Source organism: Streptomyces monomycini, assembly GCF_022271435.1.
Taxonomy (GTDB): Bacteria; Actinomycetota; Actinomycetes; order Streptomycetales; family Streptomycetaceae; genus Streptomyces; species Streptomyces monomycini.
Map to the genome: position 1 here is coordinate 57,672 of NZ_JAFIQY010000003.1, position 57,671 is coordinate 115,342.

41 protein-coding genes (1 of these 41 only partly in view) are annotated in these 57,671 nt (G+C 72.1%); 23 read left to right on the plus strand and 18 right to left on the minus strand.

The window, feature by feature from the left end; translation table 11 throughout:
- The first annotated feature begins 302 nt into the window (after positions 1-302).
- Positions 303-3,641, plus strand: a complete 3,339-nt coding sequence (locus tag JXZ78_RS04970; protein WP_030020570.1) for a S8 family serine peptidase — start codon at positions 303-305, stop codon at positions 3,639-3,641.
- Between the two features lie 83 nt (positions 3,642-3,724).
- Complete coding sequence (locus JXZ78_RS04975; protein WP_030020571.1) at positions 3,725-4,756, plus strand: aspartate-semialdehyde dehydrogenase; 1,032 nt, start codon at positions 3,725-3,727, stop codon at positions 4,754-4,756.
- 70 nt (positions 4,757-4,826) lie between these two features.
- Here JXZ78_RS04975 and JXZ78_RS04980 read toward each other — a convergent pair whose 3' ends face one another.
- Positions 4,827-5,348: a DUF1203 domain-containing protein gene (locus JXZ78_RS04980; protein WP_030020572.1), complete on the minus strand. Its 522-nt coding sequence runs from the start codon at positions 5,346-5,348 to the stop codon at positions 4,827-4,829.
- Between the two features lie 209 nt (positions 5,349-5,557).
- Positions 5,558-6,148, minus strand: coding sequence for a Uma2 family endonuclease (locus JXZ78_RS04985; protein ID WP_050502537.1), 591 nt, complete (start codon positions 6,146-6,148; stop codon positions 5,558-5,560).
- 136 nt (positions 6,149-6,284) lie between these two features.
- On the opposite strand from JXZ78_RS04985, the gene pepN reads away from it, so the two are divergent.
- On the plus strand, positions 6,285-8,861 hold the full coding sequence (gene pepN / locus JXZ78_RS04990; RefSeq protein WP_030020575.1) for an aminopeptidase N: 2,577 nt from the start codon (positions 6,285-6,287) through the stop codon (positions 8,859-8,861).
- Between the two features lie 302 nt (positions 8,862-9,163).
- Here pepN and alc read toward each other — a convergent pair whose 3' ends face one another.
- The 7 genes from alc to JXZ78_RS05025 form a co-directional block, all read right to left on the minus strand.
- Complete coding sequence (gene alc / locus JXZ78_RS04995; RefSeq protein WP_030020576.1) at positions 9,164-10,321, minus strand: allantoicase; 1,158 nt, start codon at positions 10,319-10,321, stop codon at positions 9,164-9,166.
- Positions 10,322-10,438: 117 nt separating this feature from the next.
- On the minus strand, positions 10,439-11,404 hold the full coding sequence (locus tag JXZ78_RS05000; protein ID WP_238782679.1) for a LysR family transcriptional regulator: 966 nt from the start codon (positions 11,402-11,404) through the stop codon (positions 10,439-10,441).
- Positions 11,405-11,437: 33 nt separating this feature from the next.
- Complete coding sequence (locus tag JXZ78_RS05005) at positions 11,438-12,415, minus strand: acyl-ACP desaturase (protein WP_030020578.1); 978 nt, start codon at positions 12,413-12,415, stop codon at positions 11,438-11,440.
- Between the two features lie 211 nt (positions 12,416-12,626).
- Positions 12,627-12,869, minus strand: a complete 243-nt coding sequence (locus JXZ78_RS05010; protein WP_030020579.1) for a hypothetical protein — start codon at positions 12,867-12,869, stop codon at positions 12,627-12,629.
- Positions 12,870-12,947: 78 nt separating this feature from the next.
- Positions 12,948-14,669 (minus strand): alpha-L-fucosidase, encoded by a 1,722-nt coding sequence (locus JXZ78_RS05015; protein WP_030020580.1) that lies wholly within the window; start codon positions 14,667-14,669, stop codon positions 12,948-12,950.
- Positions 14,670-14,797: 128 nt separating this feature from the next.
- Positions 14,798-16,966: a 4-alpha-glucanotransferase gene (malQ, locus tag JXZ78_RS05020; RefSeq protein ID WP_030020581.1), complete on the minus strand. Its 2,169-nt coding sequence runs from the start codon at positions 16,964-16,966 to the stop codon at positions 14,798-14,800.
- Positions 16,966-17,283: a hypothetical protein gene (locus JXZ78_RS05025; RefSeq protein ID WP_030020582.1), complete on the minus strand. Its 318-nt coding sequence runs from the start codon at positions 17,281-17,283 to the stop codon at positions 16,966-16,968. The genes malQ and JXZ78_RS05025 overlap by 1 nt, the downstream gene beginning before the upstream one ends.
- 849 nt (positions 17,284-18,132) lie before the next feature.
- Here JXZ78_RS05025 and JXZ78_RS05030 point away from each other — a divergent pair.
- The gene (locus JXZ78_RS05030; protein WP_238782706.1) at positions 18,133-21,300 is read left to right on the plus strand and encodes a glycoside hydrolase family 84 protein; all 3,168 of its coding nucleotides are present in this window, start codon (positions 18,133-18,135) and stop codon (positions 21,298-21,300) included.
- A 97-nt stretch (positions 21,301-21,397) separates the two neighbouring features.
- On the opposite strand, the gene JXZ78_RS05035 is transcribed toward JXZ78_RS05030, so the two are convergent.
- Entirely contained in the window at positions 21,398-21,934 is a 537-nt protein-coding gene (locus JXZ78_RS05035; RefSeq protein ID WP_003982442.1) for an HNH endonuclease, read from the minus strand.
- Between the two features lie 277 nt (positions 21,935-22,211).
- On the opposite strand from JXZ78_RS05035, the gene JXZ78_RS05040 reads away from it, so the two are divergent.
- Positions 22,212-23,279 (plus strand): mechanosensitive ion channel family protein, encoded by a 1,068-nt coding sequence (locus JXZ78_RS05040; protein ID WP_030020584.1) that lies wholly within the window; start codon positions 22,212-22,214, stop codon positions 23,277-23,279.
- An 83-nt stretch (positions 23,280-23,362) separates the two neighbouring features.
- Here the strand turns inward: JXZ78_RS05040 and JXZ78_RS05045 are convergent, their stop codons facing one another.
- Complete coding sequence (locus JXZ78_RS05045; RefSeq protein WP_030020585.1) at positions 23,363-23,857, minus strand: hypothetical protein; 495 nt, start codon at positions 23,855-23,857, stop codon at positions 23,363-23,365.
- A gap of 5 nt (positions 23,858-23,862) precedes the next feature.
- Positions 23,863-28,638 (minus strand): RHS repeat-associated core domain-containing protein, encoded by a 4,776-nt coding sequence (locus JXZ78_RS05050; RefSeq protein WP_157851607.1) that lies wholly within the window; start codon positions 28,636-28,638, stop codon positions 23,863-23,865.
- A 186-nt stretch (positions 28,639-28,824) separates the two neighbouring features.
- On the opposite strand from JXZ78_RS05050, the gene JXZ78_RS05055 reads away from it, so the two are divergent.
- The 3 genes from JXZ78_RS05055 to JXZ78_RS05065 are packed head-to-tail and all read left to right on the plus strand — an operon-like array spanning position 28,825 to position 32,560.
- Entirely contained in the window at positions 28,825-29,379 is a 555-nt protein-coding gene (locus JXZ78_RS05055; RefSeq protein ID WP_279634517.1) for a (2Fe-2S)-binding protein, read from the plus strand.
- Positions 29,376-30,404, plus strand: a complete 1,029-nt coding sequence (locus tag JXZ78_RS05060; protein ID WP_030020588.1) for an FAD binding domain-containing protein — start codon at positions 29,376-29,378, stop codon at positions 30,402-30,404. Before JXZ78_RS05055 ends, JXZ78_RS05060 begins: the two co-directional genes overlap by 4 nt.
- Positions 30,401-32,560 (plus strand): xanthine dehydrogenase family protein molybdopterin-binding subunit, encoded by a 2,160-nt coding sequence (locus JXZ78_RS05065; protein WP_050502539.1) that lies wholly within the window; start codon positions 30,401-30,403, stop codon positions 32,558-32,560. Before JXZ78_RS05060 ends, JXZ78_RS05065 begins: the two co-directional genes overlap by 4 nt.
- On the opposite strand, the gene JXZ78_RS05070 is transcribed toward JXZ78_RS05065, so the two are convergent.
- The 3 genes from JXZ78_RS05070 to JXZ78_RS05080 are packed head-to-tail and all read right to left on the minus strand — an operon-like array spanning position 32,532 to position 33,873.
- The gene (locus JXZ78_RS05070; RefSeq protein WP_372498398.1) at positions 32,532-32,729 is read right to left on the minus strand and encodes a DUF397 domain-containing protein; all 198 of its coding nucleotides are present in this window, start codon (positions 32,727-32,729) and stop codon (positions 32,532-32,534) included. The two genes, JXZ78_RS05065 and JXZ78_RS05070, sit on opposite strands and share 29 nt — an antisense overlap.
- Positions 32,730-32,761: 32 nt before the next feature.
- Positions 32,762-32,989, minus strand: a complete 228-nt coding sequence (locus JXZ78_RS05075; protein WP_078624302.1) for a DUF397 domain-containing protein — start codon at positions 32,987-32,989, stop codon at positions 32,762-32,764.
- Positions 32,986-33,873 (minus strand): helix-turn-helix domain-containing protein, encoded by an 888-nt coding sequence (locus JXZ78_RS05080; protein WP_030020591.1) that lies wholly within the window; start codon positions 33,871-33,873, stop codon positions 32,986-32,988. The genes JXZ78_RS05075 and JXZ78_RS05080 overlap by 4 nt, the downstream gene beginning before the upstream one ends.
- Positions 33,874-34,103: 230 nt before the next feature.
- Between JXZ78_RS05080 and JXZ78_RS05085 the strand changes: the two genes are divergently transcribed.
- The 11 genes from JXZ78_RS05085 to JXZ78_RS05135 all read left to right on the plus strand — a co-directional run bounded on the left by JXZ78_RS05085 (position 34,104) and on the right by JXZ78_RS05135 (position 49,431).
- Positions 34,104-34,463 (plus strand): ATP-binding protein, encoded by a 360-nt coding sequence (locus JXZ78_RS05085; RefSeq protein ID WP_050502540.1) that lies wholly within the window; start codon positions 34,104-34,106, stop codon positions 34,461-34,463.
- A 132-nt stretch (positions 34,464-34,595) separates the two neighbouring features.
- A complete protein-coding gene (locus tag JXZ78_RS05090) occupies positions 34,596-35,732 on the plus strand; it encodes an ROK family transcriptional regulator (RefSeq protein WP_030020593.1) in 1,137 nt (378 codons plus the stop codon).
- Positions 35,733-35,940: 208 nt separating this feature from the next.
- Entirely contained in the window at positions 35,941-37,278 is a 1,338-nt protein-coding gene (locus JXZ78_RS05095) for an ABC transporter substrate-binding protein (RefSeq protein ID WP_030020594.1), read from the plus strand.
- 12 nt (positions 37,279-37,290) lie between these two features.
- Positions 37,291-38,283, plus strand: a complete 993-nt coding sequence (locus JXZ78_RS05100) for a carbohydrate ABC transporter permease (RefSeq protein ID WP_050502541.1) — start codon at positions 37,291-37,293, stop codon at positions 38,281-38,283.
- A 6-nt stretch (positions 38,284-38,289) separates the two neighbouring features.
- Complete coding sequence (locus JXZ78_RS05105) at positions 38,290-39,198, plus strand: carbohydrate ABC transporter permease (RefSeq protein ID WP_030020596.1); 909 nt, start codon at positions 38,290-38,292, stop codon at positions 39,196-39,198.
- Between the two features lie 7 nt (positions 39,199-39,205).
- A complete protein-coding gene (locus tag JXZ78_RS05110) occupies positions 39,206-40,498 on the plus strand; it encodes a 6-phospho-beta-glucosidase (protein ID WP_050502542.1) in 1,293 nt (430 codons plus the stop codon).
- A gap of 116 nt (positions 40,499-40,614) precedes the next feature.
- Complete coding sequence (locus tag JXZ78_RS05115; protein ID WP_030020598.1) at positions 40,615-41,580, plus strand: N-acetylglucosamine kinase; 966 nt, start codon at positions 40,615-40,617, stop codon at positions 41,578-41,580.
- Between the two features lie 437 nt (positions 41,581-42,017).
- Complete coding sequence (locus JXZ78_RS05120; RefSeq protein WP_078624304.1) at positions 42,018-43,526, plus strand: GlnX family signal transduction membrane protein; 1,509 nt, start codon at positions 42,018-42,020, stop codon at positions 43,524-43,526.
- A gap of 20 nt (positions 43,527-43,546) precedes the next feature.
- Entirely contained in the window at positions 43,547-44,536 is a 990-nt protein-coding gene (locus tag JXZ78_RS05125; RefSeq protein WP_030020600.1) for a glutamate ABC transporter substrate-binding protein, read from the plus strand.
- Between the two features lie 510 nt (positions 44,537-45,046).
- Positions 45,047-46,399, plus strand: coding sequence for a hypothetical protein (locus JXZ78_RS05130; protein ID WP_078624305.1), 1,353 nt, complete (start codon positions 45,047-45,049; stop codon positions 46,397-46,399).
- Entirely contained in the window at positions 46,396-49,431 is a 3,036-nt protein-coding gene (locus JXZ78_RS05135; RefSeq protein ID WP_238782680.1) for a serine/threonine-protein kinase, read from the plus strand. Before JXZ78_RS05130 ends, JXZ78_RS05135 begins: the two co-directional genes overlap by 4 nt.
- 63 nt (positions 49,432-49,494) lie before the next feature.
- Here JXZ78_RS05135 and JXZ78_RS40640 read toward each other — a convergent pair whose 3' ends face one another.
- The gene (locus JXZ78_RS40640; protein ID WP_030020603.1) at positions 49,495-49,857 is read right to left on the minus strand and encodes a hypothetical protein; all 363 of its coding nucleotides are present in this window, start codon (positions 49,855-49,857) and stop codon (positions 49,495-49,497) included.
- Between the two features lie 214 nt (positions 49,858-50,071).
- On the opposite strand from JXZ78_RS40640, the gene JXZ78_RS05145 reads away from it, so the two are divergent.
- From JXZ78_RS05145 to JXZ78_RS05155, 3 genes are all read left to right on the plus strand, one after another.
- On the plus strand, positions 50,072-51,418 hold the full coding sequence (locus JXZ78_RS05145; RefSeq protein WP_238782681.1) for a PP2C family protein-serine/threonine phosphatase: 1,347 nt from the start codon (positions 50,072-50,074) through the stop codon (positions 51,416-51,418).
- A gap of 287 nt (positions 51,419-51,705) precedes the next feature.
- Positions 51,706-53,145, plus strand: a complete 1,440-nt coding sequence (locus tag JXZ78_RS05150) for a vWA domain-containing protein (RefSeq protein ID WP_030018987.1) — start codon at positions 51,706-51,708, stop codon at positions 53,143-53,145.
- 519 nt (positions 53,146-53,664) lie between these two features.
- Positions 53,665-55,125 (plus strand): FHA domain-containing protein, encoded by a 1,461-nt coding sequence (locus JXZ78_RS05155; RefSeq protein WP_443735633.1) that lies wholly within the window; start codon positions 53,665-53,667, stop codon positions 55,123-55,125.
- A gap of 119 nt (positions 55,126-55,244) precedes the next feature.
- Here the strand turns inward: JXZ78_RS05155 and JXZ78_RS05160 are convergent, their stop codons facing one another.
- Positions 55,245-56,321: a methyltransferase domain-containing protein gene (locus JXZ78_RS05160; RefSeq protein ID WP_030018985.1), complete on the minus strand. Its 1,077-nt coding sequence runs from the start codon at positions 56,319-56,321 to the stop codon at positions 55,245-55,247.
- A 74-nt stretch (positions 56,322-56,395) separates the two neighbouring features.
- Between JXZ78_RS05160 and JXZ78_RS05165 the strand changes: the two genes are divergently transcribed.
- Positions 56,396-56,800 (plus strand): globin, encoded by a 405-nt coding sequence (locus JXZ78_RS05165; protein WP_030018984.1) that lies wholly within the window; start codon positions 56,396-56,398, stop codon positions 56,798-56,800.
- Between the two features lie 135 nt (positions 56,801-56,935).
- Here JXZ78_RS05165 and JXZ78_RS05170 read toward each other — a convergent pair whose 3' ends face one another.
- A protein-coding gene (locus tag JXZ78_RS05170; protein ID WP_030018983.1) for a DUF8010 domain-containing protein crosses the window boundary here: on the minus strand, positions 56,936-57,671 show its 3' portion. 128 nt of this gene lie beyond the right edge of the window; 736 of the gene's 864 nt are visible here — the last part of the coding sequence; its start codon lies beyond the right edge, outside the window — the gene reads right to left on this strand; it ends in the stop codon at positions 56,936-56,938.

Here is a 57,671-nt window from a genome sequence, read left to right on the forward strand (position 1 = left end):
GTGAACCGCGCCGCAACGCCGGCCGCCGATCGCCGGACAGGGATCACGGCGGGTGCCGATGGTCACCGGGCCCTCGGGCCGGGGGCGGGCGGCGGACATCGGAGGTTCATCTGACGGGGCAGGCGGGCGGCGGCCCGGACCGGCGGAGCGCCGGGCGCTGACACCGGCCGTACGCCCGGCACATGCCGCCCGAATGTTCACAGACTTGTGATCGCTCCCCTCCCCAAACCCCACCCCGTTACGTCATATTGAGCGGTTATACGGGTTCGATTTCCGGACCCTTCACCCTGATGAGGTGCGCCATGACCACCCCCGACACAGCGCGTCCGGCCGCCGGCCGGGCCAGACGCACGGCCCGGCTCGCGGCCGTCGCGGCCATCGCCGTGGCCACCGCGGCCGGGCCCGCGCTCACCGCGGCCGGCGCCGCCTTCGCGGCCGGCGCCGACCCGGACGCCCGAATATCCGCCGGCGCCACCCCCGCGCCGAAGTCCCCGCACGACAAGCTCGGTTCGCAGGACGCCGAACTGCTCGCCCGCGCCAAGTCCGGCGGCGCCCCGTTCGTCTCGATGATGCTGGCCACCGCGCCGGGCTCCACCGAGCAGGCGGCCGCGGGGCTGGACTCCCTGAAGGGCGCCTCCGTCGGGCGTACGGACGACAAGCTCGGTTACGTCCGGGCCACCGTGCCCACCGCGCAGGCCGACGCGGCCATCGCGAAGATGCGGAAGCTGTCCTCCGTGCACGCCATCGACCTCCGGCAAGAGATCAAGCTGCCGGACCCGCGGCCCGGCACGGACCGCGGGCACAAGGGGAAGCCGCAGGCCGGCAATTACCCGGCGCCCGGCAAGGGCACCCCGGCGAAGAACCCGTACCAGCCGTCCTTCGAGACCGGCGCGGTGGACTTCGTCCGCGACCACCCGAAGGCCGACGGCCGCGGCGTGACCATCGGCATCCTCGACTCCGGTGTGGACCTGGCGCACCCCGCGCTGCAGAAGACCACCACCGGCGAGCGCAAGATCGTCGACTGGGTCACGGCCACCGACCCGATCAGCGACGGCGACCAGACCTGGCGCCCGATGACCACCGCCGTCTCCGGCCCGTCCTTCACCTACGGCGGCCGGACCTGGAAGGCCCCCGAGGGCTCGTACCGGATCAGCACCTTCGCCGAGGCCGCCACCACCGGCGGCGACATGAAGGGCGACCTGAACCGCGACGGGGACACCACCGACCGCTGGGGCGTGCTCTACGACCCGGCCGCCGGGACCGTGCGCGTGGACCTCGACGACAACGGGGACTTCACCGACGATGCGCCCATGAAGCCGTACAAGGACGGCTTCGACGTCGGCTACTTCGGCAAGGACGACCCGAGCACCCCGATCGCCGAGCGCATCCCCTTCACGGTGGAGATCCGCAAGGACGTCCCGATGGACCCGCTCGGCGGGGACTGGGCGGGCAAGAAGGCCGACTTCGTCAACATCGGCGTCGTCGAGTCCGAGCACGGCACCCACGTCGCGGGCATCACCGCGGCCAACGGCCTGTTCGGCGGGAAGATGAACGGCGCCGCCCCCGGCGCCAAGCTGGTCTCCTCGCGCGCCTGCACCTGGAGCGGCGGCTGCACCAACATCGCGCTCACCGAGGGCATGATCGACCTCGTCACCAAGCGCGGCGTGGACATCGTCAACATGTCGATCGGCGGCCTGCCCGCGCTGAACGACGGCAACAACGCCCGCGCCGAGCTGTACACCCGGCTGATCGACACCTACGGGGTGCAGCTGATCATCTCGGCGGGCAACAGCGGCCCCGGCGCCAACACCATCGGCGACCCGGGCCTGGCCGACAAGGTCGTCAGCGTCGGCGCGTCCATCTCGAAGGAGACCTGGGCGGCCAACTACGGCTCGGCGGTGACGCGGAAATACGCCATGCTCCCCTTCTCCTCCCGCGGCCCGCGCGAGGACGGCGGCTTCACGCCGGTCATCACCGCGCCCGGCGCCTCCATCAACACCATCCCCACCTGGGAGCCCGGCAGCCCCACCGCCGAAGCGGGCTACGACCTGCCGCCCGGCTACGCCATGCTCCAGGGCACCTCGATGGCCGCACCGCAGGCCACCGGCGCCTCGGCGCTGCTGCTGTCCGCCGCGAAGCAGCAGCGGGTCGCGCTGCCCCCGGCGAAGCTGCGCACCGCGCTCACCTCGACCGCCAAGCAGATCAAGGGCTTCCAGTCGTACGAGCAGGGCTCCGGCCTGATGGACATCCGCGCCGCCTGGTCCGCGATCCGGCACGGCGCCGCCGCCCATGAGTACACCGTCCGCGCCCCCGTGAAGACGGCCCTGTCCGACTTCCTGAAGACGCCCGGCTACGGCACCGGCCTGTACGACCGCGAGGGCGGCCTCAAGGTCCGGCAGTCCCGCACGTACGAGGTGACGATCACCCGTACCACCGGCCCCGACCGCCCCGTGCGGCACGAGCTCGACCTGATCAACAACGACGGCACCTTCGACCTGCCGGACGAGGACGGCGCGGTCTGGCTGCCGCTGAACCGCCCCGTCACGTTCGAGATCACCGCCAAGCCGCGGACCGCCGGCATCCACAGCGTCACCATCGACCTGGACGACCCGCGCACCGAGGGCGTCGACCGCAAGATCCTCGCCACCGTGGTGGCCGCCGAGCCGCTGGCCGCGCCCAGCCACGCCGTCGCCAAGTCCGGCACCGTCCAGCGCAACGCCACCACCTCCCACTTCATCACCGTCCCGAAGGGCGCCAAGGCCCTCCAGGTCTCGATGAGCGGGCTCGCGGCCGGCAGCCAGACGCGCTGGATCGCGCTCAGCCCGCAGGGCGTCCCGGTCGACCCGACCGGCACCCCGAACTGCTACCCGAACTACCCGAACCCCGCCAACACGTGCGACCCGACGCGGCGCACCTACAAGAACCCGGCGCCCGGCGTCTGGGAGATCGAGGTCGAGGCGCGGCGCACCTCGCCGCTGCTGAACAACCCGTACACGGTCACCGCGGCCGCGCTCGGCACCACCTTCGACCCGGCCGTGCGCGTCCTGCCGGAGGCCAAGGTCGGCAGCCCGGCCCCGGTGGCCTGGAAGGTCACCAACGCCTTCGCCGCCGTCGAGGGCACCCTCAAGGGCGGCGAGCTGGGCTCGTCCCGTACGGAGCGCCCGACGATCAAGGAAGGCACGTCGCAGCGGTACGAGATCGTCGTGGGCAGCGGCGTGTCCCGGCTGGACGCCGCGATCGGCGCGCCCGCCGACGCCAAGGCCGACCTGGACCTGAGCGTCCTGCTCGGCGGCAAGGTCGTCGCCTCGTCGGCGACCGGCACCTCGGACGAGGCGGTCAGCATCGCCAAGCCCGCGCCGGGCACCTACACCGTCGTCGTGGACGGCTACGCGATCCCCGCGGGCAGCACCGCCTACGACTACCGTGATGTGTACTACTCCGCCGGACTCGGCTCGCTCAAGACGGACGAATCGAAACCGGTGAAGCTGGGTAGCGGAGCATCGACGCAGGTCACGGCCGAGGTATCGGTCGCGGGCCCGGCCCCCGCCGGACGTGAGTTCTTCGGCGAGGTCCAGCTGCTGAACGGGTCCGGGACGGTCACGGGCAGCGGCGGCGTGCGCATCGAAAAGGTCGTGCCGTAACGGCCTGAGATAGTGGACAGTAACGGGGCGGGTGCCCTCCACGGCACCCGTTCCGCTGCTGTACGTACCGAACAAGGAGTGCCATGAGGATCGGAATCGTCGGAGCCACCGGTCAGGTCGGCGGCGTGATGCGGGGCATCCTCGCCGAGCGGAACTTCCCGGTGGAGCAGCTGCGACTGTTCGCCTCGGCCCGCTCCGCCGGGCGCACGCTCCCGTGGCAGGACACCGAGATCACGATCGAGGACGCGGCCACCGCGGACTACTCCGGTCTGGACATCGTGCTCTTCTCGGCCGGCGGCTCGACCTCCAAGGCGCTGGCCCCCAAGGTCGCCGACGCGGGCCCGGTCGTGATCGACAACTCCTCCGCCTGGCGGATGGACCCCGACGTCCCGCTGATCGTCTCCGAGGTCAACCCGCAGGCGATCTCCGAGCGCCGCAAGGGCATCATCGCCAACCCGAACTGCACGACCATGGCCGCCATGCCGGTGCTGCGCCCGCTGCACGCCGAGGCCGGGCTGGCCTCGCTGGTCGTCTCCACCTACCAGGCGGTGTCCGGCAGCGGCCTGGCCGGCGTGGCCGAGCTGGACGAGCAGGTGCGCAAGGCCGTCGAGCAGGACGCCACCAAGCTCGCCCACGACGGCGCGGCCATCGACTTCCCCGAGCCGGACAAGTACGTCCGCCCGATCGCCTTCAACGTGCTGCCGATGGCCGGCTCCATCGTCGACGACGGTCTGAACGAGACCGACGAGGAGCAGAAGCTCCGCAACGAGAGCCGCAAGATCCTGGAGATCCCGGGCCTGAAGGTCTCCGGCACCTGCGTCCGCGTCCCGGTCTTCAGCGGCCACTCGCTCCAGGTCAACGCCCGCTTCGAGCGCGAGATCACCCCGGAGCGCGCCACCGAGCTGCTGGCCGGCGCCCCCGGCGTCGCCCTCTCGCACATTCCCACCCCGCTCCAGGCCGCCGGCCAGGACGCCTCGTACGTGGGCCGCATCCGCAAGGACGAGACGGTCGACCACGGCCTGTCGCTCTTCCTCTCCAACGACAACCTGCGCAAGGGCGCGGCCCTGAACGCGGTCCAGATCGCGGAGCTGGTCGCGGCGGAACTGCGCGGCTGAGCCGTCACCGCACGCTTCGCGGGGCCCGTACGGATCTTCCGTACGGGCCCCGCGGCGTCGTGGTGCCGGGTTACGGCCGCCGCACCTCGAAGTGGAAGCACCCGTACTCCAGCGCGCGCACGTGCACCAGCGCCACACTCGGCTCCGAGAACGCCTCCGCGAGGGCCGCGTCGAACCCGGCGTCCGCGTCCTCGGGGATCTCGAAGAGCCGCCCGCCGACGATGCGCCCCTCCGCGTCGTAGCGCCGCAGGGTCCGCAGGGCGCCCGGCCGCGCGAAGGGATACCCGGTGCGGCTGCCGTCCGGCCCGCCGCACTCCCCGGCGTGGACGAACACCGGCCCGCACTCGTCGTACGCCCCGGGCCGGGCCCGCCGTTCCTCGGCCCACCGCCGCAGCGGCGCGTACGAGACGAGCGCGACCCGCTCACCTTCTTCGACCGCCCGCAGACAGCAGCGCAGCGGACTGCCCACACTGCCGATGCGATCACTCGCGGACCCGGCGGCGTAGGGCTCCATGGCCCGGCCGGAGTCGTCCGCGTCGCGCAGTTCCTTGAGGGCGGCTTCGGGGATGGGGAGGGGTGTGTACGTCGTCATACGTACAGGGTGGGCGGGCAGCTGGCTTGTTTCCGGCGGGAATCGGACGGGGAGCTGACCGGCGTCCCCGTCCCCCACCACCCGGTCCCACAACCGCGCGTCACCACTCTCGTCCCGCTCCTGCCACGCCGAGGTGTAATCCCTCTCCAGCCCGGAGGCACGCGGCGGCTCGGCCGCGGCGGGTGCGGGTACCGCCCTGTCGTCCATCCCTACGGCAGCTTGGGCGGGTACGGCTTGAACCGCGAGGTGTCGATGGCGAAGGAGAACGGTTCGGGGAGCGGTACCTGGTCGCCGAACTGGTACGGGTCCACTCGGCGGTAGGTCAGGTGGTCCGGCTCCGAGTACAGCTCGATCATGCATTCATTGGGGTCTACGAGGAGGTAGAGGGGGATGCGGCTCATCGCGTACCACATGCGCTTCTTGATGTAATCGCTGTCCCGGTCGGAGGAGACAACTTCAACGACGAGGTCGACGCGGTCGGCGGGGAGCGGATTCGGATTACTCCGGATCGCTTCCTCGACGGTGACGGTGAGGTCTGCCTTGGGCTCGAAGCTGGAGATGTCCGAGACAAGAGCCTGTTCCGGCAGGGCTTCCCACCCCTCGGCGAGCACCTGCGCGGTGAGCAGAGCAACGATGCGGTTGTGGAACGGTGCTGCCGACGCCTGCATAACGATCTTTCCGTCGATGAGCTCGATCTTGAGCTGGTCCAGCTCAGGGATCTTCTCCAGAAAGCGCAGCAGCTCGTGGCCCTTCTCGCCCCGCATGATGTCCTCAACAGTGTCGTGATGCATCAGGGTCATCGCGGCGCCTCCTTTCAGCCGGAGCGTAGGGTCGGCGGCCGCTTTGGGACGCACGATATCCGTCGTTGCCCTCTATCGGGTGATCCCGCGCCGCGTGGAAGGATGGCCCAAAGTCCGAAGCGAAGGAGATGAACGGGTGCCTGGCACGAATCTGACCCGCGACGAGGCGCAGCAGCGGGCGCGGCTGCTGAGTGTGGACGCGTACGAGATCGATCTGGACCTCTCCGGTGCGCAGGAGGCGGGTGAGGGCGGTACGTTCCGCTCGGTGACCACGGTGCGCTTCGACGCTGCCGAGGCGGGTGCGGAATCGTTCATCGACCTGGTGGCGCCGACGGTGCACGAGGTAGTGCTCAACGGTGAGAGCCTGGACCCGGGCACGGTCTTCGCGGACTCCCGGATCGCGCTCGCGGGGCTGCGGGAGGGCCGCAACGAGCTGCGGGTCGTCGCGGACTGCGCGTACACCAACTCCGGTGAGGGCCTGCACCGCTTCGTCGATCCGGTCGACCAGCAGGCGTACCTCTACACGCAGTTCGAGGTGCCGGACGCCCGCCGGGTGTTCGCCAGCTTCGAGCAGCCGGACCTGAAGGCGGCCTTCACCTTCACCGTCAAGGCCCCGGAGGGCTGGACGGTGATCTCCAACTCACCGGCGCCCGAGCCGCAGGACAACGTGTGGCGCTTCGCGCCGACGCAGCGGATCTCCACCTACATCACCGCGCTGATCGCCGGCCCGTACCACAGCGTGCACAGCACCTGGGAGGGCGACGGACGCTCGGTGCCGCTGGGCATCTACTGCCGTCCTTCGCTGGCCGAGCACCTCGACGCGGACGCGATCTTCGAGGTCACCCGGCAGGGCTTCGACTGGTTCGAGGAGAAGTTCGACTTCGCGTACCCGTTCGCCAAGTACGACCAGCTCTTCGTGCCGGAGTTCAACGCGGGCGCGATGGAGAACGCGGGCGCGGTGACCATCCGCGACCAGTACGTCTTCCGCTCGAAGGTGACGGACGCCGCGTACGAGGGGCGTGCCGAGACCATTCTGCACGAGCTGGCGCACATGTGGTTCGGCGATCTGGTCACCATGGAGTGGTGGAACGACCTGTGGCTGAACGAGTCGTTCGCCACGTACACCTCCATCGCCTGCCAGGCGCACGCCCCGGGCAGCCGCTGGCCGCACGCCTGGACCAGCTTCGCGAACTCGATGAAGACCTGGGCGTACCGGCAGGACCAGCTGCCCTCCACGCACCCGATCATGGCCGAGATCCGCGACCTGGACGACGTGCTCGTCAACTTCGACGGCATCACCTACGCCAAGGGCGCTTCCGTCCTCAAGCAGCTCGTCGCCTACGTCGGCATGGACGAGTTCTTCCAGGGCGTCCAGGCGTACTTCAAGGCGCACGCCTTCAAGAACACCCGCTTGTCCGACCTCCTCGGCGCGCTGGAGGAGACCAGCGGCCGGGATCTGAAGACCTGGTCGAAGGCGTGGCTGGAGACGGCCGGCATCAACGTGCTGCGTCCGGAGCTGACGGTCGCCGAGGACGGTACGGTCACCTCCTTCGCCGTGCGCCAGGAGGCCCCTGCGCTGCCGGCCGGCGCCAAGGGCGAGCCGGTGCTGCGCCCGCACCGCATCGCGATCGGCTGCTACGACCTCAAGGACGGCAAGCTCGTCCGTACGAACCGGATCGAGCTGGACGTGGACGGCGAGCGCACCGAGGTGCCCTTCCCCGCCGGCACGCCCCGCCCGGCCGTCATCCTCCTCAACGACGACGACCTGACGTACGCGAAGGTCCGCCTGGACGAGGACTCGCTGCGCGTCGTCACCGAGCACCTGGGTGACTTCACCGAGTCGCTGCCGCGCGCGCTGTGCTGGGCGTCGGCATGGGACATGACGCGGGACGGCGAGCTGCCCACCCGTGAGTACCTGGAACTGGTGCTGTCGGGCATCGCCAAGGAGTCCGACATCGGCGTCGTGCAGTCGCTGCACCGCCAGGTGAAGCTGGCGCTGGAGCTGTACGCGGCCCCTGCCTGGCGGGAGACCGGCCTCGCGAAGTGGACCGAGGCGGCGCTGGAGCAGCTGCGGGCCGCGGCCCCCGGCAGCGACCACCAGCTGGCCTGGGCCCGCGCGTTCATCGCCGCGGCCCGTACCGACACCCAGCTGGAGCTGGTCCAGGGCCTGCTGGACGGCACGCAGGAGCTGCCCGGCCTGGCCGTGGACACCGAGCTGCGCTGGGCACTCGTCCAGCGGCTCGCCACGACCGGCCGCGCCGACGACAAGGTCATCGACGCGGAGCTGGAGCGCGACCGGACCTCGGCGGGCGAGCGGCACGCCGCGGCGGCCCGGGCGTCCCGGCCGACCGCCGAGGCCAAGGCGGAGGCCTGGGCGTCGGTCGTGGAGAGCGACAAGCTGCCCAACGCGGTGCAGGAGGCCGTGATCGGCGGCTTCGTCCAGACCGACCAGCGGGAGCTGCTGGCGCCGTACGCGGACAAGTACTTCGCCGTGGTCAAGAGCGTCTGGAACAGCCGCAGCCACGAGATGGCCCAGCAGATCGCGGTCGGCCTGTACCCGTCCCTCCAGGTCTCCCAGGAGACCCTGGACGCGACCGACGCCTGGCTCGCCTCGGCCGAGCCGGGCGCGGCCCTGCGCCGCCTGGTGACGGAGTCCCGCTCCGGCGTCGAGCGCGCGCTGAAGGCCCAGCGGGCGGACGCGGCAGCCGCGTAACGGCGCGCCGGACCCACGGGAAGCGCCCCGGACCGGGTGGTCCGGGGCGCTTCGTCGTCCGTGCCGGGCGCCGGTGGGGCCGCCGCGGGCCGCCGCGGGCATGGTGACGCCCGGCAGGCGGCGCGTCGGGCGCTGCCGTCTGCCGGGCGAGCCGGTCGCCGCCGGGCCCCGCCCCCCTCCGGCGGGGCCCGATGCGGACGCGGTACGGGCCCGGTGCGGGCCCGGTGCGCGAGCGCACGGAGCCTGGTGCGGGCCCGGTGCGCCCGGTACGGAGCCCGGTGCGGGCCCGGTGGGCAGGCGGGTCAGCCGTTCAGTTCGTCGAAGCGGCGGACGAGTGCGGCGCGGCCGGTGTCGGTGAGGTCGCCGTGCAGGCGCAGGCGGGCGAGGCCGCCGTCGGGGAAGACGTCCAGCCGTACGTGTGTCGCGGTCACCGGGCGCGGGAGCGCGAAGCGGTGCGGGGTGTCGGGCTGGAGCCCGGTCTGCGGCAGGATCTCGAACCAGGAGGCGTCGTCCGCCGGGTCGGCGGTCTCCGCGTCGCAGCCGTAGAGCGCCGCCCAGCCCGCCGCGTTGCCCTTCAGGTACGCGGTGTCGATCTCGACGGCGCGTATCTCGCCCTGCGCGGCGAGGCGGAACCGTACCCAGTCGTTGGTGTCGCGCACGCGGCGGCGGCGGTTCTCCCAGCCGTCGTCCATCTTGCGGGACAGGTCGGGCTGGATGATCTGGGCGGGCGAGGAGTAGAAGCGGTCGGAGGCGTCCTCGACGACGCCGCCGTGCATGACGGACGCCAGGTCGACGGTGCCGAGCACGTCCAGCCACGCCGGGTCGGGCACGACCTCGCCGTACACCCGCAGCCGGGCGACGCCGCCGTCGGGGTGCTGCTTGAGGCGCAGGTGGGTGAAGCGGCGTTCGGCCGTCACCTCGAAGCCGTTGGCGGCGTGGCCGCGCACCGGGGTACGGGGGACGATCTCCTCCCACTTCACGGTGTCGGCGAGCAGGTCGGCGGGGCTCGGGCTGCCGGGGAGCGCGGTGGCCTCGACGGTGATCTGCTGCGGGTAGTTGCCGCGGAAGTGGGCGGTGTCGACGATGACGCCCCGGACGACGCCGGGGGCGGCCAGGCGGATCAGCGCCCAGTCGTGCTCGTCGTCGGTGGGGAAGGGGTGCGCGCCGTCGGCTCCGCGCCGCCGCCGGGTCTCCCAGCCGTCCATGATCTTGCCCTTGTGGCCGAAGCGCTCCGGGTCGAAGACCGCGGGGCCGGGCTTCAGCAGGTTCTCGCGCTCGGCGAAGAACTCGTCGTTCGCGGCGATCACGCCGGCGCCGAAGCGGCGGTCGGCGAGGTCGACGAGCGAGGTGAAGGGGAAGTCCCCGCCGCGGTAGTCCGCGTACGGATCGCCGCCGCCGTACGGGGCGGCGTCGTTGGCGTGCGGGTCGGTGGAGGAGGCGGCGGCCGGAGTACTGGTCATCTCTGCCCTTCGGTGAGGGGTGGTGTGACGCGGACTCCTCGACGATGGCAGGAACGTTTAATCCAGGTCTATCGAAAGTTTCTGGAGGGTATGTTCAGGCAGGCTGAACGGTCGGGATCAGAGAGCCGCCTCGTCCGGTGGCACGGCCGCCCTCTCGGCGACCCGCCGGAGCGCGGCCAGCACCCGTGCCAGCCCCGGCGCCCCCTCCGCCCCGCGCCGTACCGCCGCCACGACATGCCGCCGCGGCTGGTCGGCACGGAGCACCCGCACCGCCACCGCGGCGGCACCACTCTCGCCCCGTACGGGCTCGGACCGGCCCCGCGCCCCCGACATCGCCATCCGGGGCACCAGCGCCACCCCCATGCCCGCGCCGACCATGGCCAGGATCGCGTCCCAGTCGGCCGCGGCGTGCGCCCGTTCCGGGACGAAACCGGCGTGCTCGCACGCGGTCGTCGTGATCTGCGACCAAGGGCCGCTGCTGCCGAAGATCCACTGCTCGCCCGCCAGATCGGCCAGCCGCAGCCCCGGCTCGTCCGCCAGCGGGTGCCCCGCGGGCAGTGCCACGTCCAGCGGGTCGGCGAGCAGCGCGACCCGTGTGAACTTGGGGTCGCGCGGCGTCGGCGCGTGCGCGGCCAGCGAGAGCGCGAGGTCCACGCTGCCCTCCGCCAGCAGCTCGTACGCCTCCGCCGCCTCCGCCTCCCGTACGGACACCGCGAGGCCGGGGTGCGAGCCGCGCAGCTCCCGTACGGCGGGGACCACCAGCGCGGGGATCGAGGTGGAGAACGCGCCGACCCGTACCTCCCCCGCCTCGCCCTGGAGGTAGCCGAGCAGCTCGGCGTCCGCGCGTTCCAGTTGGGCGAAGACGGCTTCGGCGTGCCGCAGCACCAGGTGCGCGGCGTCCGTCAGGCGCACGCGCCGGCCGTGGGCCTCCAAGAGCGTCACCCCGAGCTGCCGGGCCAGCCCGGTCAGCTGCTGCGAGACCGCCGAGGGCGTCAGGTGCAGCGCCTCCGCGGCCGCGGTGACCGTGCCCAGCTCGTGGAGGGTGCGCAGGATGCGCAGCTTCTTGACGTCCCAGTCGGCCATGCGGGCAGCGTACGCACCGGGCGGTCCACGCCCCTACCGGCCGCGGGCCGCCCGGCGGGCGGCCCGGGCCGCCAGCCGCTCGTCGAACGCGCGCGCCTGGTCGTCCAGCCCGTCCATGAACAGCCCCAGCTCCTCCTGGGCCCGCAGTCCGGCCGGCCCGAGGCCGCCGATCTCCAGGACCTTCAGGTAGCGCAGCACCGGCTGGAGCACGTCGTCGTGGTGGATGCGCAGGTTGTAGATCCCGCCGATCGCCATCCGGGCCGCGGCGCGCTCGAAGCCGGGCATGCCGTGGCCCGGCATACGGAAGCCGGTGACCACGTCCCGTACGGAGCACATGGTCTGGTCGGGCGCGAGCTCGAAGGCGGCGGCGAGCAGGTTCCGGTAGAAGACCATGTGCAGGTTCTCGTCGGTGGCGATGCGGGACAGCATCCGGTCGCAGACCGGGTCGCCGGAGTGGTGGCCGGTGTTGCGGTGCGAGATGCGGGTCGCCAGCTCCTGGAAGGCGACGTACGCGATCGAGTGCAGCATGCTGTGCGCGTTGTCGGACTCGAAGCCGGCCGACATGTGCGCCATCCGGAAGTTCTCCAGCTCGACCGGGTCCACGGCCCGGCTGGTGAGCAGGTAGTCCCGCATGACGATGCCGTGCCGGCCCTCCTCCGCCGTCCAGCGGTGCACCCAGGTCCCCCAGGCGCCGTCCCGCCCGAAGAGGGTGGCGATCTCGTGGTGGTAGCTGGGCAGGTTGTCCTCGGTCAGCAGGTTGACTACCAGGGCGGTCCGCCCTATGTCGCTGACCTTGGACTGCTCGGGGGCCCACGGTTCGCCGCCCATGACGCCGTCGAAGTTGCGGCCGTCGCTCCAGGGCACGTACTCGTGCGGCATCCAGTCCTTGGCGGCCTTCAGGTGCCGGTTGAGCTCCTTCTCGACGACCTCTTCGAGCGCGTACAGCAGCCGGGCGTCGCTCCATGCGGCCTGGCCGCGCTCTTCGGCGTGGCGGTCGGGGGCGATGGTCACGGGTACTCCTGGGGACGGGGTTACCTACGGCTCCGTAGGTTACGCCATCGTAGGTTAGGCCCACGTCAAAACAAGCCCCCGTCGGAATCCCGCCCTCCGCTGAAGGGGCGCGGCGGTCCGGTGCGGTATACGCGGGCACGCAAAAGAGGGCGCCCGCCGGTTCTCGCGAACCTGCGGGCGCCCTCGAAGAGGCGTGGGAAGGAGTCCTGGATCAGGCCTTGGACTGCTTGCGGGACTTGTCGCCCGCCATGACCAGGCCGGCGATGACCAGGAAGAGGACGATGGGAGCGGCGACATAGAGGCCGAGCGTCTGGACGACACTCAGGCCCGGACCCGGGTCGTCACCATCGTCGCGGGTGAGCGCGAACGCGGGGGACGACATCAGCAGCATCAGCGCGGTGCCGGCCGTGATGGTTCCGGCGCGCAGGGCGTTCTTCTTGACCAGATTGCTCACGAGGTCAACGTATCGGACGCCGTTCACCCTCGCGCGTCCGGGGTGGCCTAACGGTTGACCTGGACGGCCGGGGGACGTTCAGGTGCCGGACAGATGAGCCGTCACCGGCGTCAGATGCGGCGCGGCCCGGGCCGCGAGGACCCGTACGCGTACGGCGTCGGCGGTCACCGGCGTGGGCAGCGCCAGGATGCGCCGGTGACCGACGGTCGTCCCCTCGGCGATCCGCCGCCACGTCCCGCCGGTCCGCGCCTCGACGGCGAAACGTTCCACCCGCTGCCCGTGCCACAGGTCCTCCCCGAGCCCGACCCGGTCGAACGTGACGCCTCCCGGGCGCGTGGCCGCACCCCGCCCGCCCGTCAGCAAATCCTTCCCGTACGTCTCCCGTACGGCCCGCCCGAAGCCGGTGAGGGCGGCGGCATCCGCCGCGCCGATCCGCCCGCTGCGCCCCGGCGGCACATTGAGCAGCAGCGACGCGTTGCGGCCCACGCTCTTCTCGTACAGCCCCAGCAGCTGGGCGGGCGTCTTGGGCCGCTCCCAGGGGTGGTGGAACCAGCCGGGCCGGATCGAGACGTCCGCCTCCGCCGGATACCACTGGAGGTACTTGGTGGCCGGCGCGAGCAGCTTGGCGCGGGAGCCGATGTCGGCGTCGGTGGAGTCGTTGGGCAGGCCGCCGGAGAGCACCGACCAGGGGTCGACGGCGGACGGGGTGACGCTCCACTCCGTCTCGCGCGCCACGCCCCGCTCGTTGCCGACCCAGCGCACGCCCTGCGGCCCCTGGAAGACGACGGTGCGCGGCGAGAGGTGCCGGATCGTCTCGAACCACTGGCGCACGTCGTACTTCTGCGTGATCCCGGCGGCCGCCCACGGGTTCGCGCCGTCCAGCCACAGTTCCTCGACCGGCCCGTACTGGGTGAGCAGTTCGTAGACCTGGTTGAGGTAGTACGCGTCGTAATCGTCGGCGCGGACGGTGAAGGAGGGCAGCCGGCCGTCGCGTACGGCGCCGGCGCGGTCGTCACCGGGGACGAGGGTGGGGAGGGTGCGCTCGGTGACGGGGCTGCCGTTGCCGAAGCGGCCCAGCCCGGCGGGGGCCCGGCCGCGGTCCGCCAGGGCGACCCGTTCCGGCAGGCTGAGCGGCTTGCCCTCGGCCTGCTTGCGCCGGACCTCCTCGACCCAGCGCGCGTGCCAGGCGTGCGGCAGCTCGGCGCCGTCGGACGGGGAGAGGTAGAGGCCGACCTTGAGCCCGGCCTTACGGGCGGCCCGCACGTACGCGCCGACGACGTCCGGCTGTCCGGGGCTCGCCCGTACGGTGTGCGGGGTGTAGCGGCTGGGGTAGAGCACGAAGCCGTCGTGGTGCTTCACGGTCAGCATGACCTGCTCGGCGCCCGCCGCCTTGTACGCGCGCATCCACTGGTCCACATCGATGCGCGGCGGCGCGAACCACCCCGGGTCCTCCGTACCGGAGCCCCACTCGCGGCCGGTGAACGTGTTCATCCCGAAGTGCGTGAACGCGGTGACCTCCCGTTCCTGCCAGGCGCGCTGCGCGGCGGTCGGCACGACGTGGGCGGCCTTCTCGACGATCCGCGCCGGAGTGTCGCAGGGCAGGACGGTCATCTGGGAGGCGGGGCGCACGGGGCCCTGGCAGGGGTGCGCGGCGGGTGGGCGGGCGAGGGCCGCCGGACGGACGGGTTCCGGATGTCCGTCGGCGGCGGTGGCCTGGAGCGGGAACGGCAGCGCGAGGGCAGCGGCGGCGGTGAGCGCGAAGACGGAGCGGAAACGGGCGCGTGACCAGCTTCTTGCCATGGTTCCCTCCAACTCCCCGACCGGTGATGGTCGGATCTCTTGGATGGCGTCCACGGCATGGTGACGTACGGCCGGGGCGACCGGAAGACCGGCACGGGCCACCGGCCTTCCCGGACGGTCCGGCCCGACTACCGCCGCACTGTGCGCAGTTCACTCATCAGCGCATGGAGCCGAGGTGACGCGGCGATCTCCTCCAAGGACAGCGGGCGCCCCGCGGAATCGGTGATCGGCAGCCGCCAGTTGGGGTATTCGTCCCATGTTCCCGGGAGGTTCTGCGGCCGCCGGTCCCCCACCGCGTCCGGCAGCCACACCCCGACCATGCGGGCGGGCGTCCGCAGCAGGTAGCGGTGCAGGGCCTTGACCGCCGCCTCCTCGTTCCCCCGCCCTTCCGGCAGCAGCCCCAGCCGATGCAGCGTCTCCAGCCACTCGCCGACCTCGACCGCCTCCGCCGCCTGCTCCTCGTGGAGCGGGCGGTCCAGCAGCCCCAGACCGTGCCGGAGGGCGGCGTGCCGGCCGGTCAGCCGGGCCGCCGTGCTGGGCAGGTCGTGCGTGGTGACCGTCGCCAGGCAGTCGGCGCGCCAGCCCTCGGGCGGCAGGGGCCGGGCCGGTTCCTTGGTGTAGTCGCGTTCGAACCACAGGACGGACGTGCCGAGTACACCCCGTCCGGCCAGCTCCGTACGGACCACCGGCTCGACCGTCCCCAGGTCCTCCCCGATGACGGCGGCGCCCGCGCGGTGCGCCTCCAGGGCGAGGACCGAGAGCATCGCCTCGGCGTCGTACCGCACGTACGCGCCCTCCGTCGGCGGCCGGCCCTCGGGCACCCACCACAGCCGGAACAGGCCCATGACGTGGTCGATGCGCAGGGCGCCCGCGTGCCGCAGCATGCCGCGCAGCAGACCGCGGTACGGGGCGTAGCCCTGGGCGGCCAGCGCGTCCGGCCGCCAGGGCGGCAGGCCCCAGTCCTGGCCGCGCGAGTTGAAGGCGTCCGGCGGCGCGCCCACGGACATACCGGCGGCGAAGGCGTCCTGCTGGGCCCAGGTGTCGGAACCGGAGGGATGGACTCCGACAGCCAGGTCGTGCACCAGCCCGATGCCCATCCCGGCCTCCTCGGCGGCGCGCTGGGCGGCGGCGAGCTGCTGGTCGGTGAACCACGCGAGGCGGCTGTGGAAGTCGATGCGGTCCAGCAGGCTGCCGCGCATCCGTGCCGTACGCGCCGAGCGCGGGTCGTCCAGACCGGCGGGCCAGCCGCGCCAGTCGGACCCGTACCGCTCGGCCAGTGCGCACCAGGTGGCATGGTCCTCCAGGCTCGTGCCCTGCTCGGCGAGGAAGTCGCAGTAGGCGGCGCGCCGTCCGGGGCTCAGCGGCACCTTCCAGAGCAGCTCCAGCGCTTCCTTCTTCAGCTCCCACACGGCGTCCCGGTCGATCAGCGCGCCCTCACGGAGCACCGCGTCGCGCAGTGCCCGGGCCCGTACGAGCAGCGCGTCGACCCGGCGGCGGGCGTCGCCTTCGAGGCCGCCGAACTCGGGGATGTCCTCGACGCGCAGGTGGACGGGGTCGGGGAAGCGGCGGGAGGAGGGGCGGTACGGCGAGGGATCGGTGGGCGCTCCCGGTACGGCGGCGTGCAGCGGGTTGATCTGTACGAAGCCGGTGCCGAGCGTGCGTCCGGACCAGGCGGCCAGGTCGGCGAGGTCGCCCAGGTCCCCCATGCCCCAGGAGCGGCCGGAGAGCAGGGAGTAGAGCTGCACCATGAAGCCGTGGGCGCGGCCGGGCGGCGTGGGCATCCGGTCGGGGGCGACGATCAGGTGGGCGCGGGCGGAGCGGCCGTCGGGTGTGTGGGCCCGCAGGGTGTGGATGCCGAGGGGGAGGCGGCCGACGGTGTCACCGGGGACGCGGTCGGGAGTGCGTACAGGGGCTCGGCGCGGTGAGCGGGCGCCGTCATGGTCCGGGGGCTGGGCGGGCGGCTCGTACGCGTACTCCGTGCGGCCTCCGGGGTCCGGCCCCCAGTCGAGCACCTCGCCCGACTCGGTCTCCACCCGCAAGGCGGTGCCCTCGGGCAGGCGTGCTAGGTCCGGCGGGCGCCCCGGGCGCACCACGACGGTGGGCGGGAGCAGGGCCTGGCCCGCGCCGTGGTCGTACGCCTCCAGAGCGGCGCGTACGGCGTGCGGAGTCGAGGCGTCGACCCCGAGCGCGGCGAGAACGGCGACGACGGTGTCGTCACCGACGTGTTCGATGCGTCCTGGTGCGGGCTCATAGGACGTGCACACACCGTGCAGACCGGCGAGCCGCGGTCGGCCCATCAGACCTCCATGGTCTCCGTGCCCAGGCCGGTCGCGGTGGGCTCGCTGGTCAGCGGCAGCTCGGCGGCGATCGGGGACTCACTGGTGAGCGGGGCGGCGTCGGCGAGCGGGGGCTCGCTGGTCAGCGGGGGTTCGCAGAAGCAGAGCGAGCCGGAGCCGTCCAGGCCGGAGTCAGGGCCGGACACGCCCTCGTACAGATCCGGCTCGACGGGTTTCTCCGGCTGGAAATTCTGCGGTTCACAGGGTTTGACGCGCTCTGCCGGGTACTCGGGAGCGGACGACAGTGCGTCGAGGAGAAGCTGAGCGGACGCGGCCACGGAGGGCCTCCCGTTCGTCGGTAGTGGGACACGACCTGCCCTACCCACTCCGGGCGGTCGCAGACGTATCCATTCAACCAACGTGACCCAGGTCACACATCCCTCGTGCAGGCGATTTGCCGGTGGCGGACGGGTGACGGCGCAGGGATGCCCATCGGGGCGGCGTTCCGGAGGAAGTCCTTCAGCATCACGGAGCGGCCCCGAAACCCCCTCGGGTGCCCCCGGAACACGCCGCGACACGCCGGCCGCACAGGGCAAACCCGGCACTTCGTGTGCTCCCGTTGACACCCTCACCGCCATAGTGGTGGGCTCACTGCCGAAGGCTGGTCCGGCGGCTTCCACGGAGTACTCCCTCGGGGTACTCCCGCGGGGGTACTTCCACGGGGCATGAGGCCCCCGCCGCGGCAGCCGGCTCAGGGGCGCGCGGCCGCGGGGCGGCCGGGCTGCGGTCGTCCGGTGCGTCACCGGCCGGCCGGTGAGTGGGACGACGGGGACTGAGGAGAGACCGTGCGAGTCCGGAGCGGCGTTCGGGACGCCGGACAGGTCGGCAAGCAGCGCGAGGGGGGCGGCGAGGCCGGGGACGGCAGGACCGGGACCGGCGGGGCCGGGGGCAGGGGCGCCGGAGACGGTGACGCCTTCCGGGCCGGGGACGAGCACGGGGATTCCGGAGACGCCTTCCGGGCCAGGGACGCCGCGGCCCGCCCGGCCACACACACCGCCACTTCCCTGACCGGCCCCACCAGCATCGGCACCGGCAGCCTCGGCGTCGGCGGGCTCGGGCGTTTCGGCGCCGTACGGGCCGGGGCCCGCGCGCGGGTCGCCGGGGCCACCGCCCTCGCGGCCGCCGTCATCGGCGGGCTCCTCGGCAGCACCGCCCCTGCCCACGCAGCACCCGCCGACCCGGCTGTCGGCACTCCCGACCTGTCCGGGCAGTCCGACAGCCTCGACAGTTCAGGCGGTACGGGCGGCACCGGCCGGACCGCCACCGCCGGGCAACTGCCCGCCGTATGGCCACGCCCGCAGTCGATGCGGTCGGGCGGCGCGTCCGTAGCGCTGGACGGCGAGGCCACCGTCGTCGCCACCCCGGACACCGACCCGTACGCCCTGAGCGCGCTGCGCGCCGTACTGCGCGACGCCGGGGTCCGCACGGTCCACGACGCCTCCCCAGGCGAAGCACTGCCCGGCGAGGGCCCGGTGTTCCGTGTCGGCGGCCCGGACACCGAGACCGCGCTACGGGCCCTGCGCGCACCCGCCCGCGGGGACCTGCCTTCCGGCGGCTACCGCCTCGCGGTCGGCAAGGTGGCGGGCCGGGACACGGTCGCCCTGGACGGTGTCGGCCCGGACGGCCTCTTCCACGCCGTACAGACCCTGCGCCAACTGGTCGTGGAGCGGTCCAAGGGCGGCGGCAAGGACGACGGCGGCAAAGCAGGCAGTGGAAAGGACGGCGGCGGCAAGGAACTGGCCGCGGCCGTCGTACGGGACTGGCCCGGCACCGCCGTACGCGGCATGACCGAGGGCTTCTTCGGCCAGCCCTGGACCCGCGAGCAGCGCCTGGCCCAGCTCGACTTCATGGGCCGTACGAAGCAGAACCGCTACCTCTACGCGCCCGGCGACGACCCGTACCGCCAGTTCCGGTGGCGCGACCCCTACCCGGCGGCGCAGCGCGAGGACTTCCGCGCGCTGGCCGCGCGGGCCCGCGCCAACCACGTGACGCTGGGCTGGGCCGTCTCCCCCGGGCAGGCCATGTGCATGTCCTCCGAGGACGACCTGAAGGCGCTGCGCCGCAAGGTGGACGCGATGTGGGCGCTGGGCGTGCGCGCCTTCCAGCTCCAGTTCCAGGACGTCAGCTACAGCGAGTGGCACTGCGACGCGGACGCCGACACCTTCGGCTCCGGCCCCGAGGCCGCCGCGAAGGCGCACGCCAAGGTGGCGGACGCCCTCGCCCGTCACCTCGCCGAGCGGCACCCCGAGGCGGCGCCGCTCAGCCTGATGCCGACCGAGTACTACCAGGACGGCTCCACCGCCTACCGGGAGGCGCTGGCGGCCGCGCTGTCCGACCGGGTCGAGGTGGCGTGGACCGGCGTCGGCGTCGTCCCCCGTACGATCACCGGCGGCGAACTGGCGGAGGCCCGCGAGGTGTTCGGCCACCGGCTGGTCACGATGGACAACTACCCGGTCAACGACTACGCGCAGGACCGTATCTTCCTCGGCCCCTACACGGGCCGCGAACCCGCCGTCGCCGCCGGATCCAGCGCGCTGCTGGCCAACGCCATGGCGCAGCCCACCGCGTCCCGTATCGCGCTGTTCACGGCCGCCGACTACGCCTGGAACCCGCGCGCCTACCGGCCCGGCGCCTCCTGGCAGGCCGCCATCGACGACCTCTCCGGCGGGGACGCCTCGTCCCGCGCCGCGCTGCACGCCCTGGCCGGCAACGACGCCTCCTCGGTCCTCGGCACCGACGAGTCCGCGTACCTCAAGCCCTTGATCGAGGCGTTCTGGAAGGCGCGCGCCGACGCCACCGACAACGACGACCGGGACGACGACGAGCGCTACACCAAGGCCGCCGCCCGGCTGCGGGCCGCCTTCCACACGATGAGCGGCGCGCCGGAACGCCTCTCCCCCGGCCTGGCCGACGAAGTACGTCCTTGGGCCCGCCAATTGGCGCGCTACGGTTCGGCGGGCGAGCGTGCCGTCGACATGCTGGTGGCGCAGGCCCGCGGCGACGGCTCCGCCGCCTGGACCGCGCAGCGCGCCGTCCAGGACCTGCTCAAGAAGATCAAAAAAAGCCCCGTGACGGTCGGAAAGGGCGTTCTGGGCCCCTTCCTCGACCGTGCGATGACCGAGTCCGACGCATGGACCGGTGCCCGCTCCGACCGCTCCGAGACCGCCCCGCCCCCGGACCAGGACACCCGTCCCACCTCCCTGACCGTCCCCTTCGGCCGCCCCCGCCCGCTGACCGCGGTCACCTCGCTCACCGAGCCGAGCCCGTCCGCGGCCGCCGTCTCCGTGGAGGCGCACGTCCCCGGCGAGGGCTGGCGCCGCCTCGGCGGCCTGTCCGGTACCGGCTGGACGCAGACCGAGGCGCGCGGTATGAAGGCCGACGCGGTCCGGCTGGCCTGGCAGGACGGCACCACCGCGCCGTCCGTGCACTCCTTCACCCCGTGGTTCGCCGACACCCCGGCGGCGGGCCTGGAGCTCTCCCGCGACGAGATCGACGCCGACACCGGCGGCACCTTCTCCGTGGACGCCCGGATCTTCTCCCGGCGCCCCTCCGACGTGGAGGGCAAGCTCACCGCCAAGGCGCCCGAAGGCTTCACCGTACGGGCGCCGGAGCACGTCACGGCCCCGCGCGGCGGCACGGCCACCGCCCGCATCCGGGTCACGGTCCCGCGCGACGCCAAGACCGGCACGTACGAGATCCCGGTCACCTACGGCGACCAGCAGCGGACGCTGACCGTCCGGACCTACCCGCCCACCGCGGGCCCCGATCTGGCGCGCGGCGCCGAGGCCGCCTCCTCCGGTGACGAGACGTCCGAGTTCCCGGCCACCGCCGCCACCGACGGCGACCCGAAGACCCGCTGGTCCTCCCCCGCCGAGGACGACGCCTGGCTCCAGTTCACGCTGCCGCGCCCGGCCCGCCTGGGCCGCCTCACCCTCACCTGGCAGGACGCCTACGCGGCCGCCTACACGGTCCGGGTGTCGTCCGACGGCGTCACCTGGCGCACGGCCGCCACCGTCCGCGACGGCAAGGGCGGCCGCGAAACCCTCCGCATGGACGCGAAGGACGTCCGCTTCGTCCGTATCCAGGGCGACAAGCGCGCGACCCGCTTCGGCTACTCGCTGTGGAGCGTGGAGGCGTACGCGGTGAAGGGCTCGGACCGGCCCGCGCCGCCGCCCGCCCGGCCGCCCGGCTCCGGTGGCGCCCAGCCCGGCACGCCCGCGCGGCCGGCGAAGACCGGGGGCACGCCCGAAGGCGGCCCGTCGGCCCACGAGACGTGGGCGGGCGGCGGGCGGTAGCGGGGCGCACGTGCTGGGGGCGGCGGGCGCTGGGGCGCGCGTACCGGGGGGGCGGCCGCCGGGAGGCCGCTCCCCCCACCACACAAAAGACCCGGACCTATGCCGATACGGCATCGATCCGGGCCAGCGCGTCATCCGCCCCGTACGGCTGCAGATATGGCAGCCAACGGGGGTCCCTATGCCCCGTGCCGATGATCCGCCAGGCCAGGCCGGACGGCGGCGCGGGCTGATGCCGCAACCGCCAGCCGATCTCGGCGACATGCCGGTCGGCCTTGACGTGGTTGCAGCGGCGGCACGCGGCGACGACGTTCTCCCAGGTGTGCTGCCCGCCACGGCTGCGCGGAACGACGTGGTCGACGCTGGTTGCGACGCCACCGCAGTACATGCACCGCCCGCCGTCCCGGGCGAAGAGGGCACGGCGGGTCAACGGGACGGGACCGCGAAAAGGCACCCGCACGAACCGCTTGAGGCGGACCACACTGGGCGCGGGCATCACACGGGTCGCGCTGTGCATCAGGGCGCCGGACTCCTCTAGGCTGACGGCCTTTTCGTTGAGGACGAGGATGAGCGCGCGGCGGAGCGGTACGACGCCGAGCGGCTCGTACGACGCGTTGAGGACCAGGACATGCGGCACGGGTGCCTCCTTGTACGCCGGCGGCGCGTGGCTCGCGCCGGGACGATCTCTCCACAGTGTCCCCCGGTGCCTGGTCGGAGCGCCACCATCACCGGGTAACGGGTCCGAGGTGTTTTCGACCACACCGCTTTACTTCCCCCCAAACAGACCCGTAATTGGTCCGGTCACTCTCGAACACCGGCGCGGACCGCCCCCGTTGCCCCGTTAGTGTGGTTGGTCTGCCCGGGGCACGGTAAGTCCCGACCCGGGTCTGCTGTCCCACACGGAGGTTCCTGCTGTGTTCTGGTCCGCTTCCCCAGCCGCCACGCCGCCCGGCGCGCCCCGCCGGGCGTCGCTCGACGACGCCACGGAGAAGGCCACCAACGCCGCCGGATGGGTGGAGGAGAACTGGGCAACCTGGCTCACGTCCGCCCTGCAGATCGCGCTGATCATCATCATCGCCGTCGTCCTGCGGCATGTGATCCGGCGCACGATCACCAAACTCATAGAACGGATGAACCGCACCGCGACGGCCGCCCAAGGCACCGCGCTGGGCGGGCTCCTGGTCAACGCCGAACGCCGCCGCCAGCGCTCCGAGGCCATCGGCTCGGTGCTGCGCAGCGTCGCGTCGTTCGTCATCATGGGCACCGCCGCCCTGACGGTGCTGTCCGTCCTCAAGATCAACCTGGCCCCGCTGCTCGCCAGCGCCGGCGTCGCGGGCGTCGCCATCGGCTTCGGCGCCCGCAACCTCGTCACGGACTTCCTCTCCGGCGTCTTCATGATCCTGGAGGACCAGTACGGCGTCGGCGACGAGATCGACGCGGGCGTGGCCACCGGTACGGTCGTCGAGGTCGGCCTGCGCGTCACCAAGCTCCGCGGCCCCAACGGCGCCATCTGGTACATCCGCAACGGCGAGGTCAAGCGCATCGGCAACCTCAGCCAGGGCTGGTCCACCGCCACGGTCGACGTCATGATCGCCCCGGACCAGGACCTGGACCGCGCCCGCGAGATCATCACCACCACCGGCGAGCAGATGTCCAAGGCCGAACCCTGGAACGAACAGCTCTGGGAGGCCGTCGAGGTCCTCGGCCTCAGCGAGGTCCACCTCGACTCCGTCACCATCAGCGTCTCCGCCAAGACCATGCCCGGCAAGGCCCCCGGCATAGAACGCGAACTCCGCTGGCGCATAAAGAAGGCCCTCGACGCCGAAGGCATCACCCTGGCCCCGCGCCCCCTCCCCGACACCCCGGACGACCCGGCCCCCGACCCGGCCGCCGCGGTGGCGGCCCCGTCGGCCCTGGCGAGCCCTACGTCGCCGCAGTCGCTGGCGACTACGCCTATTCCGCCGCCTAACTTGGGGAAGTAGCAGGCGCTGAGCAAAACGCCGTCCCGAACCGAAGACCGGTCCGGGACGGCGTCGCACGAAAAGGGGTGACCCCTTCGTGAGTATCAGGCCTCCGGCATCAAAAGGTCGTAATAGCCGGTCGGACCAGTGAGTACAGCCTGGAAGTACAGCGGCTCTCCATCACTGTCCAGCGGGACCTCGTGACCGGCGACCCGCGTGAATCCGAGAGAAAGCTTGGGGACATACGCGTAGAGCGTCTCATCCAGAACGGTGAGCCCCATGCCCTCCAGAAGCTCCAGCAGTTTCCGGGCGGGCGTCCGAAAAACGTCGATGCCTCGAAATTGGACAGAAATATTTTCGGAGCCGGGACGCGGAATCCACACTTCTGCTGCGGTGAGGGTCGCACCGTCCTCGCAGTGAAAGACGATCTCGAACTGTGGATGCAGGGCGGTGACCTTCATGTAGCGCCCCCGCTCGGCGGACCCCTCGTCCCGCACATTGGCCCGGCCGAACTCCGCGGCCGCCGCCTTGACCTCCTCGGCCGACATGCCGAGTGGGAAGCCCGTGATGCCCTGAGGGGGGTTCAGTTCGATGTCCATGCCCGTCATTGTAGGAGACACGTTCTGATCTTCCACCCGTTGTCCGACAAATATTTCTGAAAATACTTGTTGTGCGGAAGACTGTCGACCATCTCCTTGATGGCGGCATCGTACTTGGTTCCATGCTTACGCCGGATCTCGTCGATGTCCATCTTCATGGCCTCGTCGATCTTGCCTTGTGCGATCAGCGCCCGCTGATCCGCACGCCACTTCACGGAGTCGATGCCCGAACCTGTGCTGATGAAATCCCGGTGGTCGTCGTAATGCATACGGATCGCCGGTCCGTGCTGTTCGGGAAGAGGAGTATTCCCGATTCCCTTGTAAGTGGCCTTCGCGGGGAGGTGATTACGTTCGTAGCGGTTGGTATCGCTGCCGTCGGTCCAGTTGCTCGGCCGCATACCATAATAGGAACCACCCCACCCGACAGGCTGCCTGCTCGCCAGCCCCAAGGGGTCGATCCAGAACAACGGGTTGGGGACGTAGGAATGAGGGTTCGGACCACCGTCGAGGCCGAGCGGATCGGAGCTGATATACCGGCCGGTGGACGGATCGTAGTAACGGAAACAGTTGTATTCGAGGCCCGATTCGTCATCGTGGTACTGACCGGGGCGCCCCAGCGGGCAGGTTCGTCGCCTGCCGGTAGCTCCGGGCAGATAGTCACCCCACAGCCCGGAGTGGTCGGCCCAGACGATGCGCCCGTCCAGGGAAACCAACTCGGCGGGCTTGTCCGCCAGGTCGGTGACGATGGCACAGAAGGACTCGTCGGTCGGGTGCTCCCCCGGCGGCCGGTCCGGATTCCACGTGCGTTCGGTCTGGGCGACGGCGTTCCATGTGCCAGGTTCCCAGTCCCAGCTCAGAGCGTGCATCCTGCCGTCGGTCCCGGAACGGCACTGCTCGATCAGGTGAGTGCCTTCCCAGGCGAAAACGTGCTGCTCAGCAATTGCGGAACTGCCGTCTTCGTCCCCCAGCCGCCGCTTGCCCGTACGCCTTCCCAGGGGGTCATAGCTGTACGTCCACGAGCCCCGGTCGGGAGTGTCGATCCGGACGAGCTGATCCTGGCCGTTCCAGGTGTAACGCCACTCCCGGCGCTTCCCGGACAGGGTGCGGACCCTCCTGCATGCGAGACGGCCCCGATCATCGTACTTGTACGAGGTGCGGCCGGCTGAGAGCAGCAGCGTCCCCGAGTGAACGCGCTCACCGGCGGTGCTGCTGTCGGGTGCACGGGTGTCCTGGGCACGCGTGATGTTGCCCAGCGGATCGTAGGCATACTGCTCGCTCCAGGACGGCGCGCTGACCCGCGTGACACGTCCAGCAGGGGACAGTTCGAACTCCTGACGGCCGCGCAGCCTGTCGGTCACGGCTGTCGGCATGCCGTCGGCTCGGTACTTGTAGATCCTTTCCTGCACGCTGGTGTACGCACCGCTGCCGTTCGCCGCCCGGTCGACGGACCAGACGGACTGAGCGGTGAGCCGGTCGCAGTCGTCCCAGGTCTGGGTCAGCGCCGCGCCGTCGCCGATGAAACGAGTGGTCTCCCGGCCTTCCGCGTCACGAGCGAAGGCCAAACGGCCGACCGCATTGGCGAGGCCGACCGGCTGGTCGTTGTTGTCGAAGGTCCATGTGGAGACCAGCCCGGTGGGCGTGGTGCGGCTGGTGCAGCGGCCCAGCACATCACGGGTGTACCGAGTCGTGCGACCGTCAACGGTCTCGCTCAGTACGCGCCCTGCGGCGTCGCGGACATACTCGATACGGCTGTTTTCGTCCGCGATGGTCTCTGGCAGGCCGTACTCGTCGTACGTCAGCGTAGTGGTGGTGCCGTCGGGGCCACGGTGCGCCGTCAGTTGGCCGAGTGCGTCGTAAGTGAACAGGGAACTGCGACCGGACGCATCGGTGGTTTCCAGCAATTGGTCGGCTCCGTCGAGCCGGTAGGTGAAGCTGTGACCGTTGAAATCGGTCTCGCCGACCAGATGCCCGGCCGCGTCGTAGCGGTACTGCCACACCGCGCCATGGGTGGCGACCGACAGAAGCCGCAGCTCGGTGTCGTAGGTGAAGTGATGCACTTCTCCGTCCGGCAAAGTCCTGCTGGTGACCTGCCCGAAGGACCCGATCTCGAACCGGCTCACCGCCCCTGCCCGGTCGCGGTGTTCGATGAGGTTGCCTTCCGCGTCGCGCCGCCACTCCTCCACCGTCCCGTCCGGATGGACGCGCCGGGTGACTTCTCCCTCTCTGCGGTACTCGAGGCGAGTGGTGGTGCCCAGCGGACCGGTGAGGGAGATGACACGGCCGAAGGCGTCGTAATCGGCCCGCGTGGTGTTTCCCATCGCGTCGGTGACGGCGGTGACCAGCCCGGCCGCGTTGGCCGTGATGTGCTGCGTCCGGCCGAGCGGGTCGGTGATCGAGGTCTGGCGGCCGAGGTCGTCGTACTGCCGGACCGTGCGGGCCCCGGTCGCATCGGTCGAGCTCAGCACGTTTCCGCGGGCGTCGTAGGTGAACGAGCACAGCACCGTGTCAGCCCGCCTGACGGCCGCCAGCCGGCGCAGCGCGGTGTAGTCGAGTTCGACGGTGCCGCCATCGGGTTCGGTGATGCGGACCGGATCGCCGTTGGCGTCCAGCTCGAATCGGACCGTCCGACCGGCCTCGTCGGTGCGGGAGACGACGCGGCCCAGGGAGTCGTAGCCGACGTGCGTGGTGTGCCCGAGCGGGTCGACCGTGGTCGTCACGCGCTGCTGGTCGTCGTAGTGGTACTCCGTCGGGTGACCGAGGCTGTCCGTCACGGTGGTCACCTGGCGGACGGGGTCGTAGTGGAAAGCGGCGGAGAGGTCTCCTCCTTCCCCGACACCGCGGACCACGCGACCGCTGCCGTCGTACACGTAGGAGTAGGTGCGGCCGTTACGGTCGGTACACGCGACGATCCGGTCCGCATCGTCGTACTCGTACTCGTAGGGGAGACCGGTTGAGTCGATGACACCGGCCAGCCTTCCGTCCTCGCGATATTCGTAGCCGACGACCGATACGCCCGGGCCGATTCCGTCCAGCAGCCTCAGCCCCTCGATGCGCAAGCCCGCAGCGGTGTGTGCCGTGTCGACGGCGACCCGGTAACCGCCGGTGTGACGGACCTCGGTGGGGTTTCCTTCCTCGTCCCGGACGAAGGTGATGTGGTGGCCGTTGCGGTCCGTCAGCCCGGTGACGGCGCGGGTGGTGCGGGACAGGCCGGTGACCGTCCCCGACGGAGCGAAGCTCCGGGTCCAGCCTCGGTCCGGGTCCTCGATGCGGATGGTGTCCGTGTGCTGGTCCCAGGTCAGCGGCCAGCGGGCCCCGCATTCAGGGAACACCTGTTCGCCCGAGCGGGTGGGGAGAGGGTAGTGCAGGATCTGCGCGTCGTCACCGGCGTAATGGATGCTCCCGCTGCCGATCTCGACACGCTGGTCGAGGGTGGAGGACCAGCCCGGGCCGTACAACCGCCCGCCCCCGTATCCGGACGCGTACGCCCTGCGCAGCATCAGTGGCAGAAGGCCGGGGAGAGCCAGATCACGGACGTTGGTGATCATCTGGCCGGAAACCACATCCACGGGGTCGCCAGCCGTGTGGCAGCCGATGTTGCCGTGCGAGGACTGCCCGCCCTTGCCGAGACCGGCAAGAGACGCATCGCGCTTGTCCGGGTGACCGCCGTCCCTGTTCCCCTTGCCGGCGGAAGCGAGGGAGGTACCAGGTCCCTTCGGGTCTTTCCTCCCGCCCTTGCCGAGGCCGGTGAAGTGGTCGGCGAGCCCTTTGTCGTTCTCCTTGTGGTTCTTGGCCATCTGCTTCACGCCGCGGGTCATGCTGTCGTCAAGGTGTTTGGCGGACTTCGTGACCGCGTCCTGGAGGCCGTCGACGACCTTGTCGATCATCGGGTTGACCGCATTCGCGATGGCGTCCTTACCGCGCGTGCGGCCGTGGTGGCTCTTGGCGCGGCCGATCTTGCCGCCCGCGTTGTTGCGGAAGTGCCCGCCCGCGCTCGCCAGGCCGGTGACGGCCTTGTCGTGGGCGTCGTGGTCGAAGGTGAAGCCGCCGCTGCCGGAGCCCCCGCCCGCGCCGCCGCCTCCCCCGCCGCCCGCGCTCAGCAGCTGCATCGAGCTGCCGGCGGCGTCCTTCGCTCCCTGGACGCCCTGGCTGAAGCCTTCCTTACCCGCCTTGGCGGTCCGGCCCACATCCACGCCGTCCTGGACGCCCAGTGCGTTGGCGCCGAGCTGGACGACCAGGTCGCCGGCCATCGCGCCCAACGCCTCCTCGACCGGGGTCAGGGCGATGCTGACGACCTGTTCGGCGACCTGCTGGCAGACCTCCTTGAAGAGGCGCTTGACGATCACGCGCGTGGCCTGGGTGGCGCCCAGGGCGCCGAGTTCGGACAGGCCGAAGGTGAAGGGGGCCGCGGCCTGGGCGGCGATGACCTCGGCGGCCAGGATGCCCAGCTGGACGATCGCGCCGAGTTTGGCCCCCTCGATCAGGACGGCGACGCCGTCCAGCGCGGTGGCGGCCAGCTCGCCGCACTGGGCCAGTTTGGCCAGGTGGGTGCCGTTGATCTTGCTCCAGTGGGCGTTCAGCGCATCGGCAGCCTGGCCGCCGCCCGCCGAGGAGACCAGCGCCTGGACCGCCTCGTGGGCCTGGCCCGCGCCGTCGTTGATGTCCCCGGCGAATTCCCGCATGGCCGTCGCCATCGCGCGGTAGTCGTCCTCGTCGACGTTCGGCCAGGACACGCCGATGATGTCGAGGATTTCGTCGGCCCACCCCGGCAGTACGACACCCATGCGGAACACGCCCCCCGTTGAGCACACCTGGACACACTGGTTAACCGCTTGAAAGACGCTGTCACCTGCTTGAACGGTTCTGCAAGGGAGAAGCGAGCCGGCCCCTGCGGCGTTTTTGGCAGGTTCGTCGTTGCCACGCCGCTCACCCCGTCACCTGTATGCACTCGTTTACCACCTCCGCTCCGGGTGACTCGGCTGACCATGGAGACCGAGATCAGGCTGCGCGTCGACGGGCAGGCGTACGAGGTGACGGTGGATACGCGTACCACCGTGCTCGACGCGTTGCGGGAGCGGCTGGGGATCACCAGCCCCAAGAAGGGGTGCGACCACGGGCAGTGCGGGTCGTGCACCGTGCTGCTCGACGGGCGGCGGGCGACGACCTGTCTCGCGCTGGCCGTGTCGTACGACGGGGCGGAGATCACCACGGCCGAAGGGCTGGGTGAGGGCGAGGAGCTGCACCCCGTGCAGCAGGCCTTCGTGGACCACGACGCGCTGCAGTGCGGGTACTGCACGCCGGGCCAGGTGTGTTCGGCGGTGGGTGTGCTGCGGGAGGCGGCGCAGGGGTGGCCGAGTGCGGTCACCGAGGTGGGTGCGGAGGGGGGCATCTCGCCGGAAGCGTTGGATCATGACGAGATCGCCGAGCGGATGAGCGGCAATCTGTGCCGCTGCGGGGCGTATGTGAACATCGTTCCGGCCGTCGCGGCCGCCGCCGAGGCCACGGCTGAAGGAGCGGGCCGGTGAAGCCGTTCCGGTACGAGCGGGCCGCCGACGCCGCCGGGGCCGTGGCCACCGTGGCGGCGCACCCCGGGGCTGCGTTCCTCGGGGCCGGCACCAACCTCGTCGATCATCTGAAGCTCGGCATCACCTCCCCCGACCTGCTGGTCGACGTCAGCCGGCTGCCCATGGACCAGGTGGAGGAACGGGCCGACGGCGGCCTTCGGATCGGCGCGAACGTGCGGAACGCCGACCTCGCCGCCCACCCCGCCGTACGGACGCGCTACCCGGTCCTCTCCCAGGCCCTGCTGTCCGGCGCCTCCGGGCAGCTCCGCAACCTCGCGACCACCGGCGGCAACCTCCTCCAGCGCACCCGCTGCGCCTACTTCCAGGACCCCAGTTCCCCCTGCAACAAGCGCGACCCCGGCTCGGGCTGCGCGGCCCTGGAGGGCTGGACCCGCTACCACGCCGTCCTGGGCGCCTCCTCGCACTGCGTGGCCGTGCACCCCTCCGACATGGCGGTGGCCATGACCGCCCTGGGCGCGGTGGTCGTGACGCTCGGCCCGGACGGCGAGCGCCGCGTCCCGCTCACCGAGTTCCACCGGCTACCCGGTGACGCGCCGCACCGCGACACGGTGCTGCGGCACGGTGAGCTGATCACCGGCGTCGAGCTGCCCGCGCTGCCGTTCGCCACCCGTTCCCGTTACCGCAAGGTCCGCGACCGTGCCTCGTACGCCTTCGCGCTGGTCTCCGTGGCGGTGGCGCTCGACCTGGAGGACGACGGCCGCACCGTACGGGAGGCACGGATCGCGCTGGGCGGGATCGCGCACAAACCGTGGCGGGCCGAGCGTGCCGAAGCGGCGCTGCGCGGGCTGCCGGCCACCGAGGAGAGCTGCCGGACGGCCGCCGAGGCCGAGACGGCGGACGCGCATCCGCTGCGGGACAACGCGTTCAAGGTCCCGCTCGTGCACAACACGCTGGTCGCCGTCGTACGCGACCTCGTAGGACAGGGGGCGCCGGAGGCTCCGGGCGGCCTGGAGGGATCGCGATGACGACACGTACGTCCGAGAGCCGGACCCCGGAGCCGGCCGCCCGCCCCCGTGCCGTCGGCGCCGACCGGGAACGCGCCGACGCCCGGGACAAGGTGCTCGGCCGGGCCCCGTACGCCTTCGAGCACCCGATGGAACGTCCCTGCTACGCGCACGCCGTGCTCTCCTCCGTGCCCCGCGGCCGCATCACGGCCGTCGACACCGAGGCCGCGCGCCAGGAGGAGGGCGTCATCACCGTATTGACGTACGAGAACGCCGAGCGCCTGGCGTCCACGGACGACGCGGAGCTGGCGATCCTCCAGGGGCCCGAGGTGGCCTTCCGGGGGCAGATCGTGGGGGCGGTGATCGCCGAGACGCCGGAGGCGGCGCGCGAAGCGGCCTCACTCGTACGGTTCACGTACGCCGAAGAACCGCACGCATCCGAACTGAAACCGGGCGAGAGTGAGCTGTACCGGCCGGAAACGGCCAACGGCGGCGCGGGTACGGACAGTGAGCTGGGCGACCTGGACGCCGCCATGGAGGCGGCCCGGGCGGACCCGGGCGCGGTCGCGCTGGACGAGACGTACCGGACCGCGATGACCCACTGCAACCCGATGGAGCCGCACGCGACGATCGCCGTGTGGCAGGGCGACGAGCTGACGCTGTACGACTCCAGCCAGAGCGTGCACGGGCACCGCGACACGCTGGCCGAGGTGTTCGGCCTCGACCGGGCGCGGGTACACATGATCTGCCCGTACGTCGGTGGCGGCTTCGGTTCGAAGGGTGAACCGCACGCCCACTCGGTGCTGGCGGCGCTGGCGGCGCGTGAGGTGTCCGGGCGGCCGGTCAAGCTCGCGTTGACCCGGCAGCAGATGTTCACTCTCGTGGGCTACCGCACTCCCACGTACCAGCGGGTACGGCTCGCGGCCGGCGCCGACGGGCGGCTCACCGGCATCGGCATGGACGCGGTCGAGCAGACCTCGCGCATCAAGGAGTTCGCCGAGCAGTCCGCCAACCCGACCCGGACCATGTACGCGGCGCCGCACCGGAAGACCACCCACCGCCTGGCCGCCCTCGACGTGCCGGTGCCGTCCTGGATGCGGGCGCCCGGTGAGTGCCCCGGCATGTTCGGGCCCGAGGTCGCGATGGACGAACTCGCCGAGCGCCTCGGCCTGGACCCCGTCGAGGTACGCGTTCGCAACGACGCGCCGACGGACCCGGAGACCGGCAAGCCCTTCTCCAGCCGCAACCTGGTCGCCTGCCTGCGCGAGGGCGCGCGCCGCTTCGGCTGGCAGGACCGCGACCCGCGCCCGGCCGTGCGGCGGGAGGGCCGCTGGCTGATCGGTACGGGCGTCGCCTCCTCCGCCTACCCGGTCAACCGCCAGCCCGGTTCGGTCGCCGCGGTCCAGTACCGGGACGACGGGCGCTACCGGGTCGGCATCGGCGCCGCGGACCTGGGCACCGGCGCCTGGACGGTACTGGCCCAGATCGCCGCCGACGCGCTGGACGTTCCCCTCGATCAGGTCGACCTGCGCATCGGCGACACCGCACTCCCGAAGGCGACCGTCGCGGGCGGGTCCTCCGGGACGGCGATGTGGGGTTCGGCGATCGTGGCGGCGGCCCGGAAGTTCCGCGAACGCCACGGACACGACCCGTCTCCCGGCGACCACGCCCAGGCCGAGACGCCCGCCAACCCGCACGCCGAACGTTTCGCCATGCACGCCTTCGGGGCCCAGTTCGTCGAGGTGCGGGTGGACGCCGACACCGGCGAGGTACGCGTCCCCCGCCTCCTCGGCGTCTTCGCCGCCGGCCGCATCATCAACCCGCGCACCGCCCGCTCCCAGCTGATCGGCGGCATGACGATGGGCCTGTCCATGGCCCTCCACGAGGAAACCGTGACGGACCCCCGCTACGGCCTCCTCGTCAACCACGACCTGGCGAACTACCACATCACGGCCAACGCGGACGTGCACAGCATCGAGGCCCACTCGATCGACGAGGACGACCCGTACGTCAACCCCCTGGGCGCCAAGGGCATCGGCGAGATCGGCATCACGGGGACGGCGGCGGCCGTCGTCAACGCGGTCCGGCATGCGACGGGGGTGCGGGTGCGGGAGGTGCCGGTGACGTTGGACAAGGTGTTGGAAGGACTCAGAAACGGTCCGCCTTCACGGCAGTGAGGAAGGCCGCCCAGGCCGAGGTGGGGATCAGCAGGTGCGGCCCCCCGGGGCGCTTGCTGTCACGTACGAGGACGGGTGAGCGGGTGGGGAGGCCGTCGGCTATCTCCAGGCATTCGTCCTGGCCTCCGCTGTAGGTGCTCTTGCGCCAGGTGATTCCTGTGAGGTTCACGCTCATCTCCCAACGACGCCCAATTGCATCCGTCATGGTCGCCCCGGAGGAGCAGACGGGCCGACCACCACCCCCACCTTGACGTTTTCCACGAAGGCTCCCCAAGCAAGCGCGGAAAACAGCAGGTACGGCCCGTCCGGGCGCTTGCTGTCACGTACGAGGACGGGTGAGCGGGTGGGGAGGCCGTCGGCTATCTCCAGGCATTCACCCTGGCCGCCGCTGTACGTGCTCTTGCGCCAGGTGACGCCCGTGAGATTCATGCCTGGTACTCCTTGGAGGCGATGCGTTTGATCCTGGCCACTGACTCCGCAGGCGGCAGGGCCGACCTTCGGGCGTCGTCGAAGAGGTCACGGTAGCGCGCCACCTCTGGTTCCCGCTCCAGCCAGATGTGGCCGGTGGGGTGTTCCATGAGGACGACGTCTAGGGCCGACACCTGCGGAAAACTCAGCAGCAGGTACGGGCCGAACATACCCCCGTGGGCGCCACGCGAGAACGGGAGAATTTGCACCGTGACGTTCGCCAGCCCGGACATGGCGACGAGGTGTTCCAGCTGTGCGCGCATCACGTCTACGCCGCCCACCCGTTGATGCAGCACGCCCTCGGCCATGACCGCCCAGATGGACAGTGGCTGTTCAGCGGTCAGCCGCTCCTGACGGGCAGCTCTGACCTTGACGAACTGCTCGATCTCGTCCGGCGTCTGCCAGGCCTTCGAGGCTACGGTCACAGCCCACGCATACGCGGGCGTCTGCAGCAGGCCCGGGACCAGTTGGCTCTGAAAGGTCCTGATGCTGTCGGACACTGCCTCCAGGGCGATGTAGTCGCGGTAGGTGTCCTCCAGCACGGGCCCGTACTGGTTCCACCACCCTTCGCGCCGCCGCCGGTTGGCGGAACGGGCGAGAGTGGTGAGCCGCTTCAGGACGGTGTCGTCGCCGATCCCGTACGTGTGCAACAGCGCCATCAAGTCGGGGACGCGCACCGGAACGCGGCCGTTCTCGATCCGGCTGATCTTCGCTTTGGTGCAGTCGAGCGCTTCGGCGGCCACTGCCGTGGACAGCCCAGCAGCTTCCCGGTACCGCCTCAGCTCGTCGCCCAGTTGACGGCCGAGCACGGTGGACGGCTGGACGGTGATCCTGCGTACGGACATGCAACCTCCCCTGAAGAGCGCCCAGTTTGGCAACGCTGAAGCGCTAGGTGCAACACAACTTCACTCTTTCGTGGCGGCAAGAAACGTTGCTCGGAGTAGTGGAGCGGGTGCAGTCTGCTGGACATCCGTCCTCGCACCCTTCGAGGGGTTTCGCCATGAACGAGATGTCGCTGCTTCGCCCTGCCCTCGTAACCCGTCGCTTCCCCCGGAACCGGCGCAGCCCCGGCCGGGTGCGTCAAGCCTTTCGAGAGTGGGCTGCCACCCAGGGTCTCGCCCCCGCGACCGTCGAGACCGGTGAGCTGATCCTCGGCGAGCTGGCCGCGAACGCGGTGCTGGCCGCCACCGGGCCGGGACGATGGATCGAGACGCGGTTCGCGCTCGACGGGGCGGCGCTGCGTGTCGAGGTGTCGGACGCCGGTGACGGAACGCCCGTGGTGCGCTCGCCCCAGCCGCTCGACGAGCACGGGCGGAGCATGGTGATCATCAGCATGCTCGCGGACGCGTGGGGCGTGACCGTGAGGCCGGGCCCGGGGAAGACCGTCTGGGCGGTGTGGAAAGTCAGTGGTCCAGACCCATTGACGGGGTGCTGACGCGGCGCTTACGTTCCTGTGCATCGATTGGAAACTTTCTTAACAGATCGCACAGCGAAGGGTGGGGCGGGCGTCATGGCCGGAGGGCAGGGCGGGCAGGGCACTCCTGGGACGCCACGGGTGTTGCGGGCCATGAACGACCGGGCCGCGCTCGATCTGCTCGTGTCGCAGGGGCCGTTGACGCGGACCCAGATCGGGGAGCTGACCGGGCTGTCCAAGCCCACCGCTTCGCAGTTGCTGGGGCGGCTGGAGGCAGCCGGGCTGGTACGGACGACGGGGAACGTGACCGGGCGGCCGGGACCCAACGCCCAGCTGTACGAGGTCGCGCCGGACGTCGCGTACGTGGCCGCGCTCGCCGTCGACCAGGGCGGGATCACCGCCGCGGTCGCCGATGTCACCGGGCGGGTGCTCGGTGAGGAGCGGGTCGGCACGGATGCCGTGGGCGAAGGGGCACCGGGCAGGACGGCGCGGCTCGTGGCGGCCGCCGTGGACGGCGCACTGGCCAAGGCCGGTCTGGAGCGGGAGCGGCTGCACGGGGCGGTGATCGGGACGCCCGGCGCGCTCGATCCGCAGACCGGGGTGCTGCGGTACGCGCCGCACCTGCCCGGCTGGCAGTCGCGGACGCTCCGCGAAGAGCTGGCCGGGGTGCTGGGCGTCCCGATCGTCATCGAGAACGATGTGAATCTGGCGGCGGTCGCCGAGCAGCACGACGGTGCCGCGCAGGACTTCGATGATTTTGTACTGGTGTGGGCCGACGAGGGGGTCGGCGCGGCCATCGTGCTCGGCGGGCAGGTGCTGCGTGGGGCCACCGGCGGCGCGGGCGAGATCGGCTACATGCCGCTGCCGGACGCGCCGCTCGCGCGAGGCGGCGACCGCAGCGCGGCCCGGCCGGACGCCGGCGGGGGGTTCCAGCGCCTCGTCGGGGCGCCGAGCGTGGTGGAGCTGGCCCGGGAGTACGGGGTGCGGGACGCTCGTACGGTCCAGGAGGCGCTGGCCGACGACGGAGTACGGGCCGAGGTCGCGCGGCGGCTCGCGACCGGGCTGGCCGCGGTGGTGGCCGTCGTGGACCCCCGGCTGGTGGTGCTTTCCGGCGAAGTGGCCCAGGCGGGCGGTGAGCCCCTGCGGAAGCTGGTCGAGGGGGAATTCACCGGGCTGGCGTTGCCCCGGCCGGAACTCCGGCTCAGCAATGTCGTGGGGAACCCGATTCTCATGGGCGCGCTGCGAACGGCGCTCGCCGAGGCACGTAACACCGTGTTCGACACGGCCTGATGAGACGGGCCAGCGGTGACGTGACGGACCAATTATCCGTCGACCGCCGCGTCCGCGCGGCCGGGAACACCGGGATCCGGGACGGCTCCGGGCACGCCGGGCACGCCGGGCACGCCGGGCACGCCGACGGCACTTACGCCGCTCACCCCGCGCATCTCACCCTTCACAGCACCTTCTGTCATCACCCCTGCCGTAAAGGAAGTCCGCCATGCGTCCGCGTATGCGCATCTGCCTGTCGGCGGCGCTCGCCGGAGCCGGTCTGATTCTTTCGGGCTGTGCCAATCCGAGCGTCGGCAGCGATCGCGACGATCCCACCCAGCCCGTCACGCTGAAGTTCTGGCACGGCTGGTCCAACACAGCCGAGGTGAAGGCGATCGACGACAGTATCGCCCGGTTCGAGAAGCTGCATCCGAACATCACGGTGAAGACGGTCGACAACGTCAGCGACGCGACCGTGAACCAGGCGCTGCGCGCCGGCGGGGACGACGCTCCGGACGTGGTGTCGTCGTTCACCACCAACAACGTGGGGCAGTACTGCTCGTCCGGTATGTGGGTGAATCTCGACCCGTTCATGAAGAAGACGGGTGTGGAGAAGACGAAGGTCTTCCCCAAGACGTTCCTGGACTACACGCAATATCAGGGAAATCAGTGCGCCCTGCCGCTGCTCGCGGACTCCTACGGGCTGTACTACAACAAGGACGCGTTCAAGGAGGCCGGTATCGAGCGGCCGCCGCGCACCATGTCCGAATTCAAACGGGACGCGGCCAAGCTCACCAAGCGGAAGCCGAACGGGGCGCTGGAGCGGGCCGGATTCGTCCCCAACTTCCGGCTGTACCAGAACAGTCCGGACCGCCTGTTCGCGCAGTGGGGGCCGTCCTATTTCGACAGCGAGGGCAAGGCGCGGCTCTCGAAGGACCCGCGCAGCAAGCAGTTCTTCGCCACGCAGCGGGAGCTGATCGACGCGCAGGGCGGTTATAGCGCGCTGGAGAAGTTCCGTACGACGTTCGGTGACGAGATGTCGTCGCAGAGTTCCTTCATGACGCAGAAGGCGGCCATGCATCTGGACGGCGAATGGCGCGGCCTGATGCTGAAGGAGGGGAAGGCGAAGTTCGACTGGGGGACGGCGCCGCTGCCGGTGCCGGACGACCAGGCGGACACGTACGGCCGGGGCTTTCTGACCGGCACGGTCGCGGGTATCGCGCACAGCAGCAAGCACCAGAACGCGGCGTGGGAGCTGGTGAAGTTCCTGACGGTGGACACGGACCAAGTGGTGCGGTTCGCCAATGCCATCCACAACGTGCCGTCCACGTTCGCGGCGCTCAATTCGCCGAAGCTCGACGCCGATCCCGCGTTCCGCACCTTCATCGGCATCGCACAGAATCCGCACAGTACGGCGCTGCCGCCGTCCGTCAACGGCGGCCAGTACGTGGTGTCGTTGCAGGACTTCTCGTACGACGTCGAGGCCGGGAAAGTGCCCGACCTCGACAAGGGCCTGCGTGAGCTCGACGCCCAGATAGACACCGACAATCTCCAGTCCGTGAACTGACGGAGCCCTGCCATGTCCCTCGTCGAATCACCCGAACGTCCGGCGCCCGCCGCCGCGCCGCGCCCCAAGGCCCCCGAACTGCGCCGCAAGCACACCCGGCAGCGGCTGCGTACGCTCGGTTTCCTCTCCCCCTGGCTGGTCGGTTTCAGCGTCTTCTTCGGCTATCCGCTCATCGCCACGGTCTATTTCTCGTTCATGCATTACAACCAGATCCAGGAGCCGTCGTTCGTCGGGCTGCGGAACTGGAAGTACGTCCTCACCCAGATGCCGCTCTTCGGTCCGGCGCTGTGGAACACGCTGTGGCTGGTCGTGGTGATGGTCGCGCTGCGCGTGGTCTTCGGCCTCGGGATCGGACTGCTCGTCACGAAGATCAAATCGGGTGTCGGCTTCTTCCGTACGGCCTTCTACCTGCCGTACCTCGCACCGCCGGTCGCGGCGACGGTCGCCTTCGTCTTCCTGCTCAACCCCGGCTCCGGGCCGGTCAACGGGCTTCTGGAGGCCGTCGGCATCCCGGCGCCCGGCTGGTTCAACGACGCGGCCTGGGCGAAGCCGTCGCTGGTGCTGCTCTCCCTGTGGGGCATCGGCGACCTGATGGTGATCTTCATGGCGGCGCTGCTGGACGTGCCGAAGGAGCAGTACGAGGCGGCCGAGCTGGACGGCGCCGGCGCCTGGGCCAAGTTCCGGTACGTGACCTGGCCGTCCATCACGCCGATCGTGATGTTCGCGGTGGTCACCGGCGTCGTGCAGACCATGCAGTACTACACGCAGGCGCTGGTCGCCGGGAAGCTGGCCTCCGGGGTGAACATCGGCCCCGGCACGGTCATCCAGCCCGGCTACCCCGACCACTCCACCCTCACCGTGCCGCAGCTCGTCTACTCGCTCGGCTTCCAGAACTTCAACACGGGCGCCGCGTGCGTGCTCTCGCTCGTGCTCTTCGTGATCGCCATGGCCGTCACCACCCTGCTGATGCGCAAGCGCGCCGGCCTGCTCCCGGCGGAGGACTGAACCGACATGACCACGACGCCCCTGAGGGCGGGCGGCGCGCCGGCCCGTACCGGCTCCACCGACCGGGGGCCCGCCGCGGCCCGCGCCCGCCGCAAGCGGCTGCTGCACTGGATCGCCGTGCACGCCGTCGCGATCGCCACCGCGCTGTTCTTCGTCCTGCCGTTCGTGTTCGTCTTCCTGACCTCCGTCATGAGCGACGACCAGGCGATGAGCGGTGAATTGTGGCCGCACGAGTGGAACTGGTCCAACTACGCGACGGTCTTCAGCACGCCGGGCTTCCTGGACTGGTGGAAGAATTCGCTGATGTACGCGGGCCTGGGCACGCTGTTCACGGTCTGCTCGGCGATTCCGGTGGCCTACGCGCTCGCCAAGTTCCGTTTCCGCGGGCGGCGTACGGCGATGGTCCTGGTGATCTCGACGATGATGCTGCCGCCGCAGGTCATCGTGATCCCGATGTATCTGGTGTGGGCGCAGCAGCTGCATCTGTCCGGTTCGCTGTGGCCGCTGCTGATCCCGATGGCGTTCGGCGACGCGTACTCCATCTTCCTGCTGCGGCAGTTCCTGCTGACGATTCCGCAGGAGTACCTGGAGTCGGCGAAGGTGGACGGCTGCGGCGAAGTCCGTACCCTCCTGCGCATCGTCGTGCCGATGGCGAAGCCGGGGATCGCGGCCGTCGCGCTGTTCCAGTTCTTCTACTGCTGGAACGATTATTTCGGACCCCAGATCTACGCCGCACAGAATCCCGCCGCCTGGACGTTGAGTTACGGACTCGAATCGTTCAAGAGCGCGCACAGCGTCAACTGGAACCTGACCATGGCCGCGACCCTGCTCGTCATGGCTCCCGTCATCATCGTCTTCTTCTTCGCCCAGAAGGCTTTTGTCGAAGGCGTCACGCTCACCGGAGTGAAGGGCTGATCGATTCATGCTGTCGTCCGCCGGGGGAACACCCCCGCACCCCCACCTCAAGATCGCAGTGGTCGGCGGAGGCTCGACCTACACCCCCGAACTGATCGACGGCTTCGCCCGGCTGCGGGACGCGCTGCCGCTGGCGGAACTGGTCCTGATCGACCCGGCCGCCGACCGGCTGGACCTGGTCGGCGGCCTGGCCCGGCGGATCTTCGCCCGGCAGGGGCACCCGGGCCGGATCTCGTGGACGTCCGACGTCGACGCCGGCGTGGACGGCGCCGACGCGGTCCTGCTCCAGCTGCGTGTGGGCGGGCAGGCCGCCCGCAACCAGGACGAGACCTGGCCGCTGGAGTGCGGCTGCGTCGGTCAGGAGACCACCGGCGCGGGCGGCCTGGCCAAGGCGCTGCGCACCGTCCCGGTCGTCCTGGACATCGCGGAGCGCATCCGCCGCCGTAACCCCGACGCGTGGATCGTGGACTTCACCAACCCCGTCGGCATCGTCACCCGGGCCCTGCTGGCGCACGGCCACAAGGCCGTCGGCCTGTGCAACGTGGCCATCGGCTTCCAGCGGAAGTTCGCGCGGCTGCTCGGCATCGCGCCGGAACGGGTCGAGCTGGAGCACGTCGGGCTGAACCACCTGACGTGGGAGCGGTCCGTAAGGGTGGACGGCGAGGACGTACTGCCCCGGCTGATCGCCGAGCACGGCGCGGCCATCGCCGAGGACCTGCACATGCCGCGTTCCCTCGTGGACCGGCTCGGCGTCGTACCGTCGTACTACCTGCGCTACTACTACCAGCACGACGAGGTCGTGGAGGAACTGCGCAGCAAGCCGTCGCGCGCGGCGGAGGTCGCGGCCATCGAGAAGCAGCTGCTGGACATGTACGGCGACCCGTCGCTGGACGAGAAGCCGGAACTCCTGGGCAAGCGCGGCGGCGCGTTCTACTCGGAGGCGGCCGTGGCACTGACCTCCGCGCTGCTCGGTGACACCGGGGACGTGCAGATCGTCAACACGTTCAACAACGGCACGCTGCCGTTCCTGCCCGACGACGCGGTGATCGAGGTACCGGCGACGGTGGACGCGTCCGGGGCGAAGCCGCTGCCCGTACGGCCGCTGGAGCCGCTGTACTCGGGGCTGATCGCCAACGTCACGGCGTACGAGCACCTCGCGCTGGAAGCGGCCCTCAAGGGCGGCCGGGACCGGGTCTTCGAGGCGCTGCTCGCCCATCCGCTCATCGGCCAGGTCGCGTACGCGGACCGGCTGACCGACGAACTGATCGCGCACAACCGGGAGCACCTCACGTGGCTCTGAGCGAAGCCGAGGGGGGCGGGGCGGTGACCGGGGAGGCGCGCACGCCGTCGTCCGCCGGTCCGGGGGCCGACGCGCCGGCGCGTGCCGCCGGTGCTCCGGCGCGCGCCACCGACGGCCTGGCGCTCGCCGTCGACGCGGGCAACAGCAAGACCGACGTGGCGCTGGTCGGCGCGGACGGCACGGTGCTGGCGACGGCCCGCGGCGGTGGCTTCCAGCCGCCCGTGGTCGGCGTGGCGCAGGCCGTCGGCGACCTGGCCGTACTGGTGGACGCGGTACGGGAAAGGGCCGGCGTGACCGGCCCGGTGGGCCAGATGTCGGCCTATCTGGCCAACGCCGACCTCCCCGCCGAGGAGACCGAACTGGCCGCGGAGATCACCTCGTACGGCTGGGCCCGTACGGTCACGGTCGGCAACGACACCTTCGCGCTGCTGCGCGCGGGGCTCCCGGACCACGCCGAACCGGTCGGCGTCGCCGTGGTGTGCGGCGCCGGCATCAACTGCGTGGGGCTGGGGCACGGCGGCCGTACCGCGCGGTTCCCGTCCATCGGGCGGATCTCCGGAGACTGGGGCGGCGGCGGGCACCTGGCCGAAGAGGCCCTGTGGTGGGCCGCGCGCGCCGACGACGGGCGCGGCGAACCGAGCGCGCTCGCCCGCGAGGTGCCCGCCTACTTCGGGCTGGCCACCATGCCGGAGCTGATCGAGGCGCTGCACCTGGGCCGCATCCCGCGGGAGCGCCGGTACGGGCTGACGCCGCTGCTGTTCGCGGTGGCGGCGTCCGGCGACGCGGTGGCGCGGGCCCTGGTGACGCGGCAGGCGGAGGAGATCGCGCTGCTGGCGTCGGTCGCGCTGGACCGGCTGGGCCTGCTGGACGAGCGGACGCCGGTGATCCTGGGCGGCGGCGTCCTGGCCGCCCGGCACCCGCTCCTGCACGACCAGGTGACCCGCCTGCTGGCGGAACGCGCCCCGAAGGCGGAACCCCGGGTGGTGACGGCACCGCCGGTGCTGGGGGCCGCGTTGCACGCGCTGGATCGGGCGGGGGCGGGGGCGGGGGCTTATGAGCGGGTGCGGGGGGAGTTCGGCTGAGGGGGGTGTTGCCGGGGGCGGCTGCGGGGTGCGATTTCGGGGTGGAGGGGGGGGGTGCTGCTGCCCGGTCGTAGGCGGGAGGCCGTAGGCGGGAGGCCGTAGGCGGGAGGCCGTACGTGGGAAGCCGTACGCCTGCATCTCGTACAGAGAGGGCTCGTACAGAGGGGGCTCGTACAGAGAGGGCTCGTACGCCGAAAAGCCGTACATGCGTGCCCATTTCGGGAACCGCGCCCGGTGAGCCGCGCGTCGTGGAGGGCGGGGGCCGGGGAAACGCCCACCGGACGGGAGGATTCGGCGGGGCCTGATCCGCACATGATCCAGGCAATAACGGTGTGGTTGTCAGTCCCTGCGGCCATACTGACTGCTGGCCGTGCATCTGTTCCCGTGTGCCCGACGCGCGGGGCCGGGGCCGCCGTCCGCGACCAGGGGGAGGTTCCGTGTCCAACCCGCAGACCGGCACTGCGCCGCCGTCGCCGTCCGGCCGCGCCGCCGGTTCCGCCGCCTCCTCCGCGGGTGCGGGCTCCACCGCGAGCAGTACGGGCTCCGCCGCCGGAACGGGCCTCGGTGGCGCGCTCCTGAGCAGCACGGACCCCGCCCAGGGCGCCCGTCGGCGTACCGCCTGGGCCGACGGGGTGGACCAGCTGCGGGCCACGGCCACGACCGAGCCCGGACGGCTGCGGATCATCGGTGCCGTACTGGCCTTCCTGGTGCTGGCGTTCGGTGCAGCCACGGCCTGGCAGGTCGCCGACCGGTCCGCCGCCGCGCGCGACGTCGTGGCGCGCAGCCAGCCGCTGACCGCGGACGCCGCGGACATCTACCGATCGCTCGCCGACGCCGACACCACCGCCGCCGCCGGCTTCCTGGCCGGCGGCAAGGAGACCCAGGCCACCCGCGAACGGTACGAGAACGACATCGCCACGGCCGCCCGGCTGCTGGCCAAGGCCTCGTCCAACACCAGCGGTTCGGACGCCGCGGCCCACCAGATAGGCAAGCTCAACAGCCTCCTCCCCCGGTACACGGGCCTGATCGAGACGGCCCGCACCAACAACCGGCAGGGCCTCCCCCTCGGCGGCGCCTACCTGCGCTACGCCAACGCGCAGATGCGCGACGAACTCCTCCCGGCAGCCCGCGGGTTGTACACGACCGAGACGGCGCGCCTGGGCGAGGACTACGACGCCGCGAAGGCCTGGCCATGGCTCGCCCTCAGCGCCGGAGTGCTGGCGCTGGGCGCCCTCACCTGGGCCCAGCGCCGCACCTACCGCCGGACGAACCGCGTGTTCAACCGCGGCCTGCTGGCCGCCACGACCGCCTCGGCCGTCGTGCTGCTGTGGCTGGTGGCCGGGCACTCCGTGGCCCGCTCGGGCCTGAACACGTCCTACGAGAGCGGGGCCAGGTCGCTGAAGGTCCTCAACGAGGCCCGTATCGACGCCCTCCAGGCCCGCGGCGACGAGAATCTCACCCTGGTCGCGCGCGGCGCCGTGGTGACCAAGGACCAGCAGGACTTCTACGAGGTCGGCTACCGCACCGGCATGCGGGACCTGGCGGGCCCCGGTCGGTCCGGGGCCGCCGCGGCGAACAGCAGACTGGGCACGGCCCTGACACTCGCGGACGACGACACGGGCCGGCGTCCCGTCCGGGAGGCGGTCGAGACCGTACGGCAGTGGCAGGCGCGGCACGCCGAGGCCCGCGCCGCGGACGACCAGGGGGACTACGACCGGGCGCTGGCCAAGGTGATCGGCGGCGAGGCGGCGACCGGCCAGTCCTTCGACCGGGTGGACAGCCGGCTGGCCCAGGCGCTGGCCCATGAGCAGCAGGAGTTCCGGCGGGCCGCGGACGACGGGCGCGGGGCGCTGGACGGGCTGGTGGCCGGTGCCGTGGTGCTGGCCGTCCTGGGGGCGACGGGCGCGGTGCTGGGCATCGGGCGCAGGCTTTCGGAGTACCGGTGATGAGGCCTGGTGATGGCGACATGACGAAGCGCGCGAGGGGTCTGCGCAATCTGCGGGCCGCGCTGGCCCCGGTGGCGGCGGGCGTGTGCGTGATGGCGGCGGCGGCCGCCGTCCTCGTCCCGGTGCTCGGGAGTGACGCCCCGGCGCCCCGCCCCCTCCCGCACGGGACGAGCACCGCGCACGCCGACGCCACGGCCGCGGACTGCACCCCCGGCAACGCCGCCGCGAGCCTGCGGCCCTCCCCGGACGACGGCCCGGCGGTGGACCGGATCAAGGCCCGGGGCCGGCTGATCGTCGGCGTCGACCAGAACACCTACCGCTGGGGCTACCGCAACCCGGCCACCGGTGACCTGGAGGGCTTCGACATCGATCTGGTGCGGGCGATCGCCGAGGACATCCTCGGCGCCGATCCGAAGATCACGTTCCGGGCGATCCCCACCAACCAGCGCATCCCCGCCCTCCAGGAGCGCACCGTCGACCTGGTCGTACGGACCATGACCATCAACTGCGCCCGCAAACGCCAGGTCGCCTTCTCCACCGCGTACTTCCAGGGCGGACAGCAGGTCCTCGCGCCGAAGGACTCCTCGATCACCGCCTTCGACGACTCCCTGAAGGGCAAACGGGTCTGCACGGCGGCCGGTTCCACGGGCGAGTCCCGGCTGGCCGAGGAACGGCACGGCGCCCGCGTCGTGACCGTACCGAACCAGCTGGACTGCCTGGTGCGCCTGCAACTCGGCGAGGCCGACGCGGTGGTGACCGACAACGCGCTGGCCGCGGCGCAGGCCGCGCAGGACCCGACCGTGCAGCTGAAGGGCAAACCGTTCACCGACGAGCCGTACGGGGTGGCGGTCAACCGCGCCGACGCCGACCTGGTGCGTCGGGTCAACAAGGTGCTGGAGGACTACCGCGACGGCGGCAGCGGGAGCCGGTGGATGGCCGCCTACAAGAAGTGGCTGCAGGCGGACCTGCCCGGGATAACGAAGGCGCCCGAGCCCCAGTACAGCGACTGATCCGTGCGGGGGGCGGGCGCCGCGGGGCGCGTTGAGGGGCGCATCGGGGGGCGCGGGCCGGGGGCGGATGGTCCTGGGGCGGGCGGCCCGGCAGTGGCGGGTGCTTCGGGGCCGGGCGGCGGCACATGGCGGGCCGGCCGTACGGGGCGGGCCGGTGCCGCACCACGGATCGGCGTTTGCCCGCCGGTCGCGTCACCATGGAAGGAGCATCACGGACGCGGAGCCGCGCGAACCGGAGGAGGAGACAGCAGGGTAGGCAGCAGGGTAGGCAGCAGGGGAGACAACAGGGGCGGAGCGGGCGGATCCGGCGGAAGGCGTCGGCGAGAGCGCGGCCACGACGCCTCGGGGTGCCGTCGTACGGGAGCGCCCGCTCCGTACCGCCGTACCCGGCCGCCGCACCCGCCGCACCGGATGCGCGCACCACAACCGCCGCACCGGCCGCACGCACCGCAACCGTCGCGACGACCGTCACGGCCGCCGCGCACCGCACGCACTGTGGAGAGGTGATCGATGGGGGCCCCTGGACCCTTCCCCGGCTCCCCGGGGAAGTCCCAAGATCCGGTGATGAGCCGGGAGGAGGTGGACCGCGCCCTGGGCCGGCTCGCTGCCGAGTACGAGGCGATCGAGACCTCGCTGCTCGCCCTCCAGGACCACGCGGGCCGCAGGCTCCTGGAGGGCGCCGAACTCACCGGCCTCACCAAGGAGCGCTGGGCCGCCACCGAACAGTCCATCACCGTCCTGTGGGCGCACTTCGACGCGTACACCAGGGCGCTCACCGCCGCCCGTGAGCTGCGCGCCCGGCGCCGCTGGCCGTCCCCCGACGACCTCGCCGAACTGACCGAGCTGCTGCGCGGCACCCGCGTCACCGTCTCCGGCGCGGCCGCCGGCGGCGGCGGCTCACCGCAGGCCGGCGGCGGCCCGGTCCGGCTGAGCGAGCAGTTCAGCCTGGAGGAACTGGTCGAGCGGATGAACGGCATGTACGCGGCAGCGCTGGACGTGATCGTCTCCGCCGACGCCGTATGGTCCGCGCTGCCCGCCCGGATAGACCTGCTCGCCGCCGAGCTGCGCCGCACCCTGTCCCTGGCGCGGTCCGTCGGCGTACGTCCCGGGGAGCACCCGGCCGGCGACGACCTGGAGCGCATCACGTACGAACTGACGCACCTGCGCGCCCAGGTGGTGTCCGACCCGCTGGCCTACTGGGTCCCGGACGCCGACCGCAGCGCCGCGCCCGGCGGCGGCCGCCCGGACACCGCCCGCTACGACCGCGCGGCGCTCGCCCTGGAGGACGTCCGGCGGGAGATCGAAGCGGTTCTGGACGTACGGCAGGACGCCGAGCGCCGGCTGATGCGGCTGCGCGACGTGCTCTCCCGCGCGGACCGGACGCTCACCGAGGCGCGGCAGGCCCGCGGCGAGGTGCTCGCGAAGATCGCCGCGTCCGAGGTGCCCGCCGTCAGCGGCCCGTCCACGGCGCTGCACGAGCAGCTGTCCACCGCCGCCGAGTACCGCCGGCACGCCCAGTGGCACCGCCTCTCCCCGCTGCTCGACAGCCTCGAACAGCGCGCCGAGGACGAACTGCACCGCGCCCGCGAATCGTTGACGGCGGTCACCGCCCCACTGGCCGTACGGGCCGAACTCCGCGGCCGCCTGGACGCGTACAAGGCGAAGGCGGCACGGTACGGCCTGGCCGAGGACCCGCTGCTGATCGAGCGCTACGACGCCGCGCGGCGGATGCTGTGGAGCGCGCCGTGCGACCTGCGGGTGGCCGAACAGGCGGTACTGCGCTATCAGCGGACGGTGGCCGAGGCGCTCCGGCCACCGGGGCCGGACGGCGGGCCGGCGGACGGACCACAGGGGGGAACATGACCGAGGAGCGGACCGGCGGCGACCCGTGCCAGCGCCGCGAGTGCCCAGGCACGTACGAGGACGTGGGCGGCGGCGAACGGTACTGCGACACCTGCGGCCTGGCGCCGGTCGTGTCACGGGAGGGGATGGTCGGCTCACCACCGACGGGTGTCACGGCGGCGCGGCGGGGGGTGGCTGGTGTTGGAGGGGCCGAGGGGGCCGAGGAGGCGGGAAGGGCTGGGGGCTCTGGGGGCTCTGGGGGCTCTGGGGGCTCTGGGGGCTCGCTGAGCTTTGCCGGTTCTGTCGGTGTTGGCGGTTCAGGTGGTGTTGGCGGTTCGGGTGGTTCAGGTGGTTTGAGCGGCTCAGGCGGTTCAGGAAGCTCGGGTGCCTCCGGTGGCTCCGGTGGCTCCGGCAGGGCCGGGGCGGCGGGGCACGGCTCCGTCTCCGTACCGTCCGCCGGCGGGCGCAGGGCCGCTTCCGCTTCCGCTTCCGCCTCCGCCCGTTCCTCGACCTCCCGGCGCTCCGTCTCCGGCCGCCTCTCCCGCTCCCTGCCGGGCGCCTCGACGCGTTCGATGTCCGTGTCGGTACGCAGCGCCGGCCGCGGCTCCGGTACCGGATCCGGACCGTCCCGTGGGCGGCTGGGGGCCGGGCTGGTGGCGGTACCGGAAGTTCCGCGTCCGGATCCGCGTACGGCCGTCCTGGAGAACCCGGAGGTCCCCGAGCGGAAGCGGTTCTGCAGCCGCGGCGACTGCGGCGCCCCGGTGGGCCGGGCCCGCGGCGACCGTCCGGGCCGTACGGAAGGTTTCTGCACCAAGTGCGGCCACCCGTACAGCTTCGTGCCCAAGCTGCGCCCCGGCGACGTGGTGCACGGCAGCTACGAGGTCGTCGGCTGCCTGGCGCACGGCGGTCTGGGCTGGATCTACCTGGCGATCGACCGCGCCGTCTCCGACCGGTGGGTGGTCCTCAAGGGTCTGCTGGACACCGGCGACGAGGAAGCCCTCGCCGTGGCCGCGTCCGAACGCCGTTTCCTCGCCGAGATCGAGCACTCCAACATCGTCCGCATCTACAACTTCGTCGAGCACCTGGACCGTACGACCGGCAGCCTGGACGGCTACATCGTCATGGAGTACGTCGGCGGCAAGTCCCTCAAGGACATCGCCAACGAGCGGCGTACGGCGCACGGACGCCGCGACCCGCTGCCGGTCGAGCAGGCGTGCGCGTACGGCATCGAGGCCCTGGAGGCGCTCGGCCACCTGCACAGCCGCAACCTCCTGTACTGCGATTTCAAGGTCGACAACGCGATCCAGCAGAACGACCAGCTCAAGCTGATCGACATGGGCGCGGTCCGCCGGATGGACGACGACGAGAGCGCGATCTACGGCACGATCGGCTACCAGGCACCCGAAGTCGCCGCCGCGGGCCCGTCCGTCAGCTCCGACCTCTACACGGTCGCCCGTACCCTCGCCGTCCTCACCTTCGACTTCCAGGGCTACACGAACGTCTTCGTGGACTCGCTGCCCGACCCCGACAACATCGAGGTCTTCCGTACGTACGAGTCCTTCTACCGGCTGCTGGTCCGGGCGACCGACCCCGATCCGGCGCGGCGGTTCGCGTCGGCGGAGGAGATGGCCGAGCAGCTGACGGGGGTGCTGCGGGAGGTCATGGCGCTCCGGACGGGTGAACAGCGGCCCGCGCTCTCCACGCTGTTCGGGCCGGAGCTGCGCGTCGTGGACACGGATGTGGTGGCGCGTGCGGAGGGGGACACCTCGCTGCTCGGTGCGCGTGCGGTTCCCGCCGCAGGGCGGAAGGGGAAAGCGGTGGTCGGCCCGGCCACCGGAATCGGGGCGCCCGGGGGTGTCGGCGGAGGCGGTGGCGGAGCGCTCAGGGGGGCCGGCGGAGGCGGGGCACCGGCCGGAAACGCCGCACAGTCGGCGGCGCCTTCCCCAGCAGCCGTCCCCGCGCAGGTCGCCTACGAAGTCACGTCGGCCACCGGCCCGCAGACGATGAGCGGCGCCACTGGAGCGGCGGCCGCGACGGCCGGTGGCGTGCGCGGGGCACCCGCTCTCCGTCCGCTCGACACCGGCCTGGCCGTACTCGCCCTGCCCGTACCGCGCGTCGATCCCGCCGACCCGAACGCGGGTTTCCTGGCCGGTCTGCTGGCCGCCGCCCCCGCCGAGCTGGTCAGCGCGCTGCGCGCGGCCCCCGCCGACACCATGGAAACCCGGCTGCGCAGGCTGCGGGCCCAGCTGGAGATGGGGGACGGCGCGGCGGCCCTGCGTGAACTGCGCGCCGTCGAGACGGAGCCCGACCGGGGCTGGAACGAGGACTGGCGGGTGGTCTGGTACCGCGGCCTGGTGGCGCTGACGAACGACGACCGCGAGACGGCGGCCTTGTCGTTCGACGCGATGTACGACGCCTTCCCCGGCGAACCAGCGCCCAAGCTGGCGCTCGCCGTCTGCGCCGAGGTGCTGGGACAGCTGGACAACGCGGCGGAGTACTACCGGCTGGTGTGGGCCACCGACCACAGTTACGTCAGCGCGGCGTTCGGGCTGGCCCGGGTGCGGCTGGCGGCCGGTGACCGGGCCGGAGCCGTGGCCGCCCTGGAATCCGTACCGGAATCCTCCATTCACTACACTGCGGCGCGCATCGCGGCCGTCCGGGCCCGGTTGCGGCAACGTCCCGCCCACGACGCCCTGCTGGAGGATTTGCGGTCGGCGGCCGGGCAGGTCGAGCAGCTGGCGGACTCCGGGCTGGACGCGGAGCGCCGCGAACAACTGACGACCGAAGTGCTGGGCTGTGCCCTCGACTGGGTACTCTCCGGTAGCCGCGGTGCCGAGCGGCAGGGGCGTACATTGCCGTCCGGGGCCCCCGGGCCCGGTTCCGGCGGTGCCGCCGCCCGGCCCGGTCTGCTCGGCAGCGCACTGGACGAACGCGGCCTGCGGTTCGGCCTGGAGCGGTCGTTCAGACTGCTCGCCCGGCTGGCGCAGCGCGGCGAGGAAAGGATCGAGCTGGTGGAACGGGCCAACCGCTTCCGCCCCAGGACGTGGGTGTGACATGGGTGTGACAGGGCCGTTCCGGTGTGCGAGCTGCAGCGAGCCGCTCGAACCGGGGGACAACTACTGCGGATTCTGCGGCGCCGACGTCGTGGCCCCCGCCGGGCCGGGCGCGGCCGGTGACCGCCCCACGGTCCCGCTGGGCGACACGGCGCATGCCGCGCCAGGATCGGGGGGCGCGCCGCCGGGGTCCGTCGCGCTGCCCGCGTCGTTCTTGATGCCGGGGGCGGGAGGGGCGACGCCGTCCGTCTCGGCGGCGCCGTCGCCGTCGTCATCGCCGTCGCCGTCCGTCTCGCCGTCGCAACCGCCCGCCGCGCCACCGGCGGCCGCTTCGCTGCCGACAACCGTCCCGTCACCGGAAGTCGTCCCGCCGCCGGCCGCTCCCGTACCCGCCCCGTCGTACGGCGGGCCGGCCGCGCACGGCACGGGAGCACGGCACGACAGCGGCTCCGCGTACGCGTCGGGCGCCGCGCACGCGAACGGATCGGCGCAGGTCCCGCACGTGCCGCACGCCCCACACCCCTCGCACGCCTCACATCCCCCGCACCATCCCCAGACCCCGCACGCCCCCGTACCGCCGCCGGCCGCGCCGGGCTACGCGCCGGGAGGGCAGCCGGTACACGCACCGGCCGGCGTCGGCGTGCAGGCCCACGCACAGGGCGACGCGCAGTCCCGGGCACCCCATGCGGAGGCGAGCGTTCCGCCGTCGGCCGGCAGTTCGTACGGAAGTGCCGCCCACCAGGCCGCCGCATCGCACGGCGGTGCCCCGGACCCCCGTATCGTCGGTTACGACCTCGCCGCCGAAGCAGCGGACCGCTCCGCGGACGCGCGCGGCTCCGGCCCGGAACCCGACCCGGCCCCGACCGGCCCGACCGCCCCCTCCGGCCCGACCGCCCCCTCCGGCCCGGCCGAGCCCACCGGCCCCACCGGCCCTCAGGCGCCCGGCGGACCGGCATCCCCACCAGCCCAAACCCCCACCGCCCCCACGCCCCACGCCACTCCCACCACCCCCGCCCCTACTCCCCCGTCACCCCCCTCCCCCGAACACCAGACCCCCGCGCAAGGCACCCGTATCTGCGCGCTCTGCCACGCGGGGACGGTCACCGGCGACGGTTACTGCGAGAACTGCGGCCACGCCCAGCCACGCGAACGTGATCACATGGAACGGGAACTGCCGGGCGTGGCGGCGGTCACCGACCGGGGCCACCGCCACCACCGCAACGAGGACTTCTTCGCGGTCGCCGAAGGAGCGCTGCCGGACGGCTCACCCGCCGTACTCGCCATCGTCTGCGACGGCGTCTCCTCCGCCTCGCGGCCCGACGACGCGTCCGCCGCCGCGTCCGGGGTCGCGGCGCGGTCGCTGCTGGCCGCCCTGCCCGGCGGTACGCACCCGCAGCGGGCCATGCACGACGCGATCCTCGCCGCCGCCAAGTCCGTCAACGCCCTGGCCGCCGCGCCCAACCAGGCCCAGCAGCACGACCCGTACCGCCAGCAGAACGCTCCGGCCTGCACCTTCGTCGGCGCGGTGGTCGGCGGTGGGCTGCTCGTCATCGGCTGGGTCGGCGACAGCCGCGCGTACTGGGTCCCCGACGACCGCGGCGCGCCCGCCGTCCGCCTGACCGAGGACGACTCCTGGGCGGCGCAGATGGTCGCCAACAACCTGATGTCGGAGGCGGAGGCATACGCGGACGACCGGGCGCACGCCATCACGGGCTGGCTCGGCGCCGACGCGTACGAACTCGAACCGCACACCGCTTCCTTCAAACCCGACGGACCGGGTGTAGTGGTGGTGTGCACGGACGGACTGTGGAATTACGCCGAGGCCGCGGAGCAGTTGGCCGCGGTGCTGCCGGGCGACGCGCACGACCGGCCGCTGCACAGTGCGCGGACCCTGGTCGCCCACGCGCTCGCCGGCGGGGGCCACGACAACGTAACAGTGGCGGTGGTGCCGTTCCCGGCGCCGCGGGGACGGGCAGGATCGGCCTGAGCGTCCGCCGGGGGCGCGCCGCCCGCCCTCGTCGGCCACGGTGGCCGGGAGCCCTGCTGCCCCCGGCCCCGCCCGGCTGACCCTGACCCGTACCAGCAGCCACACACCGCACCACCGGAACCGTCGGCACCACCGGCACCACCGGCACCACCCGGACCCGTACCCATCAGCAGGAGCACAGCGCCAACGGGGGGATGATCACGGGGACTTCCGCCCGCCCAGGTGTCTCTTCACCGCCGCGACGACTGCGCTGCGGAGCCTCGCGGCGGCACAAAGGAGCGGATCAGATGGCCAATTTCTCCAAGTCCGGCGTGCCGCGGTTCGCCACCGAGGTCTACCAGAACGCGTACCTGCCCGAGGGCGGGCGCGAGGTGAACGCCATCGTCACCGTCACCGCCACCGGGGGCGGCACCAGCGGCGGAATGCCACTCTTCGCCGCAGGCACGGACCCCGCCGGAACCGGAACCAAAGCCGGAGCCAGGATTGCGAGCGGACCCGGGCCCGAACCCGGCCCGGAACCCGGAACCGGACCCGGCCCCCGCAACCACAACGGCGTACGGCACGCAGCCGTCGTGATCATGGTGGACTGCTCCGGCTCGATGGACTACCCGCCCACCAAGATGCGCAACGCGCGCGACGCCACGGCCGCCGCGATCGACACCGTACGGGACGGCACCGCCTTCGCCGTGGTGGCCGGTACGCACCAGGCGGCCGAGGTCTACCCGGGCGGCGGGCGGCTCGCCACCGCCGGACCGACGACCCGCGCGCAGGCCAAGGAGGCGCTGCGCAAGCTGAGCGCCGGCGGCGGCACCGCCATCGGCACCTGGCTGCGGCTGACCGACCGGCTGCTGGCCGACGCGGACGTCGCCGTCCGGCACGGCATCCTGCTCACCGACGGCCGCAACGAACACGAGTCGCCCCAGGAGCTGCGGGCCACCCTCGACGCCTGCGCCGGCCGCTTCACCTGCGACGCCCGCGGCGTCGGTACGGACTGGGAGGTCAAGGAGGTCACCGGCGTCGCCTCGGCGCTGCTCGGCACGGCCGACATCGTCGCCGACCCGGCCGGGCTGGCCGCCGACTTCACACGGATGATGGAGGCCGCGATGGGCAAGGAGGTGGCGGACGTCACCCTGCGGCTGTGGACCCCGCAGAGCGCGCAGGTCGCCTTCGTCAAACAGGTGGCACCGGCCGTCGAGGACCTGACCGGCCGCCGTACCGAATCCGGCCCGCGGACCGGCGACTATCCGACAGGTTCCTGGGGTGACGAGTCCCGCGACTACCACGTGTGTGTACGCGTCCGGGCGGCCGAGGTGGGCCAGGAGATGCTGGCCGCGCGGATCTCGCTCGTCCTCCCCGAACCGGGCGGCGGCACCCGGACCCTGGCGCAGGGGCTCGTGCGCGCGATCTGGACGGACGACATGACCGCTTCGACCAGTATCAATCCCCAAGTCGCGCACTACACCGGACAGGCCGAACTGGCCCAGGTCATCCAGCAGGGTCTGGATGCCCGCAAGTCGGGCGACGCGGACGATGCCACGGCGAAGCTGGGCCGGGCCGTGCAACTGGCGAGCGCGTCCGGGAACGAGGACACTGCGAAACTGCTTGCGAAGGTGGTGGACGTCGTCGATGCGGCGACCGGTACTGTGCGACTGAAGGCGAAGGTCACAGAGGCGGACGAGATGACGCTCGAAACGCGCTCGACCAAGACAGTTCGCGTCAAGAAATAACAAACTAGACGTACTACCGAACACAATCGGTACTGAGGGGGAAGATCCGACATGCCGACCTGCCCGAACGGCCATCAGTCGGTGGCCGAAGACTGGTGCGAGGTGTGCGGCCACCGGATGGCGGGCGCTGTTCCCCCGCCGCCCTCCCTGCCCGCGGGGTTCCTCAATACACCTCCGGCCGGCCAGCCGGCGCCGCCGCCCGCTCCGCAGGGCGGCCCGGCCCCCCAGAACGGCCCCGGAGCCCCCGGCGACACCGGCACCTCCGGAGCCCCCGGCGCCTCCCAGGGCGGGCAGGCCTTCCCCGGCCAGCCCCAACCGCCTCAGCAGACCCCGCCACCTCAGCAGGCTTCTTCGCCTCAGCAGGCCCCTTCACCGCAGCAGACTCCGCCGCCCCACCAGGGCCAGGCTCCGGCCCCCCAGCCCCCGCTCCAGCAGACCCCGCCGCCCGCACCGCAGGGACCGATGGGCCAGGGCCCCGGCCCGGCCCCCGGCCCGCACGGCAGCCAGGGCGGCCAGGGCATGCAGAGCGGCCCCGGCAGTCAGGGCGGCTACGGCTTCCCGCCGCCGGCCCCGGGACCGAACACCCCCGCGCCCCCTCCCCACCAGGGTTTCGGCCCCGGCCAGCAGCCCCAGCCGGGCAGCCGGCCGGAGCTGTGCCCCCAGTGCCGTACGCCGCGCGAGGCGATGGCTCCGTTCTGCGAGGAGTGCCGCTACAACTTCCTGACGCACTCGGCCACCTCGTACGCCCCGCCGCCCCCCGGCCCGCAGGGCGGCCCGGGCTCCCAGGGCGGCTACGGCTTCCCGCCCCCGCAGCAGGGCCCGCCCACCCCGCCGCAGCAGTACGAGTACCAGGGCTCCCGCCCGTCCCAGATCAACCGCCCCGCCGAACCGCTCTCCCCGGACCAGTCCGGCCAGTTCGGCCAGCCCGACCAGCCCAACGCGTTCGGTCAGCCCGAGCAGCCCGGGCCCTTCGGCCGGCCCGACCAGCCCGGGCCCTTCGGTCAGCCCGACCAGTCGGGCCAGTTCGGCTCGTCCGAACAACCCGGCCCGTTCGGCACCCCCGCACAGGCAGGCCGACCCGGCCCGCACGGAGCACCCACCGGCCACCCCAGCCCGACACCCCCACCCCGAGCGGCCGACGACGACTGGCCCCTGCCTCCGCCCAACTCCCAGTCCTCACCCCAGTCCCCGCCCCAGTCCCCGCCGCCCGCGCAGCCGGGCCCGCAGGGCGGCCCGGACCACGGCCAAGGCGGCCAAGCCGGCCCGAGCAGTCAGGGCGGCCAAGGCGGCTACGGCTTCCCGCCCCCGCACCAAGGCCCGCCCGCCCCACCCCAGCAGCAGGGCCCGTACGAGTCCCAGCAGCCTCCCCAGCAACAGCCGCCTCAGGCCCCGTACGACCCGCAGGCCGCCCAACAGGCGCCGCCGCAGGCTCCGTTCGAACCGCAGCAGCAGCCCGGCCCCTTCGGCCGGCCGCCGCAGCAACCGGACGCGCACCAGCAACAGCAGCCCGACCAGCAGTGGAACCAGCCCGCACCGGGGCCCGCCGCCCCGCCCGGACCGCCGCCGGTCGTCGGTGACGGCTGGGTCGTGGCGATCGCCCCGGACCGCGAGTACTTCATGGCGATGATGGGCCGCAGCGGCCCGGAGGCGGCCGGCCTGAACCTGCCCGCCTACTCCCCCGAGCAGCAGATCCCGCTCACCGGCACCCAGATCGCCGTCGGCCGCCGCCGGCACAGCACGGGCGAGTCCCCGGACATCGACCTGGGCCGCCCGCCGGAGGACCCGGGTGTCTCGCACCAGCACGCCCTCCTGGTGCAGCAGCCCGACGGCAGCTGGGCCGTGGTCGACCAGAACTCCACCAACGGCACCACCGTCAACCTCGCCGAAGACCCGATCCAGCCCTACGTCCCCACCCCTCTCCACGAGGGCGACCGCATCCACGTAGGTGCCTGGACCACCATCACGGTCCGCCGGGCCTGACACGGCGGTTCACCGACAGGCGGGACCGGTGAGCGGCAGACGCGCCGGCTTCAGTGCACACACTGTGGCCGGCGCTTTCCGCTGCCGGGCACCGCTCTCGCATGAGACGGAGCAGCCTCCTAGCTTCCAGGCCCAGGCAGCGCCCACCGATGAGGCCCCTCAGCAGAATCGAGCCACGCGTACTGACAGGCCCCCTGGACGGTGACGCCGAAGCGTTCGCGTCGGGGGTGGTTCTGGTGGTGCCACAGGGTGTGGGCCTCGTTCGGGGTGAGGGTGTTGGCGGTGAGGGTGCGGAGGAAGTGGAAACGGTCGTCGCGCAGGGCTTCGCGGGGGAGGGCGTGATGGGGGTTGTGGTGATGTCCGCCGGATTCGGCGGGTGGGTCGGGCCGCTCGGAGGGGTCCGGGTGGGACGGCTGGGCGGTGGGGTCGGGGTGGGCTCGCAGGGGGACGAAGTAGGCGGGGGTGGGGAGGAAGCGGCCCTCCGCCCGTACGGCCTCGGGGTCCGTCACGCGGAGGGTGATCAGGCCGGTCGCCAGCGGGGCCAGGATCAGGGCTCCGGGAGTGCACTGGGTGATCCAGGCGGGCGGTACGGACGGGAGCGCGCAGGTGGCGATGATCCGGTCGTACGGTGCGCGTTCCGGGCAGCCCCGGGCACCGTCGCCGGTCACCACGGTGGGCCGGTGCCCCGCGGCGGCCAGCCGGTCGCGGGCCGGGCCGGTGATCTCCTCGTCCAGGTCGACGGTGGTCACGTGCTCCGCGCCCAGCCGGTGGGAGAGCAGGGCGGCGTTGTAGCCGGTGCCCGTGCCGATCTCCAGGACGCGGCAGCGGCCGCCTTGAGCCTCCGCCTCCTCGACCCGCAGGTCTTCCAGCATCATCGCCATCAGCGACGGCTGGCTGCTGGTGGACACCGGCTCGCCGTCCCGCAGGTACGTCGCCAGCGCCGTGTCGGTATAGACGTCTTCCAGCCAACGTGCCCGTCGCCCGGGGTCGGGATCGGAGCCTGAGAGCCGTTGGTAGCCGCGGGGTGTGGCCACGAAGTGGTACGGGACGAAGAGGTGCCGCGGGACTTCCTCGAAGGCGGCCCGCCAGCGCGGGTCGCCGAGCCGGCCGGCTGCTCTGATCTGCCGGATCAGCTCGGCGCGGGCCGCGGCCGTCGGCTCGTGGTCCGGCTCCGGACCGGATGGTGTACCGCTCATGTCTCCACTGTCCTACGTCGCGGGTCCTCGGCCGAGCAGTCCGGCTCCGCCGCGTCGTCTGACACCATGGACGGGTGAACAAGATTCCGCGCGGCACGCTTCAGGAACAGACTTTTTACGAGCAGGTCGGTGGCGAGCCGACGTTCCGCCGCCTGGTGCACCGTTTCTACCAGGGGGTGGCCGAGGACCCGCTGCTGCGGCCGATGTACCCGGAGGAGGACCTGGGCCCGGCCGAGGAGCGGCTCGCGCTCTTCCTCATGCAGTACTGGGGCGGCCCCCGTACGTACAGCGACGGCCGTGGCCACCCGCGGCTGCGGATGCGGCACGCGCCCTTCACCGTGGACCGCGCCGCCCACGACGCCTGGCTCAAGCACATGCGGGACGCGGTGGACTCCCTGGAGCTGTCCCCCGAGCACGAGACGCAGCTGTGGAACTACATGACGTATGCGGCGGCGTCGATGATCAATACGGCTGAGTGAGGCGTTGGCGGCCCCCACAGTCCCCACACCCCGTCCCGACGGCGATCTTTCAGCCTGCCCCGGCGGCGGCCTGCGTGACACCCGGCGCTGACGTGCTTTCCGGGCGGACGTCTCACACGGGTGCCACCGGGAGCGTCAAGCGGGTGTCACCGGGAGTGCCGACAGTCCGCCCGTACGGACCGCGACCGAGCCGTAGGGAGTGCGCAGCCGCAGCCAGCCGCCCGCGGTCAGCAGGGTGAGCGTGGGCGGTTCCGCCAGTGCGGCTCCGGCTCCCGCGGAACCGGCGCCGGAGCCCGGACCGGAACCATGGCCACCGCCCGCGAGCCCGTGGACGCCGGCGGTCTGCGCTTCGGCCCGGACGGGACGCAGGAAGCCCAGGGACTGGGCGGCGTGCGCGGCGCGCAGCGGCAGGTGGGTGTCGCCCAGCGTCCGGGACCAGATCTCGCGGCCGATGCGGTCGCGCTCGGCACGGGTACGGCGTTCCGGTGGGAGCGCCTCGTCCCGGGCCCGGAACTCGGCGACGGCCAGGGCCACGGTCCGGCCGAGCGCCTGCGGCGAGGGCAGCCCCGGCACCTGCTGCCAGCCGCCCCGCGGCGGCAGGACGCCGGCCCAGGGCGGGCCGGTGACCGCGGCGGGCAGCGTCAGGCTGTCCGCCGCCTCATCGATGCCTTCGAGCAGGTCGCCGGCGGAGACGGTGAGGTCGAGACCGGCGGCGGGAGCGGTTCCCGTACCGGTCTGCGGGCTTGTACCGGTCTGCCGGCCCGTAGCGGTACGCGGGCCCGTAGCGGTTCGCGGGCCGGTGCCGGAGGGCGCGGCCGGTGCCAGGCGTGCCGTACGGATCGCCAGCACCTCGAACGACGGCGGGCGCCCG

Coding starts and splice junctions, on each gene's coding strand:
- JXZ78_RS05135 (WP_238782680.1), top strand. CDS start 46,396: ATGACCGAGGAGCGGACCGGCGGCGACCCGTGCCAGCGCCGCGAGTGC.
- alc (WP_030020576.1), bottom strand. CDS start 10,321: ATGACCAGTACTCCGGCCGCCGCCTCCTCCACCGACCCGCACGCCAAC.
- JXZ78_RS04985 (WP_050502537.1), bottom strand. CDS start 6,148: ATGACCCTGATGCATCACGACACTGTTGAGGACATCATGCGGGGCGAG.
- JXZ78_RS05105 (WP_030020596.1), top strand. CDS start 38,290: ATGACCACGACGCCCCTGAGGGCGGGCGGCGCGCCGGCCCGTACCGGC.
- JXZ78_RS05160 (WP_030018985.1), bottom strand. CDS start 56,321: ATGAGCGGTACACCATCCGGTCCGGAGCCGGACCACGAGCCGACGGCC.
- JXZ78_RS05130 (WP_078624305.1), top strand. CDS start 45,047: ATGGGGGCCCCTGGACCCTTCCCCGGCTCCCCGGGGAAGTCCCAAGAT.
- JXZ78_RS04970 (WP_030020570.1), top strand. CDS start 303: ATGACCACCCCCGACACAGCGCGTCCGGCCGCCGGCCGGGCCAGACGC.
- malQ (WP_030020581.1), bottom strand. CDS start 16,966: ATGGGCCGACCGCGGCTCGCCGGTCTGCACGGTGTGTGCACGTCCTAT.
- JXZ78_RS04975 (WP_030020571.1), top strand. CDS start 3,725: ATGAGGATCGGAATCGTCGGAGCCACCGGTCAGGTCGGCGGCGTGATG.
- JXZ78_RS05155 (WP_443735633.1), top strand. CDS start 53,665: ATGCAGAGCGGCCCCGGCAGTCAGGGCGGCTACGGCTTCCCGCCGCCG.
- JXZ78_RS05015 (WP_030020580.1), bottom strand. CDS start 14,669: ATGGCAAGAAGCTGGTCACGCGCCCGTTTCCGCTCCGTCTTCGCGCTC.
- JXZ78_RS05000 (WP_238782679.1), bottom strand. CDS start 11,404: ATGGCCGACTGGGACGTCAAGAAGCTGCGCATCCTGCGCACCCTCCAC.
- JXZ78_RS05050 (WP_157851607.1), bottom strand. CDS start 28,638: ATGGGTGTCGTACTGCCGGGGTGGGCCGACGAAATCCTCGACATCATC.
- JXZ78_RS05065 (WP_050502539.1), top strand. CDS start 30,401: ATGACGACACGTACGTCCGAGAGCCGGACCCCGGAGCCGGCCGCCCGC.
- JXZ78_RS04980 (WP_030020572.1), bottom strand. CDS start 5,348: ATGACGACGTACACACCCCTCCCCATCCCCGAAGCCGCCCTCAAGGAA.
- JXZ78_RS05080 (WP_030020591.1), bottom strand. CDS start 33,873: ATGTCCGTACGCAGGATCACCGTCCAGCCGTCCACCGTGCTCGGCCGT.
- JXZ78_RS05090 (WP_030020593.1), top strand. CDS start 34,596: ATGAACGACCGGGCCGCGCTCGATCTGCTCGTGTCGCAGGGGCCGTTG.
- JXZ78_RS05075 (WP_078624302.1), bottom strand. CDS start 32,989: ATGAATCTCACGGGCGTCACCTGGCGCAAGAGCACGTACAGCGGCGGC.
- JXZ78_RS05125 (WP_030020600.1), top strand. CDS start 43,547: ATGACGAAGCGCGCGAGGGGTCTGCGCAATCTGCGGGCCGCGCTGGCC.
- JXZ78_RS05150 (WP_030018987.1), top strand. CDS start 51,706: ATGGCCAATTTCTCCAAGTCCGGCGTGCCGCGGTTCGCCACCGAGGTC.
- JXZ78_RS05045 (WP_030020585.1), bottom strand. CDS start 23,857: ATGGACATCGAACTGAACCCCCCTCAGGGCATCACGGGCTTCCCACTC.
- JXZ78_RS05110 (WP_050502542.1), top strand. CDS start 39,206: ATGCTGTCGTCCGCCGGGGGAACACCCCCGCACCCCCACCTCAAGATC.
- JXZ78_RS05095 (WP_030020594.1), top strand. CDS start 35,941: ATGCGTCCGCGTATGCGCATCTGCCTGTCGGCGGCGCTCGCCGGAGCC.
- JXZ78_RS05100 (WP_050502541.1), top strand. CDS start 37,291: ATGTCCCTCGTCGAATCACCCGAACGTCCGGCGCCCGCCGCCGCGCCG.